Annotated in this window: 45 protein-coding genes (2 of these 45 cut by a window edge); 13 read left to right on the top strand and 32 right to left on the bottom strand. The window is 61.8% G+C overall.

Translation table 11 applies throughout. The annotated features are described in order from the left end of the window. The 6 genes from C0058_RS16545 to C0058_RS16575 all read right to left on the bottom strand — a co-directional run. Nucleotides 1-128: the 5' portion of an ABC transporter permease gene (locus tag C0058_RS16545; RefSeq protein WP_003217050.1), read on the bottom strand. 571 nt of this gene lie to the left of the window's left edge; only the first 128 of its 699 coding nucleotides appear in the window; the start codon lies at nt 126-128; its stop codon lies off the left edge, out of view. Between the two features lie 7 nt (nt 129-135). Continuing rightward, complete coding sequence (locus C0058_RS16550) at nt 136-840, bottom strand: ABC transporter permease (protein WP_003217052.1); 705 nt, start codon at nt 838-840, stop codon at nt 136-138. A gap of 165 nt (nt 841-1,005) precedes the next feature. Beyond that, on the bottom strand, nt 1,006-1,842 hold the full coding sequence (locus C0058_RS16560) for a transporter substrate-binding domain-containing protein (RefSeq protein ID WP_102369104.1): 837 nt from the start codon (nt 1,840-1,842) through the stop codon (nt 1,006-1,008). A gap of 25 nt (nt 1,843-1,867) precedes the next feature. After that, complete coding sequence (locus C0058_RS33165) at nt 1,868-3,862, bottom strand: aminotransferase class I/II-fold pyridoxal phosphate-dependent enzyme (RefSeq protein WP_102369105.1); 1,995 nt, start codon at nt 3,860-3,862, stop codon at nt 1,868-1,870. Between the two features lie 103 nt (nt 3,863-3,965). Beyond that, on the bottom strand, nt 3,966-4,757 hold the full coding sequence (locus C0058_RS16570) for a CDP-diacylglycerol diphosphatase (protein ID WP_102369106.1): 792 nt from the start codon (nt 4,755-4,757) through the stop codon (nt 3,966-3,968). Nucleotides 4,758-4,826: 69 nt separating this feature from the next. Next, nucleotides 4,827-5,810: an aldo/keto reductase gene (locus C0058_RS16575; RefSeq protein WP_003217060.1), complete on the bottom strand. Its 984-nt coding sequence runs from the start codon at nt 5,808-5,810 to the stop codon at nt 4,827-4,829. A gap of 111 nt (nt 5,811-5,921) precedes the next feature. Between C0058_RS16575 and C0058_RS16580 the strand changes: the two genes are divergently transcribed. From C0058_RS16580 to C0058_RS16590, 3 genes are all read left to right on the top strand, one after another. After that, nucleotides 5,922-6,833 (top strand): LysR family transcriptional regulator, encoded by a 912-nt coding sequence (locus C0058_RS16580; RefSeq protein ID WP_087692315.1) that lies wholly within the window; start codon nt 5,922-5,924, stop codon nt 6,831-6,833. Between the two features lie 137 nt (nt 6,834-6,970). Continuing rightward, nucleotides 6,971-10,726, top strand: a complete 3,756-nt coding sequence (locus C0058_RS16585; RefSeq protein ID WP_256579481.1) for a hypothetical protein — start codon at nt 6,971-6,973, stop codon at nt 10,724-10,726. Nucleotides 10,727-10,824: 98 nt separating this feature from the next. After that, nucleotides 10,825-12,171: a sodium:proton antiporter gene (locus C0058_RS16590; protein ID WP_102369108.1), complete on the top strand. Its 1,347-nt coding sequence runs from the start codon at nt 10,825-10,827 to the stop codon at nt 12,169-12,171. A gap of 3 nt (nt 12,172-12,174) precedes the next feature. Here C0058_RS16590 and C0058_RS32810 read toward each other — a convergent pair whose 3' ends face one another. The 3 genes from C0058_RS32810 to C0058_RS16600 all read right to left on the bottom strand — a co-directional run bounded on the left by C0058_RS32810 (nt 12,175) and on the right by C0058_RS16600 (nt 13,157). After that, entirely contained in the window at nt 12,175-12,315 is a 141-nt protein-coding gene (locus C0058_RS32810) for a hypothetical protein (protein WP_003217070.1), read from the bottom strand. An 11-nt stretch (nt 12,316-12,326) separates the two neighbouring features. Further along, nucleotides 12,327-12,539, bottom strand: coding sequence for a hypothetical protein (locus C0058_RS16595; protein ID WP_003217072.1), 213 nt, complete (start codon nt 12,537-12,539; stop codon nt 12,327-12,329). 72 nt (nt 12,540-12,611) lie between these two features. After that, on the bottom strand, nt 12,612-13,157 hold the full coding sequence (locus C0058_RS16600) for a hypothetical protein (protein ID WP_003217074.1): 546 nt from the start codon (nt 13,155-13,157) through the stop codon (nt 12,612-12,614). A gap of 413 nt (nt 13,158-13,570) precedes the next feature. Between C0058_RS16600 and C0058_RS16605 the strand changes: the two genes are divergently transcribed. After that, nucleotides 13,571-14,980, top strand: a complete 1,410-nt coding sequence (locus tag C0058_RS16605; RefSeq protein WP_003217076.1) for a circularly permuted type 2 ATP-grasp protein — start codon at nt 13,571-13,573, stop codon at nt 14,978-14,980. Between the two features lie 2 nt (nt 14,981-14,982). Next, on the top strand, nt 14,983-15,933 hold the full coding sequence (locus C0058_RS16610; RefSeq protein WP_003217078.1) for an alpha-E domain-containing protein: 951 nt from the start codon (nt 14,983-14,985) through the stop codon (nt 15,931-15,933). 172 nt (nt 15,934-16,105) lie between these two features. Here the strand turns inward: C0058_RS16610 and msrA are convergent, their stop codons facing one another. From msrA to msrB, 3 genes are all read right to left on the bottom strand, one after another. Beyond that, nucleotides 16,106-16,801 carry a peptide-methionine (S)-S-oxide reductase MsrA gene (msrA, locus tag C0058_RS16615; RefSeq protein WP_008433754.1) on the bottom strand — a complete coding sequence of 232 codons (696 nt, stop codon included), beginning with the start codon at nt 16,799-16,801 and terminating at the stop codon, nt 16,106-16,108. 144 nt (nt 16,802-16,945) lie between these two features. Then, entirely contained in the window at nt 16,946-18,703 is a 1,758-nt protein-coding gene (locus C0058_RS16620; RefSeq protein ID WP_087692313.1) for a cytochrome c biogenesis protein DipZ, read from the bottom strand. A gap of 29 nt (nt 18,704-18,732) precedes the next feature. Then, nucleotides 18,733-19,245, bottom strand: a complete 513-nt coding sequence (gene msrB / locus C0058_RS16625; RefSeq protein ID WP_003217084.1) for a peptide-methionine (R)-S-oxide reductase MsrB — start codon at nt 19,243-19,245, stop codon at nt 18,733-18,735. Nucleotides 19,246-19,455: 210 nt separating this feature from the next. Here msrB and C0058_RS16630 point away from each other — a divergent pair, with 210 nt between their 5' ends. After that, nucleotides 19,456-20,166: a response regulator transcription factor gene (locus tag C0058_RS16630; protein WP_003217086.1), complete on the top strand. Its 711-nt coding sequence runs from the start codon at nt 19,456-19,458 to the stop codon at nt 20,164-20,166. Beyond that, nucleotides 20,163-21,629 carry a HAMP domain-containing sensor histidine kinase gene (locus C0058_RS16635; protein ID WP_008433761.1) on the top strand — a complete coding sequence of 489 codons (1,467 nt, stop codon included), beginning with the start codon at nt 20,163-20,165 and terminating at the stop codon, nt 21,627-21,629. Before C0058_RS16630 ends, C0058_RS16635 begins: the two co-directional genes overlap by 4 nt. Here C0058_RS16635 and C0058_RS16640 read toward each other — a convergent pair. Together C0058_RS16640 and C0058_RS16645 are read right to left on the bottom strand one after the other, a co-directional pair. Then, a complete protein-coding gene (locus tag C0058_RS16640; protein WP_102369109.1) occupies nt 21,592-22,533 on the bottom strand; it encodes an alpha/beta fold hydrolase in 942 nt (313 codons plus the stop codon). The two genes, C0058_RS16635 and C0058_RS16640, sit on opposite strands and share 38 nt — an antisense overlap. Continuing rightward, nucleotides 22,490-23,452: an AraC family transcriptional regulator gene (locus tag C0058_RS16645; RefSeq protein WP_102369110.1), complete on the bottom strand. Its 963-nt coding sequence runs from the start codon at nt 23,450-23,452 to the stop codon at nt 22,490-22,492. The genes C0058_RS16640 and C0058_RS16645 overlap by 44 nt, the downstream gene beginning before the upstream one ends. Nucleotides 23,453-23,549: 97 nt before the next feature. Between C0058_RS16645 and C0058_RS16650 the strand changes: the two genes are divergently transcribed. Beyond that, on the top strand, nt 23,550-24,509 hold the full coding sequence (locus C0058_RS16650; protein ID WP_102369111.1) for an oxidoreductase: 960 nt from the start codon (nt 23,550-23,552) through the stop codon (nt 24,507-24,509). A 58-nt stretch (nt 24,510-24,567) separates the two neighbouring features. Further along, a complete protein-coding gene (locus tag C0058_RS16655) occupies nt 24,568-25,776 on the top strand; it encodes a serine hydrolase (RefSeq protein ID WP_102369112.1) in 1,209 nt (402 codons plus the stop codon). Here C0058_RS16655 and C0058_RS16660 read toward each other — a convergent pair. Both C0058_RS16660 and C0058_RS16665 read right to left on the bottom strand, forming a co-directional pair. Next, the gene (locus tag C0058_RS16660) at nt 25,736-28,024 is read right to left on the bottom strand and encodes an ATP-dependent DNA helicase (RefSeq protein ID WP_102370274.1); all 2,289 of its coding nucleotides are present in this window, start codon (nt 28,022-28,024) and stop codon (nt 25,736-25,738) included. The two genes, C0058_RS16655 and C0058_RS16660, sit on opposite strands and share 41 nt — an antisense overlap. Continuing rightward, entirely contained in the window at nt 28,021-29,670 is a 1,650-nt protein-coding gene (locus C0058_RS16665) for a VRR-NUC domain-containing protein (RefSeq protein WP_102369113.1), read from the bottom strand. Before C0058_RS16665 ends, C0058_RS16660 begins: the two co-directional genes overlap by 4 nt. Nucleotides 29,671-29,858: 188 nt before the next feature. On the opposite strand from C0058_RS16665, the gene C0058_RS16670 reads away from it, so the two are divergent. Continuing rightward, nucleotides 29,859-30,083 carry a YgdI/YgdR family lipoprotein gene (locus C0058_RS16670; RefSeq protein ID WP_102369114.1) on the top strand — a complete coding sequence of 75 codons (225 nt, stop codon included), beginning with the start codon at nt 29,859-29,861 and terminating at the stop codon, nt 30,081-30,083. Nucleotides 30,084-30,271: 188 nt separating this feature from the next. Here the strand turns inward: C0058_RS16670 and C0058_RS16675 are convergent, their stop codons facing one another. From C0058_RS16675 to C0058_RS16720, 10 genes are all read right to left on the bottom strand, one after another. Further along, a complete protein-coding gene (locus C0058_RS16675; RefSeq protein ID WP_102369115.1) occupies nt 30,272-31,702 on the bottom strand; it encodes a lipase in 1,431 nt (476 codons plus the stop codon). A 179-nt stretch (nt 31,703-31,881) separates the two neighbouring features. Beyond that, on the bottom strand, nt 31,882-34,992 hold the full coding sequence (locus C0058_RS16680) for an autotransporter domain-containing protein (protein ID WP_102369116.1): 3,111 nt from the start codon (nt 34,990-34,992) through the stop codon (nt 31,882-31,884). Between the two features lie 184 nt (nt 34,993-35,176). Continuing rightward, complete coding sequence (locus C0058_RS16685; protein WP_102369117.1) at nt 35,177-38,134, bottom strand: autotransporter serine protease; 2,958 nt, start codon at nt 38,132-38,134, stop codon at nt 35,177-35,179. A gap of 215 nt (nt 38,135-38,349) precedes the next feature. Next, nucleotides 38,350-39,687 (bottom strand): TolC family outer membrane protein, encoded by a 1,338-nt coding sequence (locus tag C0058_RS16690; RefSeq protein ID WP_087694409.1) that lies wholly within the window; start codon nt 39,685-39,687, stop codon nt 38,350-38,352. Nucleotides 39,688-39,689: 2 nt separating this feature from the next. Further along, nucleotides 39,690-41,024 carry an HlyD family type I secretion periplasmic adaptor subunit gene (locus tag C0058_RS16695; protein ID WP_102369118.1) on the bottom strand — a complete coding sequence of 445 codons (1,335 nt, stop codon included), beginning with the start codon at nt 41,022-41,024 and terminating at the stop codon, nt 39,690-39,692. Then, nucleotides 41,021-42,772 (bottom strand): type I secretion system permease/ATPase, encoded by a 1,752-nt coding sequence (locus C0058_RS16700; protein WP_102369119.1) that lies wholly within the window; start codon nt 42,770-42,772, stop codon nt 41,021-41,023. Before C0058_RS16700 ends, C0058_RS16695 begins: the two co-directional genes overlap by 4 nt. Nucleotides 42,773-42,876: 104 nt before the next feature. Next, complete coding sequence (locus C0058_RS16705) at nt 42,877-43,245, bottom strand: AprI/Inh family metalloprotease inhibitor (protein WP_050550305.1); 369 nt, start codon at nt 43,243-43,245, stop codon at nt 42,877-42,879. Between the two features lie 74 nt (nt 43,246-43,319). Next, nucleotides 43,320-44,768, bottom strand: a complete 1,449-nt coding sequence (locus C0058_RS16710; RefSeq protein ID WP_008433780.1) for a serralysin family metalloprotease — start codon at nt 44,766-44,768, stop codon at nt 43,320-43,322. Between the two features lie 364 nt (nt 44,769-45,132). Continuing rightward, nucleotides 45,133-46,233: a P1 family peptidase gene (locus tag C0058_RS16715; RefSeq protein WP_102369120.1), complete on the bottom strand. Its 1,101-nt coding sequence runs from the start codon at nt 46,231-46,233 to the stop codon at nt 45,133-45,135. A gap of 9 nt (nt 46,234-46,242) precedes the next feature. Next, nucleotides 46,243-47,607: an APC family permease gene (locus tag C0058_RS16720; protein WP_003217116.1), complete on the bottom strand. Its 1,365-nt coding sequence runs from the start codon at nt 47,605-47,607 to the stop codon at nt 46,243-46,245. A 197-nt stretch (nt 47,608-47,804) separates the two neighbouring features. Here C0058_RS16720 and C0058_RS16725 point away from each other — a divergent pair, with 197 nt between their 5' ends. Then, a complete protein-coding gene (locus C0058_RS16725; protein ID WP_008433783.1) occupies nt 47,805-48,599 on the top strand; it encodes a helix-turn-helix transcriptional regulator in 795 nt (264 codons plus the stop codon). A 104-nt stretch (nt 48,600-48,703) separates the two neighbouring features. Here the strand turns inward: C0058_RS16725 and C0058_RS16730 are convergent, their stop codons facing one another. From C0058_RS16730 to C0058_RS16745, 4 genes are read right to left on the bottom strand one after another with little or no spacing between them, the layout of a single operon-like run. Next, complete coding sequence (locus C0058_RS16730; RefSeq protein WP_102369121.1) at nt 48,704-49,783, bottom strand: polyamine ABC transporter substrate-binding protein; 1,080 nt, start codon at nt 49,781-49,783, stop codon at nt 48,704-48,706. A gap of 60 nt (nt 49,784-49,843) precedes the next feature. Beyond that, nucleotides 49,844-50,185 (bottom strand): cupin domain-containing protein, encoded by a 342-nt coding sequence (locus tag C0058_RS16735; RefSeq protein WP_102369122.1) that lies wholly within the window; start codon nt 50,183-50,185, stop codon nt 49,844-49,846. Between the two features lie 27 nt (nt 50,186-50,212). Next, nucleotides 50,213-51,619, bottom strand: a complete 1,407-nt coding sequence (locus C0058_RS16740; RefSeq protein WP_102369123.1) for an FAD-binding oxidoreductase — start codon at nt 51,617-51,619, stop codon at nt 50,213-50,215. 49 nt (nt 51,620-51,668) lie between these two features. Next, nucleotides 51,669-52,484 (bottom strand): AraC family transcriptional regulator, encoded by an 816-nt coding sequence (locus tag C0058_RS16745; protein ID WP_003217127.1) that lies wholly within the window; start codon nt 52,482-52,484, stop codon nt 51,669-51,671. Nucleotides 52,485-52,745: 261 nt separating this feature from the next. On the opposite strand from C0058_RS16745, the gene C0058_RS16750 reads away from it, so the two are divergent. Next, nucleotides 52,746-53,018: a DUF1652 domain-containing protein gene (locus C0058_RS16750; protein ID WP_003217129.1), complete on the top strand. Its 273-nt coding sequence runs from the start codon at nt 52,746-52,748 to the stop codon at nt 53,016-53,018. Nucleotides 53,019-53,166: 148 nt separating this feature from the next. Here the strand turns inward: C0058_RS16750 and C0058_RS16755 are convergent, their stop codons facing one another. After that, nucleotides 53,167-55,635, bottom strand: coding sequence for a UvrD-helicase domain-containing protein (locus C0058_RS16755; RefSeq protein WP_102369124.1), 2,469 nt, complete (start codon nt 55,633-55,635; stop codon nt 53,167-53,169). A gap of 218 nt (nt 55,636-55,853) precedes the next feature. Between C0058_RS16755 and C0058_RS16760 the strand changes: the two genes are divergently transcribed. Further along, nucleotides 55,854-56,549 carry a pirin family protein gene (locus tag C0058_RS16760; RefSeq protein ID WP_003217133.1) on the top strand — a complete coding sequence of 232 codons (696 nt, stop codon included), beginning with the start codon at nt 55,854-55,856 and terminating at the stop codon, nt 56,547-56,549. Nucleotides 56,550-56,614: 65 nt separating this feature from the next. Here the strand turns inward: C0058_RS16760 and pgm are convergent, their stop codons facing one another. Further along, nucleotides 56,615-57,671: the 3' portion of a phosphoglucomutase (alpha-D-glucose-1,6-bisphosphate-dependent) gene (gene pgm, locus C0058_RS16765; RefSeq protein ID WP_087694418.1), read on the bottom strand. 590 nt of this gene lie beyond the right edge of the window; only the last 1,057 of its 1,647 coding nucleotides appear in the window; the start codon falls outside the window, past its right edge — the gene reads right to left on this strand; it ends in the stop codon at nt 56,615-56,617.

A 57,671-nucleotide genomic window follows, 5' to 3' on the forward strand; every position in this document is an offset into this window, starting at 1 on the left:
GACAGCCGCGCCAGCGCTACCAGCACCGCCAGGGCGAAGCCGAGCACTGCCGAGATCACCAGCAGCGACAGCGTCGTCTGCAAGCCCTTGGCGATCAGTCCTGCGTAATAACTTATCCACTCAGGCATGTGCGGCTCACTCGACAACCGGCATCCAGCGACGAATACGTCGCTCCAGGCGCCCGGACAGGTAGTTGGAGGCCAGTGTCACCAGGTAATACAAGGCGGCGGCCGTGAGGTAGAACAACAGGTAATGCCGGGTCGAGCCCGCCGCCTGTTTGGCGGTGTACAGCAGTTCGTTGGTGCCCACTACGCTGATCAGCGCGCTGTCCTTGATCAGATTGATCCACAGGTTGGACATCCCCGCCAGGGCGTATGGCGCCATGATCGGCAGGGTCACCCGACGGAACAGGCCAAAACCGCTCAAGCCAAACGCCCGCGCCGCTTCGATCTGGCCATGGGGAATCGCGAGGATCGCCGCGCGGAAAATCTCCGAGGCGTACGCGCCTTGCACCAGCCCCAGTACCAGGACCGCTACCAGCGGGCCGCTGATGTTGAACTGCGCAAACCCCAGCCACAGCATCAATGCGTTGAGGCCCATCGAGCCTGCGTAATACAGCAGCAGGATCAGCAGCAACTCGGGCACCGCGCGAAACACCGTGGTGTAGCCGCGCATCAGCATGGCTATCGGGCGCGGTGCACTGAGCTTGGCGCAGGCCACCACCAGGCCGATCAGCAGCCCCACCGCAAACGAGCCGGCGGAGATCTGCAGGGTCATCCATAACCCCTTGAGCAATGCGTTGCCCCAACCTTGTTCGCTGAAGCTGAGTAGATCGAACATCGCGGCTCCCTATTTCGATTACACGCGGTGACCCTGTGGCGAGGGAGCTTGCTGTGGCGAGGGAGCTTGCTCCCGCTGGACTGCGTAGCAGGCCCATTGTTTGGGGGCGCTTCGCACCCCAGCGGGAGCAAGCTCCCTCGCCACAAGCACTCCCTTTCTACCGGATTAGTTTGTGTAGGGGCTATCGCAGACTTTGCTCACATAGGCAGGCGTGTCGGCGCGTTTGCACGGGCTGACCGATACCCCAAACACGCTCTGGGACAGGTCGGCGTAGTCCTTGCTCACCAGCAACTCACCGATGGCCTTGTCGAGCCGGGCCTTGAGTTCGGTGTCTTCCTTGCGCAGGCCAGCCCCCACGCCGCGGCCGATGATCGGGTCATAAGGCACTTCGGCGATTTCGGCCAGGCCCTGGGCCTCAGGCGTCTTGACCATCATGGCGATGGCGACGCCGTCGGCCATCATCAGGTCGGTGCGCCCGGCAATCAGGTCGGCGTTGGCCGATTCCTGGGTATCGTAGTACTTCAGGTCAGCAATGTTCTCGTAGTACTTCTTCAGGTAGTTGGCGCTGACCGTGGAGATCTGCACGCCGATGATCTTGCCCTTCAGCCCTGCCGGCGAGACTTCGACGGTGGTGCCCTTGGGGCCGGCAATGCCCAGCAGCGAATCGTAGTAGGCGCGGCTGAACGCGATCTGTTTTTCGCGCTCTTCGGTGACCGACATCGAGGAGAAAATCACGTCGATTTTCTTCGCCAGCAGCGACGGAATAATCCCGTCCCAGGCCACTTCCTTGATCTGGCACTCAGCCTTCATCAAGCCGCAGAGCTTGTGAATCAGGTCCACCTCAAAGCCGGACCACTCCCCGTTGCCGCCCTTCACCGTGAACGGTGGGTAGGGTTCTGCCGCCACCGCGAACACAATGGGTTTCTCCGCCGCCAACGCAGTACCTGCCGCCAGTATCAACACAGCACTGCTCAACCACTTTGCCAATCGTTTGGATTTCATGATCTTGCCCCGTCTTTTTTTGGAGTTAGCGAGTTTGATGCGCGTTGACGAACTGCCGGCAACGTTCACTGCGTGGGTCGATAAACACCGAGTCCGGCGAGCCGGTTTCCTCGATCAGGCCTTGATGCAAAAACGCGACTTTGGATGACACATCCCGGGCGAACGCCATTTCATGGGTCACCAGGATCATGGTGCGGCCTTCTTCGGCCAGGGAGCGAATCACCCGCAGGACTTCGCCCACCAGCTCCGGGTCGAGGGCCGAGGTGGGTTCGTCGAACAGCATGACTTTGGGGCGCATGGCCAGGGCTCGGGCGATGGCCACCCGCTGCTGCTGGCCGCCGGAGAGGAACGCCGGGTATTCATTGCGCTTGGCGGCCAGGCCAACCCGGTCGAGCAAGGCTTCGGCGCGCTCGATGGCTTCGGCCCGGCTTTCGCGCAGCACCTGGGTCGGCGCTTCGATCAGGTTCTCCAGCACGGTGCGATGGGGCCACAAGTTGAAGTTCTGGAACACCATGCCGAGTGTCGAGCGAATCCGCACCAGTTGCCTGGCGTCGGCCACCAGCGGTGCGCCGGGCCGGCCGTAGTTGAGCTTGATGCTTTCACCGTCGACGTGGATGCTGCCCTGGTCCGGCACTTCGAGCATGTTGATGCAGCGCAGCAAGGTGCTTTTGCCCGAGCCGCTGGCGCCGATCAGCGAGATCACCTCGCCTTCGTGGGCGGTCAGGGAGATGCCCTTGAGCACCTCGATATTGCCAAAGCGTTTGTGCAGATCGAGCACCTCGATCATCTTCTTCGCCGCCACCGGCTGTACGCTGATGATTTTCGCCGCAGGCTCGATTCGCGGTTCTCCGACGAGCTTGGCGACGAAGCGGCTGATACGTTCACAGGCTTCGGCCAGTCGCGCTTCACCCAGGGTAAACGACAGCCGCACAAAACCCTGGGCCGGCTCGCCGAAGGCCGCGGCATCCAGCACGGAAACCCCTGCTTCGCGGAACAGCCGCCAGGCGAAATCCAGGGAGCCGAGGCCGGTGTCCCGCACATCCACCAACACGAACATGCCTGCCTGCGGGGCCCGCACGTGAATGCCCGGGCAACCGCCGAGGCCTGCTACCACCAGGTCGCGGCGACGGCGGTAGGTTTCGCGCATGCCCTGGGTGACTTCATCGTGGGCCAGCACGGCGGCGGTCGCGGCCTCCATCACGAACCCCGGCAAGCCGTAGAGCATGCTCAATACCAGGGTTTCCGCGTGGGCCACCATCGCAGGCGCGGCGACGATCCAGCCGATGCGCCAGCCGGTCATGGCATGGGACTTGGACAGGCTGCCGATCACGATGCAGCGATCGGCCATGCCCGGCAACGCGGCCAGGCTATGGTATTCGCCATCGAACACCAGGCTTTCGTAGACCTCGTCCACCACGATCCACAGTTCATGCTCGATCGCCAGGTCGGCGATCACCTGCAATTCCTGAGGGTTGAGGACAACGCCGGTGGGATTGTTGGGGTTGGAGAAGAAGATCGCCCGGGTGCGAGGCGTAATGGCGGCAGCCAGCAGTGCCGGGTCGAGGCGAAAGCCCGAGTCGGCGGAACACGGCACCCGCACCAGCGTTGCGCCGCTGGCCTTGAGGGTCGCTTCGTAGGTGACGTACATCGGGTCGAGCACGATCACTTCATCACCGGCCTGCAACAGGCACAGCGAGGTGACGAACAAGGCGTTCTGCGCACCGGCCACGGTGATGACGTTTTCAGCGTCGAGCGGGCGAGCCAGGGACTGGCTGTAGCGCGCGGCGATGGCATCGCGCAGTGCCGGGCGGCCGGGGATTTCGGTGTAGTGGGTGTCGCCCTGGCGCAGGGCCTCGACGGCGGCGTCGGTGATGAACGAGGGTGTGGCGAAATCCGGATCGCCCACACTCAGGATGATGATGTCTTCGCCTTTGCTGCTGGCCTGGAAGGCGGCGTGGTGGATGTCCCAGGCGGCTACGCCCTGCCCTGCAATTCGCTCGACAAAAGGTGAAAACCGCATGCCAGTGCCTCTCGTTCAATCAGAAAAAGCGCAAGCCCGCCTGTTACCAGGCAGGGGGTGCAGCCAACATAATTGAAACTGAACACTCGTTCAACGGCAAACTTCACCGGATGTCGTTAACAGCTAAAACAGGTCGTTGTGGTGGTTTGCCCATCAGGTTGCATTGGCGGTCCTGCAGTTCTTCGGCGGAGGCCAGGTTCCATTCCTTGAGCGTCAACCGCGTGGTCAACAGTACGAAGTTGCCGTTCGCCGCCGGTGCCAACAGCAAGCTGTAACTGGCCATGGCATCGCCCTGGGCCTGCACGTAGTCATTCAGGATGGCCAATGGGTCGCGCAGGTCGAATTCCACCGCCGACAACGTACGGGCACTGTAGGTATGCCCCTGCAGTTTTACCGGCAGGGTTTGCCAGTGCTCGTCGAGGGTTGCCGCGCGTTCATTGAGGGTGTTGAAAATGTCGGGGCGCAGGCAGGCGATATGAATGTGCAACTGGTTTTGCGTGCGGCCATACCGCGAGTTGATCGCCAGGGATACATAACGGTCGGCAATCGGTGTTTGCAGGCCGGCCGAGAGTACATCGTGGTGTTTCCAGGCCTGGGCAAAGTAATGCGGCAACAAGTCCCGGGCCAGCGCGACGTCTTCGATTCCGGTGACTTTATCGGTGGGGATCAGTAAGTCCTGGTACGGGCCGTTGAGGTCCTTGAGCAGCGCGAACCCCTTGTCCGGATCAACCTCGAGGCAGGGGCGCGGATTCTGGTGCTGGTTCTGGTCGGGCACGCATTGACGGCTGACGATCTGCCACAGCACATCGGGATTGCCGCGCCATTTCCAGGCGGCTGCCACCGCCACCACACACAGCAAACCACCCATGATCTTGAACAAGGGACCGCGCTTCATGCCAAAAACCTCAACGCCAAAGGAATGTCTTTTGTGTTTTGCAGCTGCAAGACATCCCTGTCGCAAAGGTTAACGCTGGGCCGGGGCCATGAACTCCGGCCCTACCGGGTCTTTTATCGTGCTGGCCAGAATACGGTCGATATGTTGCAGGTCATCGGCCGTGAGCTGCCAGCCGAACGCATCTTCAACGCCTTTGAGCTGCTCCGGCCGGCGGGCGCCCCACAGTGCAACCGTGGGGCCCTGGTCCAGCACCCAGCGCAACGCCAGGGCCAGCACAGACTTGCCGTGGCATTCGCGAGCGTACACGTCCAATGCCGCGACCGCCGCCAGGTACTGCTCAAAGCGTGGCGCCTTGAATTTCGGGTCGAGCTTGCGCACGTCATCCCCGGTAAAACCCGTGGCCGCGTGCATGCTGCCGCTCAACAAACCCCGGCACAGCGAACCGTAAGCCAAAACCACCAGTGAATTTTGCTTGGCGTACGGCAGGATATCGCTGTCGATCGCCCGCTCAAACAGGTTGTAGGGCGGCTGCACGGTGTCCAGGTGCGTGTACTGGCGGAAATCGTCCATTTGCGCAGGCGAATAATTGCTCACCCCCACGGCAAGGATCTTGCCTTCACGGCGCAGTTTTTCCAGCTCGCCGGCGGTTTCCTCCTGAGCTACCAACGGGTCGGGCCAGTGAATCTGGTAGAGGTCGATGTAGTCGGTTTCGAGGCGCAGCAGTGAGTCTTCGATTTCCTTGCGGATACGTCGGGCCGTGGCATTGCGGCGCACCGTGCCGTCGTCCCATTGCAACCCGGCCTTGGTGGCGATCACCGCCGTGTGGCGTACGCCGCGCAGGGCCCGGCCGATCAGTTCTTCCGACAGCCCAAGGCCGTAGACCGGCGCACTGTCGATAAAGTTGATGCCGCTGGCCAGCGCATGGCGAATGGTCTTGACCGAGACCTCATTATCGGCGCCGCCCCACATCGAGCCACCCATGGACCAGGTGCCCAGGGCAATCCGCGAGACGGCCTTGTCGATGCCCGGGATCTTGATGGTTTCGATACTCATGAAAAAGCCTCCGCCAGAAACAATCAGTAAAAAAACGATTACTCTAGATCATCCGTGGTTGAATCGGGCTCAACGCCGCGTGCAACCCAAACCCCATAAAAGGTGCTTGATATGGCTGCGTTCAATCGCTCCGAGTTGGCCGACCTGAATGTCTTCATGGCGATCATCCGTCGCCGCAGTTTCCGGCATGCCGCCAATGAACTTGGCGTCACCACCTCGGCCCTGAGCCACACCATGCGCAACCTGGAAACGCGCCTGGGGGTCAAATTGCTGTATCGCACCAGCCGCGCCGTAGAGCCTACCGATGCCGGTGTGGTACTGGCGGAAAAACTCAGTGCCGGCTTTGCGACGATCCAGGACGGCCTCGACACCCTCGAACTGTACCGCGAGGCGCCGATTGGCCGCCTGCGCCTGAACGTACCCCGGGATGCCGCGGTGCTGCTGATTTCGCCGGTGCTCGGCGAGTTCACCCGCACCTACCCGCAACTGCGCCTGGACGTGATGATCGAGGACCGCATGCTCGACATCGTCGCAGAGGGCTACGACGCAGGGATCCGCTATGGCGCCACGGTGCCCCAGGACATGGTGGCCGTGCCGCTGACCGGCGAGCTGCGCTGGATCATGGTCGCCTCCCCGGCCTACCTCGCACAGGCAGGGACACCCGCAGTGCCCAGGGACTTGCTCACGCACTCCTGTGTACGCATGTACCTGGGCGACAAGACCACCTACAAATGGGAACTGGGCAATGGCGTACGCCAGCAGCGGCTCGATGTGCCCGGCCACTTCAGCGCGGCCGACACCCAGACCATCGTTGATGCGGCCCTGCAAGGCGTGGGTATCGCCTACTGCCTGGAGAATCGCGTGCTGGCGGAACTGGCCGACGGGCGCCTGGTGGAAGTGCTGCCCGACTGGGCCTGCATCGGCGCGCCGCTGTGCATGTACTACCCCAGCCGGCGTCAGTCGCAGCCGGGATTGCGCCAACTGATCGACATGATTCGGCTGAGGACCGCGGCGCACCCTTAGCATGGGCGCGTAAAACGCCGTATCAATCTGCATGCCAGTGGGATGGAATCGCTGAGGGGGCATCGGGTACGAAGAGTTACACCCGCTGGAGCGAAGCGCTGCTTGGGTGTACTCGATAAATTACCGGATCCCCTCCTATGACAATTGCTCCTACTCAGGCTACGGCTTCTTTCATTCCTTTGAACGCACCTGACAAGCCGCTTCCCCCGGCGCGGCTCCTGGCCGCAGCGCCGGAAAATGCCGCGCCAGGCTCCCCCGGGACCAGGATCCCCAGCCCGCGTGCCGATGCCGACGGTGAACTGGCAGGCCAGGTAGCCAGCGCGCTGCGTCAGGTCAAGGGCGACGGCCATGACGACGCGATCATGGTCGAGAACATTCCGCCGAACTCAACGTTCGGGCAGTGGTGGTCGCAGTTGGGGCGTGCCATGGAGTCCCCGCAAGTCCGTGACTGGATGAGGGAAAACGGGATAAACCCCAATTCAGTGATGATTGACCCCAATACCGGGAAGATCACCTACCAGCGAAGGCCCTCCGCCGCCGCGCAACCCAACGGCCCCGATGACAAAGGCTGGGCGCAGGTGGGCGCACAGGTCAGGGACGCCGCACGCGTTATCGGCGACGGTAACCCGATCCCCTTCAAACCGCCGCTCTCCCAAAACAGCAACAGTGCCCCCCTGTGGTTGGTGAGCCAATTCTACAAAGAGCAAGAACATATCCTGCCGGATCATGCCCACGAGCGTGCAGATGAGTTGGCGCGCGACAAAGCTTTTACCGGCGTGAGCGGCCCGCGTTTTGCGGACCTGCACGAAACCCGTGGTGAGGATGAGGTTGAGCGCCAGAAAGCCCTGGTGGGCAATACCCAGACGCTGAACACCGTGGGGCGTGAACTCAATTACCTGCTTGAGCGGATTCGATCGGGCAGCATTGGGAGCGGTGACGTTCTCGACTACCTGCAAAAGAATAAAGTCGAGCTTCACCCCGACAGCGCTTACCGCCAGGTCGGGAGCACCGACTCAGGGAGCACCATTAGCCTCAAGGAATTCCTTGAGATCAATGGCTGGGACGTGCCAACCACGCCCGAGGAGGTGGAGAACCTGACGAATTATCTGCTCAGGCCTGAACTCCAGACGCCGCTCCATGGCAATTATGGCGGTGCGCTGGAATGGCAGCCCCCGCTTGCGCCCGAGGCGGCGAATCAGCTGCGGTCCGACCTGCGCCGCGGCAAGATCGGCGACGTTGATTTGAACGGCGCCAGGAACGTAGTGGAATACCTCATGCAGGGCAAGTCGTTCACGCCTTCCGAGCTGGCTGACCCGCAGCGGGTGCTCGACTCGCTGATCCGCTCCCCCAAGGGCAAGGCGTTGGGCGAGGCCCTCCAGGCAAAATTTGACGCGCAGTCCATCAAAGGCAGTGCCACTGATTGGCTGTTGGCAGCCATGAGTGTGGACAAAGACAACTCGTTCCGCGCGACAGACCCCAGGTCCAGGCATCACATCGCCGGTTTTGCCGTGACCGGGAACAGTACCTGGGGCAAACCCGCCTCCGGTATCGTCAGCCGGTTGGCCGAACATCTTGTCAGCACCGGCAAGGCATCGTCACCCGAGGCAGCGGCGCTACAAGCGCATCTGCTGCTCTCCACCCGCGCTCCGGAGTTCCTGGTTAAAGACATCCCGGACCAGGTCACCCCGGGTTCCCATAGTTGGGTCAGTTTTGTCACCGCGGTAGAACGCATCGAAGCGCAGTCTCCGGGTTCAACCGCAGGGATGTCCTATGGGCAGGTCATGCTCCACGCTGAGGTCGCGCCGGTCTCCGCCCAGGAGCGTTATGTCGAATATGCCGCCCAGCAAGAGGCGCTCAAGGATTGGGGAAGCGCGAACGGTATGCCGTATCCGGTGACCGAAGGCCAAATGAATGATGTACGCGATGCATTCGATGCGCAGATCACCGAGCTGAGCGCGGCCAGTCAAACACAGAGCATGCCGATGCCATTACGCAAGGAAATGGCCCTGGAGCAGTTGCGCAAAGCCCTGCCAGGCATGGATACGGCAACCCTGGAAGACAAGAGCATCACGCTGGAACCCGCCCATAGCGATTTCCCGGGGCCTTATTCGATCCTCGACTTGTATATGAAGGACGCGCTTCACCATCGACCTGGCGTCGAAGAACCACCGGCCGTAGGGGTACTTGGAATTGGGCCCCCGCCCCCCGCTGACAATCAGTGGGTGACCTCATCCAGTACGTTGAACCTCAGCGAGGTGCTGGAAAAAACCAAAGACCTGCCAAGTATGCCGAACGTGTTCCAGGACGCGTTCGGGGAATACGCCGACGGCATCGAAAAAAGCGTCGCGGCCCAGGTCAAGTGGATGGTTTCGCGGCTCCCTGAAGAAGACCGTAAAAACCTGGAATACGGCGAAATCACAGTGGTCAGGGAAGTCGACGTCGATAAGGACAACTTTGGCAAGGAAACCCGCAAGCGGGTGCCCGAAGACAATTGCCTGCTGGTGAAAACCAGGCGCAAAAACCAGGTGCACACCTACGAAATCAATCTCAGGACCGCGAAGATTACCGAGCGTACGGACCTGGGTGACTTCACGGCAGGCAAACAGCCTTCCAACCACACCCATTACCATAAAGACCTGGAAGAAGTCATACCTTCGGGCGAGTACGCACCCGGGTTGACGGATGAAAAAATCCAGGACGCCAACCCCAAGAGCTTTGGCAGTGCCCGAACGTCTTATATTGCCGATGCCATGGTGACGGATGTTGATATCCGGTCATTCAAAAAAGAGGCCGAGGGGGTCACCACGCTTGATACCGAGGTTCCCTTTTACAAGAAAGTCAATGAATTCCTCCTCAACCTGATCCCCTTGAGGTCGGCAATCGTCAACTTTCAAAACGGCAACATCGGCGAAGGTGTCGGCGACCTGGCCCTGGATATATTTGGGTTTGCCGTGGGCCTCGGTGCGGCAGCCAGGGGGGCCAAGGCCGTGGCCGCCGGCGCATCGGCTTTCAGCAAGTTCGCCCAGGGCGCGAAGATTGTCGGGCGCGCGGCGCTGGGGAGTTTCAATCCGTTGAGCGGGGCTGATGATCTGGCCCGGAGTGCATTGAAGCTGGGGCGCACCACGCTGACCGCTGGACGTAACGGCGTCAATCATCTGCGTGGCGCCTTGCGCAGTGTCGACCTGACGTCACTGGCGAAAAAGCCCGGCATTGCCGAAGGCACTTACAAGGCGGCCAATGCGACCGAAGAAGCCAAGGTGTTTGCGAAGTTTGATGACGCCACCGGTAATTGGCACGCCTTGAATGTGAAAACCAGACAGCCCTTTGGCGAGCCGCTGGAAAATTTCAAAGCTGACGCCGTGCCCGTAGAAGCGCTTCGCGACAAACTGGAGAAGCTCCATGCCAAAACGGGATACACCGGGACAATCTGCTACGAAAAAACCATGTTCGTCGGGATGGCAGACAATGCACTCCCGTTGAAAACTCGCGAGGCCGTGCTGGGCAGTGTGGTCAGGAGCGGGGATTCCAATTACACGCAACGCTACAAGGATCTGATGGGTATTACCGCGGAGAATACCAGCGCCGTATTCAGGCCCGCGGACATTACCGAATCAGGCGTTATCAATTTCATGAGCAATAAAGCAGACGGCAATATCGTACACACCGCCTATATTCAAAAGAGCAGTGATGGAAAGCTCTATATCTACAACACCAACCAAGCCGGCCTGGACAAAGCCATGTTCGATGCCACTGGCACTCTTGATCAATCGGTCGGTGCAACGGTATTCAGTCTTGATAATGACGGGCTGCAAAAGTTTCTCGACTCGGGGTTCACCTTCTCCTTCACCCCAAACAGCACCCTCAATGCCAACGTAACACGCCTGGCGACCTGACAAACCGCGCATTGTCCGAGCAGTCAATGCGCGTTTTTTGAACCTCTCTCTCCCGGCAAACCTCAAACGTTCACACAGACCATGCCCGGGACTATTCAATGACCTTCATCCAATGGATGGCCGTACTGGGCGCGGTGTTGCTCACCCTCGCCCTCACCTCCTCCTACCTGCGCTGGATGCCGGTCACCACCTCGGCGGTGTGCCTGTTGCTCGGCGTGTGTATCGGCCCGCTGGGCATGGACCTGCTGCATCTGGACATCAAGGCCTCGGCCAGTTGGATGGAACACCTGACGGAAGTCGCGGTGCTGTTTTCGCTGTTCGTCAGCGGGCTGAAACTGCGCCTGCCCCTCAAGCACCGAACCTGGCGCATTGCGTTTGGCATGGCCGGGCCGGTGATGCTCTTGACCATCCTCGGGACGTGCCTGGTGCTGCATTGGCTGCTGGGGTTGTCGTGGGGGGTTTCACTGCTGGTGGGGGCGATTCTTGCGCCCACCGACCCGGTGCTCGCGGGCCTGGTGCAGGTCAATAACGCGCAGGATTATGACGCGCTGCGCTTCGGTCTTTCCGGTGAGGCAGGCTTGAACGACGGCACGGCCTTCCCGTTCGTGATCTTTGCGCTGATTTTCATGCAGCACGGCGGGTTCGACGGTGACTGGCTGGGCGGCTGGGTGCTGAAAAACCTGCTCTGGGCCGTACCTGCCGGGTTGCTCGTGGGCTACTGGATGGGGCGTGGCATCGGTCGCGTCACCCTGAAGATGCGTATCACCAATGCCGACAGCACCCTGTCACCGAATGACTACCTGACGCTGGCCCTGATCGCCCTCGCCTATGTGGTGGCCGAAGCCATCGGCGGCTACGGCTTCCTGTCGGTATTTGCCGCCGGCCTGGGGCTGCGCCAGGCCGAGTTCAAGTCCACCGGCAACTCACAAACCCCGGCGGAACATCTGGCACAGCCGGTGGTTGGCCACATGGAAGTTGAGCCGGAGCATGCGTTGCATGGCGATGTCGGGCAACTGCAGGACACGCAAATCGCCGCCGGGGTGATGATGGGCGACATGCTCGCCTTTGGTGGGCTGGTGGAGCGTTCGATGGAAGTGTTCCTGGTGACCTTGCTGGGCGTGGTGCTGGTCAGCCATTGGGACTGGCGGGCGCTGGCGGTGGGGGCGGCGCTGTTTTGCGTGATTCGCCCCCTCAGCGTGCTGTCGATACCCTGGGGCAGCTTGCTGAATCGCCATCAGCGCGGGCTGGTGGGCTGGTTCGGGATTCGCGGGATCGGCAGCATCTACTACCTGTTCTATGCCATCAACCACGGGCTGGTGGGCACCAGCAGTGCGGTCGCGGTGAACCTGACGCTGTCAGTCATTGCCCTGAGCATCGTGGTTCATGGTCTCAGCACGCAGCCGATGCTGGCGTGGTATGAACGACGTGCCCAGGCACAACAATGACGTCTACTCCTGGTTTTCAGTGTTGCCGACGTCAGCGGCATCATCCAGGTCGTTAAGCGGTACTTCGGCATCATCCATCAATGAACCCGGGTCTTCATTGCCCGGGTCATTGAGTTCATCGTCTTCGTCTATTTCAACTGACATCACCGTCTCCTCTAACCGCCTTGGGTATCGATATCGGCATCGGTTTCAGGCTTGGGCTCGCGCTCGGGCTTGAAGTCTGGACTGTAGTCGTTTTCCTTGGCCTTGGGGTCGCTGGCAGGCTTGGGGTCTTTTGGCGCGTCGGCCGCGGTGCCGGGGGCCGGTTCGCCGCGGTCGATGGCGGGATCGTTACGGTTGCTGGTTTGCGGGTCGTTGTCTGTGCTCATGGCTCACCTCTGTTGGAAAACGCAGACTGCGTAAAGGTAAGGTCCCGTGCGGGTCGGTGAAGTTCCAATTGCTTATGAGCCGGGATTGTCCACCTGGATGTAAAACGCGTAGGCCCCCAGCATCACCCAGAACACCATGAACAGCCAGGGCGCGCGCATCGAGAACAACAGCGACTTGCGATAGCCCTTGTGGGACGACTCCATCTCACTGAACAGTGGCGACTCATCGTAGGCCAGGCCCATGACCGGCTCGCTGCGCAGCAGTTCGCTCTGCTTGTAATGCCAGTGGTCGATGATTTCGTAGGCCGCCCGAATCCCCGGCCAGGCGTTGAGGGAACTGAGAATGCCCAGGGTCGCCAGGAACACGGGCACCACCAGGGTGAACAGCTTGCCCCATTCGGGGTTCAGGTTGCCCATGCCGGACACGAAGGCGATCACCAGGAATGACTGGGCCGTGAGGTAGGCGTCGGTGCGGTTGGCCAGGATGCTGGTTTCGTACTGGATTTCACGCCGGTAAAAGTCGAGACGGTCCTTGGGCGAACCGAAAATCTTAGCGTTGTGTTCGCTGTGGTCGGTCAGGCTCGATTCCGGGGTGTCGGGTGAGATGATTCTGGGCACATCCGTGCTCCGTGCTGGCATTTGAAGCAGTTTAGAAGAACCGGGCTGGTGCAAAGTTCAAGTAATCAGTGCACCGTTTTGAGGCGATAGGGCCGCATCGGTGGCGCGGGAGCTTGGGCCCGCTGGACCGGGACAGCGCTCCAGTGCGCAGCGGTCTGATTCCTTTTTGGGGCCCCTGCGCAGCCCAGCGGGAGCAAGCTCCCTCGCCACAAGGTGGATGGCACAGGCATTGCTTTAGTCCTTTATCTGCCCGGATACAGGAGCAATCGTTACCCCCCGACCCAGAGCCCACCCCAAAAGAAAGTAAGGACCAGGCCTGCTGGCACCATCAGCCACGGGCTCATAAAAAAATGCGTTTTCTAAAGCGGCAGTGCCAAAGCGCAGTTAGTCCCGGCACTGACAAGGTAATTGGAATGGCTCGATCTTTCTTTGATGAAATGAATGACGCACAAGGCGTTTGCCGTGCGCATTATCAGGAATTCTCCCGCTGGCTGGCCAACACGCCGCCAGAACTGCTGGCCCAGCGCCGCCGTGAAGCCGACCTGCTGTTTCACCGCGCGGGGATCACCTTCACCCTGTATGGCGACGAGCAAGACACCGAGCGCCTGATCCCCTTCGATATCATCCCCCGCAGCATCCCCGCCAGTGAGTGGAGTGTCATCGAGCGTGGCTGTATCCAGCGGGTGAATGCGCTGAACATGTTCCTTGCCGACATCTACCACGACCAACGCATCATCAAGGCCGGGATCATTCCCGCCGATCAGGTGCTGGGCAACGAGGGATACCAGAAAGCCATGGTCGGCCTGGACCTGCACCGCGATATCTACTCGCACATCTCCGGGGTCGACCTGGTGCGCGATGGCGACGGCACCTACTACGTGCTCGAAGACAACCTGCGTACCCCCAGCGGCGTGAGCTACATGCTCGAAGACCGCAAGATGATGATGCGCCTGTTCCCCGAGGTGTTCGCCAAGCAACGCATCGCCCCGGTGGACCACTATCCCAACCTGCTGCTCAAGACCCTGAAAAGCTCCAGCCGCCTGGACAACCCGAATGTGGTGGTGCTGACGCCGGGCCGGTTTAACAGCGCGTTCTTCGAGCATGCATTCCTGGCCCGGGAAATGGGCGTGGAGCTGGTGGAAGGCGCCGACCTGTTCGTGCACGACCTCAAGGTGTTCATGCGTACCACCGACGGCCCCAAGGCCGTGGATGTGATCTACCGCCGCATCGACGATGCCTTCCTCGATCCGCAGGCTTTCAACCCCGATTCGATGCTCGGCGTGCCCGGCCTGGTCGCGGCGTACTGCGCGGGCAACGTAGTGCTGGCGAATGCGATCGGCACCGGCGTGGCGGACGACAAGTCGATCTACCCGTACGTGCCGGAAATGATCCGGTTCTACCTGGATGAAGAGCCGGTCCTGCAAAACGTGCCGACGTTCCAGTGCCGCAAGCCGGATGAGCTGTCCCACGTACTGGCGCACCTGCCGGAACTGGTGGTCAAGGAAACCCAGGGTTCCGGCGGCTACGGCATGCTGGTGGGCCCGGCGTCCAGCGCGGCCGAGATCGAGGACTTCCGCCAGCGTATCAAGGCCCGCCCTCACGCCTACATCGCCCAACCGACCTTGAGCCTGTCCACTTGCCCGACATTTGTCGAAAACGGCATCGCGCCGCGGCATATCGACCTGCGACCGTTCGTGCTCTCGGGCAAGGAAACCCGCCTGGTGCCCGGTGGCTTGACCCGCGTGGCGCTGCGCGAAGGCTCATTGATCGTCAACTCGTCGCAAGGCGGCGGAACCAAGGACACCTGGGTGGTGGAGGGCTGAGTATGCTGAGTAGAACCGCCGCAGATCTGTATTGGATGTCCCGTTACCTGGAGCGTGCCGAGAACCTGGCGCGCATGCTGGAAGTCAGTTATTCGCTGTCGTTGATGCCCCAGGCCGGGCGCAGTGACGGGCTGGACGAGTTGGCCATGTCGCTGCTCAGCAGCGGCACCCTGGACAGTTACCTTGAGCGCCATCAGCAACTGGACGCCGAGCGCATGCTGCACTTCTTCGCCCTCGACGAGGAAAACCCCGCCAGTATCTACAATTGCCTGCGGGCTGCACGGGGTAATGCCCATGCGGTACGGGGGCGGATCACGGCTGATATGTGGGAAAACCTCAACGCCACCTGGCTGGAGATGCGCAGTATTGCGGCCGGCGGGTTGGCGCGGCATGGCATCAGCCACTTTTGTGACTGGGTGAAGCAGCGCTCGCACCTGTTTCGTGGGGCGACGTCCGGGACGATCATGCGTAACGATGCGTATCGGTTTATTCGGCTGGGGACGTTTGTCGAGCGGGCGGATAACACGTTGCGGTTGCTGGACGCGCGGTATGAAATGTTTGGGGAAGAGTCCGAGGAAGTCAGCGACCTTTCGGCACGCGGGTATTACCAGTGGAGCGCGTTGTTGCGGGCGCTGTCGTCGTTTGAGGCGTATACCGAGCTGTACCCGAATGCGCTGAATGCGCGGTCGGTGTCGGAGTTGTTGCTGTTGCGCAGTGATGTGCCGCGCTCGTTGCATGCGTGTATCGAGGAGTTGAGCCATATCCTGGCGGACCTGCCGGGGAGTTATGGGCGTACGGCCCAGCGTTTGGCGGCGGAGTTTGAGGCGCGGCTGAGGTATACGGGGATTGATGAGATTCTGGAGGATGGGCTGCATAGCCGGTTGACGGATTTTATCGACACCGTGCGGGAGTTGGCGCGGGCGATTCATAGCTCCTACCTTGAAGTCGTCTGATAATCGTTCCCACGCTGATCGTTCCCACGCTCCGCGTGGGAATGAATCCGGTGACGCTCCGCGTCACGACTTCAAGAGCGGACGCAGAGCGCCCTGGCGGCGTTCCCACGCAGAGCGTGGGAACGATCGTCCTGCGTGGGAACGAGCGTCGAGAGTGGGAACGATCATAGGTCTACTGGTTTTTCACCAGTACCGGTTCTGCGCGGTACTGCTCAGGGAACAATTTTTTCAGCTGGGCCACCTTTGGCAGGTCGTTGATCACGATGTAGGGGTACGACGGGTTTTCGGTCAGGAAGTCCTGGTGATAGGACTCCGCCGGGTAGAAGGCTTTGCCCATCTCGATCTTGGTCACGATCGGCTTGTCGAAGGCTTTCGCGGCGTCGAGCTGGGCGATGTAGGCCTGGGCGACTTTTTGCTGTTCGGCGTTCTGGGCAAAGATCGCCGAGCGGTACTGGGTACCGCTGTCCGGGCCCTGGCGGTTGAGTTCCGTGGGGTTGTGGGCGACCGAGAAGTAGATCTGCAGCAGCTTGCCGTAGCTGACCTTGCTCGGGTCGTAGGTCACGGCGACGGACTCGGCGTGGCCGGTGTCGCCGCCGCTGACGCTTTCGTACTGCGCGGTGCTCGCCGCGCCGCCGTCATAGCCGGAGACGGCGTTTTTCACCCCTTGCACATGCTGGAACACACCCTGCACGCCCCAGAAGCAGCCGCCGGCGAAGACCGCGGTTTGCAGGTTGTTCGCGTCTGCCGGCAGGTCCATGGCCGGCGGCGCGATGGCCACGGCGTCGTCGGACGGGCCGAAGGAGAACGCCGAGCTGTGGCCGACAAAGGCGGCGAACGCCAGGGCCGGTAAGTACTTAAGCAGTTTCATCTCAGTCACTCCGAAACATCAGGATAAATGCGGTCAACTGTGGGAGCTGGCTTGCCTGCGATTGAGGTGGTGAATTCAACATCGCTATCGCAGGCAAGCCAGCTCCTACATGATCGGGTTAACCATGCCAAATTTCGCTATGGGTTAGCCGAAGGTGAAGGCATAGGCCGCCACTTGCGGGTCCAGGAACTCGATGGTGAAGGTCCGGTCCTTGACCGCGCCCGGCTGGCGCACCAGTTGATACAGGCGTTGTTCGGTCACGGTGCCGCTGCCATCCGGTGCGACGTCGGTGCCGTGGGCATCCCCCGGCGCCTGGCCGTCGATGCTGACCTTGAAGCGCACCGGCTTGCCGTCGGCGCCCGGGCCCAGCACCAGGTGCAGGTCACGGGCGTGGAAGCGGTAGACGATCTTGCCGTTGGCCGCTGCGAGGGTGGCTTGCTGGCCGCCGACGTTCCATGGGCCTTCCAGGGTCCAGTTATTCAAGGCCAGGTTGCCGGCTGCCGGGTAGTTCACCACCTTGTCGGTGCCCAGGGTGCCGGTGGTCACGAAGTTCTCGGCGCGCTGGAAGCCCAGGTAGGTTTCCGGCGACTGCACTTCGTTCATGTCCGGTGCGGCCTGGATGCCCTTGGCATCGGCTTCGATCAAGCCGCCCGCCACCTTGGTAGCGCCCGCCTCCCGCAGCAGTTGCTGGATCACTCGCTCGGACTCGGCGTAGTCACCCTCGCCAAAATGGTGATAGCGGATCTGGCCCTTGGCATCGGCAAAGTAATGCGCCGGCCAGTACTGGTTGTTGAAGGCGCGCCAGATCTTGTAGTTGTTGTCGATGGCCACCGGGTAAGTGATGCCCAGGTCCTTCATGGCCTTGGTGACGTTGTTCACGTCGCGTTCGAAGGCGAATTCCGGAGCGTGCACACCGATCACCACCAGGCCCTGGTCGCGGTATTTCTCGGCCCAGGCCTTGACGTACGGCAAGGTGCGCAGGCAGTTGATGCAGGAGTAGGTCCAGAAATCCACCAGCACCACCTTGCCTTTCAACGCCTCGGCAGTCAGTGGCTCGGAGTTGAGCCATTGCACGGCACCGTCCAGCGGCGGCAACTGGCCTTCCACTGGCAGCGTGTCACTGTGGTTGGCGGCCATCATCGCGCCGCCGGCCATCATCGCCCCGCTCTTCTGTTCAGGCTTGGCGCTGAGTTTCTCCACCAGGCTTTGTTCCAGGCCACCGGTTGACGCCGTCGACAGGCGCGCCAGGATCCCGGTGTCCAGGCCCAGGGCGATGGCCGCCACACCGGCCAACATCAGGGCGCCGAGACCACGACGCAGCCATTCACCAGCGCCCAGCGAACGCTTCATGAAACCGAAGACTTTACCGCCGACCAGCAGCGCCAAGGCCAGGGAGGTGGCAGCCCCTGCCGCGTAGGCCAGCAAGAGCAAGGTAGTGCCGATACTGGCGCCCTGCAGCGCGGCGCCCGTCAGCACCAGCCCGAGGATGGGCCCGGCGCACGGCGCCCACAGCAGCCCGGTGGCCACGCCGATCAGGAACGATGCGCCCGGACGCGGCCGCGAATCGGCCCCGGCGGCTTCCGACAGGCGACTGCCCGCGGCCACCAGCGGCCGGGTCAGGCGCTCGGACAGGCTTGGCAGCAGCAGCGTCAGCCCGAATAGCGCAACAAACAGCAACGCGAGCCAGCGACCGTACTGATTGACTTGCACCACCCAACCGCCGCCCACCGCCGCGAGCGAGGCGACCAGGGCGAAGGTCATCGCCATCCCCAGCAGCAGCGGCAAGCCACTGCGCAAAAACGGCTGCCCGGTGCGAGCGAAGACAAAAGGCAGAACCGGCAGGATGCAGGGACTGACAATCGTCAGCACGCCGCCCAGATATGCGAGAACCAAAAGCCACATGGGGTAGACCCTTATAGGAAGACATTGAATTAAGTCGCGGTGAACGTCATGGCTGCGCCGTTCATGCAGTAGCGCAGGCCGGTGGGTGCCGGGCCGTCATCGAACACGTGGCCCTGATGACCGCCGCAGCGGCGGCAGTGGATTTCCTTGCGTACCACGCCGAAGGAGGTGTCGACGTGGCTGGCCACGGCGTTTTCCAGGGGTTGCCAGAAGCTGGGCCAGCCGGTGTGGCTTTCGAATTTGGTGGCTGAGGCGTACAGGGGCAAAGCGCAACCGGCGCAGGCGAAGGTGCCGTTGCGGTGTTCACTGTTAAGGGCGCTGCTGTAGGGGCGTTCGGTGCCCTCCTCCCGCAGGATCGCGTACTGCTCGGCGGTCAGCAGGGTGCGCCATTCGGCGTCGGTGTGGCTGACTTCGAAATGTTCGGCGGCTTCGGCTTCGGCGATCAGGGCGGGGCCGGCGTTGATTTTTTGCAGCAGGCCACCGGCGATTACTGCGAGGCCGAGGCCGCCGCCGGCGAGCAGGATCTGTCGACGTGAATACATGAGTTGCTCCTCACACAAGTGCGGATGGCTGGCGAAGCCCCTATGGCTGATAAACAAACTGTGGCGAGGAGGGCGTACTTTTGCCATTGCGATGAGTAAGGTTAGGCCCGGGGTGGTCGCGGAATCCTCACGCAGAGTTAAACAATTCGTGATAACTACACTGTTGCAAAAGCCGCACAATGCGCGAATCAAGAAGACAGGTTTTTATCAATGGATCAGCCCAAACGTGTCCTGGTGGTCGAGGACGATGCCCATATTGCCGATTTGATCTGCCTGCACCTGCGGGACGAGCAGTTCGAGGTGGTTCACAGTGCCGATGGTGACGAAGGCCTGCGCCTGCTGGAGCAAGGCGGCTGGGATGCGTTGATCCTGGACCTGATGCTGCCCGGCGTCGACGGCCTGGAGATCTGCCGGCGGGCCCGGGCGATGACGCGCTACACGCCGATCATTATCACCAGTGCCCGCTCCAGCGAGCTGCATCGCATCCTCGGCCTGGAACTGGGGGCGGATGACTACCTGGCCAAGCCGTTTTCCATGCCGGAGCTGGTGGCGCGGGTCAAGGCGCTGCTGCGCCGGGTCGACGCCATGGCGCGCAACTTGAAGATGGACGCCGGCAGCCTCGACCTCGGCCAGTTGTTCATCAACCCGCTGACCCGTGACGCCACCCTGCAAGGCCAGCGGCTGGACCTCACGCCCCGGGAATTCGACCTGCTGTACTTTTTCGCCCGCCAACCGGGCAAGGTATTCTCGCGCATGGACCTGCTCAACGCCGTGTGGGGCTACAGCCACGAAGGTTACGAACACACCGTCAATACCCATATCAACCGCCTGCGGGCCAAGGTCGAGGCCGATCCGGCCAACCCGGCGCGCATCCTCACGGTGTGGGGCCGTGGCTACAAGTTTGCCGAGCAATCGGCATGAGGCTGACCCTTACCCAGCGCCTGTCCCTGGTGTTCGCGCTGTTGCTGCTGATTTGCAGCGGCACGTCGGCCTGGCTGCAAGTGCGCTCCAACCACATGCATGAACTGGAAGTGGTGCAAGGCCTGTCCCGCGACCTCGCCGCGCACATCGCCCGGGATACGCAGTTGATGGACGCCGACGGTCTCAAGCCGGACGCGGTGCGCAACCTGTTCAGCCAGTTGATGCTGGTAAACCCGAGTGTCGAGGTGTACCTGCTGGACATTAACGGGCGCGTGGTCGGCAACGCTGCGCCCAGCGGCCACCTGCGCCGCGACCAGGTCAACCTGGAACCGGTGCGCCGTTTCCTCAGCGGCGCGATGCTGCCGATCCTCGGCGACGACCCACGCAGCGTCGACGGCCTCAAGGTGTTCAGCGCCGCGCCGCTGCGGGTCAACGGCCAGCAGGCCGGCTACCTGTATGTGGTGCTGCTGGGCGAAGCCCATGATGTGTTCGACGCCCGGGATGCCACCGGCATGGCACTGAACATCGCCCTGTGGTCCATCGCCCTGGTGGCATTGTTGTGCTTGCTCGCGGGTTTGACCGCGTTCGCCTGGATCACCCGGCCCTTGCGGCAACTGACCGAGAAGGTCGGCCAGTTCGACATCAACGGCGCACCGAAAGTCCCGCAGGCCGTGGCGCCCGAGGTTGCCAGCCAGGATGAAATCGCCGTGCTCGACCACGCATTCGTGCAGATGGAGAACCGCCTGGGTGAACAGTGGCGCGCCATCACCCATCAAGAGCAGGAACGCCGGGAGATGGTCGCGAATATTTCCCATGACCTGCGCACACCGCTGGCCTCCTTGCATGGCTACCTGGAAACCCTGTCCCTGAAAGACGCCAGCCTGACCCCGCAGGAACGCCGGCGTTACCTGGGCATCGCCCTCGACCAGAGCCGCAAGGTCGGCGGGCTGGCCCAGTCGCTGCTGGAACTGGTACGCCTGGAACACGGGTTTGTGCAGCCGGTCATCGAAGGCTTTTCAATACCCGACCTGGTGCAGGACATTTTCCAGAAGTTCGAACTGACCGCGGAAGCCCGGGCGATCACCCTCACCGCCAGCCTGCCGCCGGTGGTGCCAACCGTATTGGCCGACCTGGGCCTGATCGAACGGGTACTCACCAACCTGCTGGATAACGCCCTGCGCCATACACCGCCCAATGGCGAAGTTGAAGTGACCCTGGCCCCCAAGTCCGGTTTTGTTGAAGTCACGGTGAGCGACAGCGGCCCCGGGATTTCGGCGGATCTGCGCGAAGGTCTGTTCCTGCGCGCCTTCACCATTGGTGGGGCTCGACGCGATGGCGGCCTGGGCTTGCGCATCGTGCACCGGATCCTGCAACTGCACGGTCAGGAAATCCGCCTGATCGATGTGCCAGGACGCGGCGCGACGTTCACGTTCGCCCTAGAAACCCGAGCAGCAGTTCGTTGACCTTGGGCCCCTGCTCGTTCTGAATCCAGTGGCCGCAGTTGGCCAGGACGCTTTGTTGCAGGTTCGGCACGACGTCGGGCATGCGCTTGAGGGTGTGGGCTTCGAACACGCCGACCGGGTCGCGGTCGCCGATCAGGAACAGCGTCGGTTGCAGCACCTGCCTGCCGGCGAGAAACTCGGTACGCTGCCAGTTGCGCTCGAAGTTGCGGTACCAGTTCAACGGGCCGCGAAAGCCGTCATTGGCGAAGGTCTGAACATACACGTCGAGGTCCTGCTGGCTGCACCAGGCCGGGAGCTTGGCCGGCAGCGGCACACCTTCCAGCAGCTTCGCGCTGGCGGGTTTCTTCTGCAGGAAAACGTCCTGGTCCTGCATGAACAGCCGTAATGTCCGCTCGATATCGGCATCCAGTTCCTTTTCAGCCACGCCCGGGGCCTGGAAGTACAGGATGTAATTGAAGCGATCGGCGTACAGCTCGCGCATGATCTCGATCACCGGCCTGCGGGAGCGTCCGGCGAACGGTACCGACATCGTCACCAACTGGCTGACGCGCTCTGGCTCCAGCAACGCCAGGTGCCAGGCCACCACGGCGCCCCAGTCATGGCCAATCATGACGACCCGGCGATGCCCGAACAGGTCCATGGCGCCCTGGATATCGGCGCACAGGGTCAGCAGGTCATAGTCGGCCACTTCCGGCGGCGCGCTGGATTGTCCATAGCCGCGCATTTCCGGGACAAACACCCGATAACCCTGGGCCACCAGCGCCGGAATCTGCTCGCGCCAGGAGTGCCAGCACTCGGGAAACCCATGCAGCAACCACACCGGCGGGCCGCTCTCGGGGCCGGCGATGTGCACGTTCAACTCAATGCCGTTGACCTTGACCTTCTGCTGCTGGATTTCGCTCATCACTGGGTTCCTTGTGTGGGGTTCGCTCGCGGTATTCCCGGGGAGAACAAGCCATCACGCGCTTGAAAGCATTGCTGAAAGCGCTGTCTGACTGATAACCCAGGGACTGGCCGATCGTGGACACGCTGTTGTCGCTGGCTTTCAAGGCCTGTACCGCCAGGTGCATACGCCAGCGGGTCAGGTATTCCTGCGGTGCCAGCCCTACCCGTTGCTTGAAGTGCAAGGCGAAGGTGGAGCGGGATTGACTCGCCACGTCGGCCATTTCACTCAATGTCCAGCGCCGGGCGGGTGCTGCGTGAATTTCCCGCAGCACCGGGGCCAGCCTTGGATCCGTCAAGGCTCCCAGCCAGCCGGTGGTATGGGTGCCCATGGAAGATTGATAGAGCCGCAGGATTTGCACCAGCATCATTTGCGCCAAATGCTCGGTCATCAGCGCCGCGCCTTGTAACGGGCTGGCGTATTCCCGGGCCAGGCGATCCAGGCACCAACGCAACACGGCGGCCTGTTCGGAGTTGGCACTCACCCGCAACACCGGCGGCAGGCTATCCAGCAACAGTCGGGCGTCGTCCCCGTAGATAAAGCGCCCGGCGATCAAAAACAGATCCACCGTGTCCCCCAACGTGGCGATGCCGCCCACCGCGTCGGCATACACCTCACGTGCATCGAGTCCTTCAGGGCACAGATTGCTGGACAGCCTCCACGGGCGTGCCTGGGTCAACAGGAAACAATCTCCCTCATACAAGCGTATCGGTACTGCCAGCCCTTCCACTTCCAGCCAGCAACTACCCTCCACCACCGCGTTGAACTTGATGCCATCCGGCGCCGCAAAGTCAATGGCCCAGGTGCCCCCAGCCTTCAGGCCGGCGAAGGTCGAGCGATGGCTTTTTAACAGTGCCAGCACATCGGAAAGGGTATCCATAAAAGCTCCGGACGATCGCGACAGAAACACGGACTCTAGGGCATTCCGCGTCCGGGCTCCAGCGAGAGACTCTAGGCCTCCCATAAGGAGATCTTTCATGGCTGACAAACAAACCCCAATTGGCAGCGGCTTCGATGCCGGCACTACCGCCCAGCAAGCCTTGGCGGGCAGCGATTTGCGAGGCAAGACGGTGATTGTCACCGGTGGCTACTCCGGCATTGGCCTGGAAACGGTTCGCGTGTTGGTCGACGCGGGTGCGCAGGTGATCGTTCCCGCGCGGGATCCTGAAAAGGCCGAACGCAACCTCTCGGGCATCATCGGTGTTGAACACGCCAGCCTGGATTTACTCGACCCGATTTCCATCGACCGTTTTGCCGAAAACTTCCTCGCCAGCGACCGGGCATTGAACCTTCTGATCAATAGCGCCGGAATCATGGCCACACCACTGCAACGGGATACGCGAGGTTTCGAAGCGCAGTTCGCCACCAACCACCTGGGCCACTTCCAGCTAACCGCGCGGTTGTGGCCGGCGCTGCGTGAGGCTAATGGCGCACGAGTGGTTTCGGTATCATCCCTCGGCCATCGTCTCAGCCCTGTGCATTTCGATGACCCGCAATTTGAACACCGCCCCTATGACAAGTGGCTCGCCTACGGCCAATCAAAAACCGCCAACGCACTGTTCGCGGTAGCACTGGACCGACGAGGTAAAGCGGAGGGTGTGCGCGCATTTTCCGTACACCCGGGGGAAATCCTCACCGACCTGATCCGCTACCTGGACAAGGACGACCTGGCATTCGTCGGCGCACTGGATGAGCACGGCAATATCCGCCGCGCCAGTCACTACAAGAGCCCCGAGCAAGGCGCCGCGACCTCGGTGTGGTGCGCTGTCAGCCCGCAACTGGAGGGCATGGGCGGACTCTACTGCGAAGATTGCGATGTGGCCGCTTCGTCGCAGGATGACACCAGCCGTAACGGCGTATGGCCCTGGGCTGTCGACCCGGAGCAGGCCGAACGCTTATGGGCAGTGAGTCAGCAGTTGTGCAATGTCACGTTGTAGTCCGGGACCCCAGCGTTCATATTTGGCAGTCATGCACTGCCAATGAGCGACCTGAACCATGCAGCCTCCTGCCAGATACCTCGTGCCCCTTGCCGCCTCCCTTTGCGCCACCCTCGCCTGCGCCGACAGCCACGACCCACTGCTCGCCAAGCGCGTGGATGCGGTGGTCGACAGCGCCATTGCCGACAATCGCCTGGTGGGCACCGTGGTGATGGTGCTGCGGGACGGGCAGCTGGTTTATCACCGTGCTGCCGGCTTGGCGGACCGCGAAGACGGGCGCCCGATGACAGAGGACACGATCTTTCGCCTGGCATCGGTGACCAAACCGCTGGTATCCGCTGCCGCGATGCACCTGGTGGAACAAGGTCGCTTGGGCCTGGACGATCCGGTCAGCCGCTGGCTGCCCGACTTCAATCCCAAGCTGGCGGATGGCACCATCCCGGTGATCACCGTCAGCCAGTTGCTCAACCACACCGCCGGCCTCAGCTACGGATTTCTGGAAAGCCCGCAGGGACCCTACCGCACCGCCGGGGTTTCCGATGGTTTGGGCGAGCCCGAGATCAGCTTTGCCGAGAATCTCAAGCGTATCGCGAGCGTGCCCCTGAGTTACCCGCCGGGCACCGGCTGGCAGTATTCGATGGCCACCGATGTGCTGGGTGCGGTACTGGAAAAGGCGTCCGGCCAGAGCCTGCCGGCATTGCTCCGCGACTCGGTGACCGAACCACTGGGGCTAAGCGATACCGGGTTTTCCGTGACGGATATAAAACGCCTGTCCGCCGCCTATCAGGATGGCTCGCCACAGCCGTTGCGCATGGTCGACAAGGCCACGATCACCTCGGGCAACAGCACCGCGCTGTTTGATGTGCGGCGGATTCTCGATCCCCAGTCCTACCCTTCCGGCGGCGCAGGCATGGCCGGGACGGCAGGTGATATTGCGCGGTTCCTGGAAACCATTCGCCGGGGCGGCGCTCCGATCCTGTCGGCACACAGCGTGCAGTTGATGGTCACCGATTCGGTCGGCGCCAAGGCGCAAACCCAGGACCCGGGCTGGGGGTTCGGTTATGGCTGGGCGGTGCTGGATGACCCGGCGTTGACAGGCACACCGCAATCCCGGGGCACCTTTGAATGGGGCGGCGCCTACGGTCACAGCTGGTTTGTCGACCCGCAGCAGAAGCTTACGGTGGTGGCACTGACCAATACGGCTTACGAAGGCATGTCCGGCCAGTTCACCCACCAGTTGCGGGATGCGGTGTATCCGCCGCAGTGATCGACCACCAGCGCGGTAATAACTGCCGCACCCGCGCTTCGCCAAACCGGTCATCAATCAGCATTACCACCCCTCGGTCCTGCTGGCTGCGGATCACCCGGCCCGCAGCTTGCACCACCTTCTGGATGCCCGGATAAAGGTAGGTGTAGTCATAACCGGCGCCGAAAATCGCGCCCATCCGCAGCTTGAGCTGCTCGTTCACCGGGTTGAGTTGCGCCAGGCCCAGGGTGGCGATAAACGCGCCAATCAGGCGGGTTCCCGGCAGGTCGATGCCTTCGCCGAATGCCCCGCCGAGCACGGCGAAACCGATGCCCTGGCTGTGCTGGGTGAACTGGTCGAGAAATGCCTGGCGTTCAGCCTCGGCCATGCCCCGTGACTGCTGCCACAGCGGGATGTGCGGGTGTCGCTCGGCAAGCAATTGCGCCACTTGCTGCAGATAATCAAAACTGCTGAAAAACGCCAGGTAGTTGCCCGGCGCCTGGGCAAACTGCGCTGCAATCAGCTCGACGATGGGCTCCAGGGACGCCTGGCGATGGACAAACCGGGTGGAGATCCGGTCGACGATATGCACCCGCAGCTGCTCGGCCTTGAACGGTGATTCCACATCCACCCAGGCCGTGTCGGGCGGCATTCCCAGCAAGTCCGCGTAGTAGTGCCGCGGGCTCAGGGTTGCGGAAAACAACACGCTGCTGCGGGCCGCTGTCAGCCGGGGCCGAATGAATTCGGCGGGCACCACGTTGCGCAGGCACAGGTTTGATGAACTGCGCTTGCCGCTGAGTTCGCGTTTGCTGATGTCGAAAATGAAGTGTTCGTTGAACAGCTCGGCGACCTTGGCAAACTGCAAGGCCTCGAAGTAGAAGGCTTGCAGTTCGCCATTGAGTGCTTCGGGATGGTCGTTGAAATATTCACCCATAGCGCTGGTGCACAGACTCAGCGCCTGCAGCAGTTTGTCGGGTTTCTGGGCGTAGGCCTGATAAGGCGCCACTTGCTCCTTGTGCAGGGCATTCCACTCACGGTTCAGGCGCTGGAGCGGCTTTTTCAGCGGCTCGGGTGCGATCTCGCGCAGGGTCTTGAGCGTGTACTGGTCGAGGGCCGCGCTGTACATCGAGCGGCCACGCTCCACCAGGTTGTGGGCTTCGTCCACCAGCACCGCGACGCGCCACTGGTTGAGCTGGGCCAGGCCGAACAGCATGGCGCCGAAGTCGAAGTAATAGTTGTAGTCGGCGACCACCACGTCGGCCCAGCGTGCCATTTCCTGGCTCAGGTAATAGGGGCAGACGTCATGGGCCAAGGCGACTTCCCGCAGGTTGCGCTGGTCCAGCAGGCGCACGCGGGAAGCGGCTTCGCGGGCCGCCGGCAAGCGGTCATAAAAACCCTTCGCCAGTGGGCAGGAGTCGCCGTGGCAGGCTTTGTCCAGGTGTTCGCAGGCCTTGTCCCGCGCCACCAGCTCCAGCACCCGCAATGGCAGATCGGGGCTGCTGTCATACAGCACCTGCGCCGCATCCAGCGCGAGTTTGCGGCCCGGGGTCTTGGCGGTCAGGAAGAACACCTTGTCCAGCTGTTGCGGCGCCATGGCCTTGAGCATCGGGAAAATCGTGCCGACGGTCTTGCCAATTCCGGTAGGCGCCTGGGCCATCAGGCAGCGGCCGGTGCTGACCGCCTTGTAGACCGTTTCCGCCAGGGCGCGCTGGCCTGGGCGAAACGCCGCATGGGGAAAGCCCAGGGTAACCGCTGCGGCATTGCGGGCTTCGCGCTGGTGCATTTCCTGTTCGGCCCAGCCGAGGAACAGGGCGCATTGCTGCACGAAGAATGCCTGCAGGTCATCAGCCTGAAACCGTTGGCTGAGCAGCGTCTCATGCTCGCCAACAATGTCGAAGTACACCAGCGCCAGGACAATCTCCGACAACCCGAGCTTCTGGCACATCAACCAGCCGTAGACCTTGACCTGTGCCCAGTGCAGTTGCCGGTGGTTTGCCGGTTGTTTGTCCAGGTCGCCGCGATAGGTTTTCACCTCTTCCAGCTGGTTGCGGTCCGGGTCGTAGCCATCCGCCCTGCCCCGGACTTTCAACTGCTGGTATTCGCCCTCCAGCGCGACTTCATTCTGGTAATGGGCGCTGCGCCGCGAGGCCACGGTGCGGTGGCCGACAATCCCTTCCTGGGCACTGGGAGACGGGGTAAAGCGCAGGTCGAGGTCGCCGACCTTGGCGGTGAATTCACATAACGCACGCACCGCAACGCTGTAGCTCAAGCGGCCTGCCCCGCCCAGCGCACATAACACACAGTGACGGGCATCTGGTGTTCGCCGCAGAACTCCAGCCAGCGCAGCTGGTTGTCCTGCAGGCGATCACCGGGGCCTTTGACTTCGATCATGCGGTAGGTTTTTTCTTCGGGCCAGAACTGGATCAGGTCGGGCATGCCGGCGCGGTTGGCGCGGATATCCAGCAGCAGGCGTTCGAACCAGTGGCGCAGGTGCGCCGCAGGCAGGCAGTCGAGGGCCTGATCGAGCAGTTCTTCGCTGAGCACGTTCCAGAACACGAAGGGTGACTGGATGCCCCATTTGTCTACATAACGCTGGCGAATGGTGTGCTTGTAGCGCCCATCGTCCAGTTGGCCCAGGCACTCGGCGAACAGCTCGGCGCGCCGCAGATGAAAATCCTCGCTGTGCAGGTCTACCGGCCCGCGCTGGAACGGGTGGAAAAACGACCCCGGCAACGGCGCGAAAATCGCCGGCCAGCACAGCAGGCCAAACAGCGAATTGATCAGGCTGTTCTCGACGTAATGCACGGGTGCACCATGGTCGCTGAGGTGCGCCTGTACGCAATACTCCACCGACATCATCGGTTCCGGAGCCGGCAGTTCGAGGTCCAGGCGCACGATCTCGCGAGGTTTTGCCTTGGGCAGCGCCGGCTCGCCGAGCTTGCGTCGCAGCCTGGGTATCACGCGCAGCAAGTGCTGCTGTTCGGCAGCGCTTTCCGGGGCCTGTTGCGCCTCACGGGCCAGCCCCATCGCCTGGGCAAAATCCTCCTGGCGCTCCAGCACCCGGATCAGCCGCGCCCGTGCGCCCGGATAGGTGCAGCCCCGGTAGATAGCTTCCGCCAGGGCCAACTCGGCGCTGCGCTCACAATACTGGCCCACCTGGAACAACAGCTTGGCTCGACGTTTCTCCAGCCAGGGGTTGTCGGTGTGCAAGGTAGCGATTTGTTCCAGCACGCCATCGAGTGCCTCGCCCGCTTCAAAGGCCTGCTGGCACTGATGCAGGAACAGGAAGCCGTGCACATCGTCACGGCTGCGCAAACCGCGGGATTCGGCGCAGAATTCGACTTTCTCGTAGGTAAAGATCCCCAGGTCCGCCAACACAAATTCCGACCAGTCCTGATAGAGATTACCGAAGAACATCAGGCGCAGGCGGTCGCACAGTTCCATCACGGTGAGGCTGTAAAGCTGATCGGCCAGGTCCGGGCACCAGTGCTGGAAGTGACGCAGTTCACAAAACTGCGTTGACAGCGTTTCCAGCCAGTCCGCCTTCCTGGCCTTGGGTTGCTCGATCCAGGGTTTGAACGCCGCCAGGATTTCCGCTTTCTGCAACAGGCCGAACAACTCGCCGAACGACAACAGGCATTGGTCCGTCACCCAACCCTGTTCCAGCAAAGGCACGACCGCCTCGTGCACCGCGCCGATCTCGACATAGTTGAGCTTGCCCGCCCGGAAATGCGCGCCCTTGCGCATCACCATGCGTACCAGTAACGCCTGGGATGCCTGCGGCAAGCTGTCAAATTGCTGAATGAAATGCTCTTCGTCCGGGGCCAGCAAATCGGCATAACGCTGCCCCAGCCAGGCGAGCACTTGGCGGAAGTTATGCAGGTAATAGAGCGGATCTTCTAGGGGATTGGACATTTCAGGCACTGGATCAACCACTGTTTATGCATACAGAGTGCCGTCCCTGACCGACTGTTGCAATCAGTAATAGATCAAAGGCACACGCAACTTTTTGCGTAATAATGATCAGATGGCTGTCAGCCACATTAAATGAGTCTCCCCCGACCGCTCAGGTGCGGGGTTTTCGAAGGATCAGGGTAAGGGTTATGAGCATGAAGAATTTGGGTCTGGCGGTGGGTATGTTCACGTTGCTGGTATTGGCCGGTTGCTCCACGCAGACGGTGGTGACGTTGCAGAACGGCACTCAATACCTGACCAAGGACGTGCCCAACGCGAAAACCGCCGATGGCTTCTACGAATTCACCGATATCGCCGGCAAGCATATTCGCGTCAAGGCCGATGACGTCGCGACCGTGATGAAGGAGAAATAAAAAGTGGGAGCCCGTCGGCTCCCACTTTTCTTTGCCATGATCGTTCCCACGTTCTACGTGGGAATGCATCCCGTGACGCTCCGCGTCACCACTGCGCAAGACATGAACCGTGGGTTGGCCGTTGGACGCAGAGCGTCCGGGGCGGCGTTCCCACGCAGAGCGTGGGAACGATCAATCCGTGGCGCTACTTAGCCGATGGAAACCCCATCGCCCCAAACCCCGACGAGCCCGACGCCAACCAGCGTCACCGAGTCCGCGCCAAAACTCAGCACGGTATCGCCCCCCACCACCTTGGCGTGGTCACGCCAGTCCGCACTGCCCTCCACGTCCCGGAACACCAGCTTGTCGGTCGGCTGATAACCAATCACCCGGTCCTGCCCAAACTGCCCGCCGAACACAAAGGTGTTATGCCCGCTGTTGTCGCGGATCGTGTCATTGCCCTTGCCGCCCTCGATGAAATCCACACCCTTGCCACCCTGGATCAAGTCATCGCCATCACTGCCGATGATGAACGTGTTGCCCTTGTGCGGCTCGGCATTGCGGTTGAGGTCCTGCACCCAGGTATTGGCCCGGGCCGGGTCCGACAGGTTGGCCACGATAATCGTCGAGTCCCGGCTGGTCAGGTCGTAGAACTGCGAGTCCAGGACCCGCGTCATGCCATCCCCATACCCGGTGGGCAAATGAGAAAGCCAGGTGGGAACATTGACGATGGAAAACGGCAGGACATTCCACAGCGTCGACGCGTAGTGATCGTTGAAGCTGACGATATTGTCCGTGGTCGACTCATGGGGCTTGTCGTGCACGCCCAGTGACGAGAAGTTGAACGACGAGCCGTCCAGCGCGCGAAACACCGGGTCGTTTTCATAACCGATGTTCAGCACCTTGTCGCCGGTACTCTGGGTTGGCGAGGCATAGGCCACATAGTTGGAGTCCTTGTAGAACCCCGACCATTTATTGCCGCTCAGGTCGGCCATGCTGTTGACCGCCAGGCCACCCAGGCTATGACCGCTGACCACCACGTCCTTGCCCGTCAGGCCATGACTGCCGGCATACGCCGCGACATCCTTGAGCAAGGTGCCGAAGGCTTCGCCGGCGTAGTTTTTCGCGTAGTCCTTGGGCCCCAGCGCCGCCAGCAGGTCACTGACCAGATCGCCGATGGAGTCGCTGATCAAGGTTTCCCGAGGCCCCGAAGTCCCGCGAAAACCAATGCCGATTTCCAGCAGCTTGCCGTCGCCATCGTACTTGCCCAGCACTTCCACCTGCGCGGTGGTGTAGCCGGGCTTTTCACCGAAGAACGTGCCCCGGGCGTCCACCTTGCCGCCGTAGCCCAGGGTACTGGCGCTGATGGGCGTCCAGCCGGCCTTGTTGACCGCCTCGAGGGCGGTTTTTTCCGAATCCGGGTTCCAGGGAATTCCCGGAATCACCCCCTGTGAATCGGTGCTGCCCAGCAGCGCCCCCACCAGAGTGGCGGGCAGCCCCAGGCCAAAACCGTTGTGCTGGTAACCCACGGCAAAGCCGTTGTCCAGATTGTGATAGGAGTACAGCGTGATCGCCATGGCATCGGCGAACAACGCTTTGGAGCCCTCGGTGCCGAGGTTTTTATAGTCGAAAACACCCATGGTATTGCCTCTCTTTTGTTGGAATTGTCGAGAAAGCCGAATCTACACAAATGGACGATTGGAACCGGATCAATGTGGGAGCGGGCTTGCTCGCGAAGGCGGTGTGCCAGTCGGTGGATGGGTTGACTGATCCACCACTTTCGCGAGCAAGCCCGCTCCCACATTTCGAACCGCAGTGTTTAGAAAGCCCAGTCCAGGCTCAAACCCACCCCGTGGACTTTCTCCTTGCTGGCCAGCAGGCCGTTGTAATCCAGATTCACCTTCGCCTCCTTGCTAAGCGCCAGGCTGACCCGCGCCCCCACCAATGCCGCATCACGCACCATCGACGAACTCTCCACAGTGAACGAAGGGCCGCCCGAGGCAAACGCCAGGTGCCGCTCGGAATCGACGCTGCTCAGGTTGTGCTGCCAACCCAGGGTGCCGGAAAGCTCCAGTTGCTGATGGTCATTGATATTCAAGGTTTTCAGCGCTCGAGCACCCAGGGTACTCAACACCACATCGCGGCTGTCATCCCGGCCCTTCAAGGCCGCCGCATCACCCTTCTCGGTAAACCCATCGGCATCCAGATGCACATACGCCAGGTTGGCGAACGGTTCCAGGGCCAGGGGTTGCAGGTTCAGGCGATACGCCGCTTCGGTAAACACCTGGGTACTGCGGGCATCCACCTTGGCTTTCTGCTTGCCGGCGACTTCACCGTATTGCAGCTCGCGCTTCACATCGGCGCGGTGCCAGCTGTAGGTCGCACCACCGCTCAAGCGCAAGGCACCGATTTCATGCCCGGCATACGCACCCAGGTGATAGCTGTCCACCGATGCCCGGGAATGGGTGTCGCTGCCCATGTTCAGCGATGTATCGCTGTACCCCGCCACCAGGCCTACACGGGTGTCTTCATCCAGCGCGCCGTCCACACCCGCCAGCATGCCGCCAATGGAGGTGGTGTAGCCCGCCGTATCGCTGCCGCTGTTGGTCTTGCCCCAGGCGCCCAACGCCTTGACCCAGACGTTGCCACGGCTATCGACGGTCTGGCTCGATGCGCCCATTGCCCCTTGCTGCAAACGCTCGCCCACGGCTTCGCGCAGGTAGCGGTTGTCATTCACCAACGCGGTTTCCAGCGCCGGGTAGATTTCCCCGGACAGCTGCTGGAATGCACCCTGGGCCGAAGCCGCATTCGGCGCCAGCAACAGGCTTTCGTACACGGCGTTGCCCGCGCCCAACTGCTCGGCAGCAGCGGCCACCGAACGTTGGTTCGGGGTGGCGGCCACACTGGCAAAGGTGTTGGCATTGCGCCCCACATCCAGCTGCACGCCGTTGGCGGCGTAGTTCAGGGTACCGCCGATAAACAGATAGTTGGGCAGCACCGAACCGAAGCTGCCGGTAATCCCGCCCGCAGCCTGCAGGATGTTGTACTGGCGACCGATCAGGCTTTCGGCCTGGGTCTGGGTCAGCAGCGTCGGGCTGTTTTCCAGGGCCAGGGTCACCGTGCCGCCGCTGAGGGTGGCCTTGCCACCGGCGACGATGCGATCACTGTTGGTGGCCGACAACTCCACCGCATAGGTGGAGCCCGCCGCGAAGTTCACATCCCCGGCCACGTTCAGGGTGCCGATGGAGTTGCCCGGCGCCACGGTACCGCCGCTGTTCGCTGTCAGCGAACCAATGCGCCCGGAACCACCCACTACCCCGCTGTTACTGACGGTGACGTCGGAGGTGATCGAGCCATTGATCGCCAGCAACCCTTGGTTGACCAGGGTCGGGCCGCTGTAGGTGTTGGTGCCGGTCAGTACCAGCGCGCCAATGCCCTGCTTGGTCAGGCCGCCATGCCCGGAGATATCGTTGCTCCACACATCCAGCCCGCAATGCACATCGGTGCACGTGCGCTGGGTCGGTTTGCCGGCATCCACCACGGCGCCAATCCCTGGCAGGTCCGCGACAAACTGGCCGGAGCCGTAGGCGCCGTCGATACGAAACTCCGCCGGGATATCCCCAGCCGTCACAAACATCCCCGGGCCGTTGATGGCCTTGCCCAGGTTGATCATGCCCCAACCGTACAGGGAGTCGATGCCCGGTGCGCCGAGGTCGGTCGCGGTGGTTTTCAGCAGCGTGGAGATCTGGTCGCCGCTCATGTACGGGAAGCGCTCCATCAACACCGCTGCACTGCCGGCCACATGCGGCGCGGCCATGGAGGTGCCGTTGAAATTGGCGTAGTCGGTGGTCAGGTTTTCCAGGGAGGTGCCGTTGATCACCGAACTGTAGATCTTGGTGCCGGGGGCCGCGACGCAGAAGCTGGCGGCATACCCGCAGCGCGAGGAAAACGTACTGATCACGTAAGGATCGGAACTGGCGGTGTCGGGATTCTGTTGCAAGGCCGCCACCGACAGCCAGTTGGGTGCAATCTCCGGCACGAAGTACGCCAGGCCCGAGATCGCATCCGGGTTGTTGCGGTTGTAATCGTTTCCGGCGGCAAAGATCGTCAGCACGCCGCTGCGGGCCGCATCAATGGCGCCCTGATAAGCGCCACCTGCGATCGTCCCAAGGATCGGCCGAATGTTATTGAACTGCGCCTGGGCTTCATTGACCGTGAAGTTGGGGAATGCCGGATCTCGGCCGCCCTTGGCGTACTGGTCACCGATGCCGATGCCCCAGCTGTTGTTGATAATGCGTGCGCCGCTGGCCACCAGCGCGTCCCAACCGGCTTTGTAGACCGCACCGTCGTTGCCCAGGATGATCCCGTCTTCGGGGCCCGGGTCACCGTTTTCGGCGCTGATGATCTGCGCATCGAACGCCACGCCGTGCATTGGCCCGCCGTCGCGGTTACCCGCAGCGATCCCGCCTACGTGGGTGCCGTGATTGCCGAGCTTGCCGTTGGAACCCAGGGAAGGCGTGCCGTCGTAGCGAAACGCGTCCCCGGCCTTCACCGGGATGTACGGGTCGGTGTATTGGCGAATGCCTTCGGTCACGATCGTGACGACTTTGCCGGGGCTGGCGAATTCCGGATGCTGGGCATACACCGGCTGGTCGAAGATCCCCAGCTTCACACCCTTGCCGGTGTAGCCGGCGGCGTAGGCGGCGTCTGCATGCACGGCGCCCAGGCCCCAATCGGCCTTGAATTCATTACTGCGCCAACTGGCAGCATCTCCCAGTTTTCCGGTTTCCACGTAGGGTGCGGCCTGGGCGGTACCCAGGCTGGCCAGGCAACACAGCAACGCGCCGTATGGCACGCAGCTCAGGGCCTTGAGCGGGTAGCCCGGGCCTGTTGGGATGGCGGATTGAAACCCTCGTTTTGTTTTTTTCACGGTGACCTTCCTTAGTTTTTATTGCACTTGTATAAATCACGTTTCTCCCAAGCGTCGCCGACCCAATGTGGGAGCGGGCTTGCTCGCGAATGCGGTGGCTCAGCTACAGGTGCGTCGACTGACACACCGCATTCGCGAGCAAGCCCGCTCCCACAGTTGACCTCTTTCGGCCTCAGGATCTTGCTCAGAACTGCCAGTTCAGGCTCAAACCCACACCCTGGATTTTTTCCCGGCCAGCCAATTGGCCGGTGTAGTCGAGGTTGACCCGTGTGCTTTTGCTCAACGCCAGGCTCGCCTGCACGCCCACCAATGCCGCGTCGCGCATCAACGGCGAGCTTTGCACCGCAAACGACGGCCCTCCGGCGACAAACGCCAGGTGCTCTTCGGATTCAACGGCACTCAGGCTGTGCTGCCAGCCCAGCGAGCCGGAAACGTCCAGTTGCTGGCGGTCATTGAGGGGGAAGGTTTTTGCCGCCCGCAGGCCCAGGGTGCTCAGCACCGCATCGCGGCTGTCACTGCCACTCTCCAGCGCGGCGGCGTCGCCTTTCTCGTGAAAGCGTTCGTTGTCCAGATGCACGTAAGCCAGGTTGGCGAACGGCTCCAGCGCCACCGAGGACACGTTCAAACGGTAGGCCGCTTCGGTAAATACCTGGGCGCTGCGCGCATTCAGCTTGCCCTTCTGCTTGCCGCTGACTTCGCCGTACTGCAAGTCGCGTTTCACGTCGCCGCGATGCCAGCTGTAGGCACCGCCGACGCTCAAGCGCCAATTGCCCAGCTCATGCCCGGCGTAGGCGCCGAGGTGGTAGCTGTCGATGGACGCCGATGAATGCGTGCCGCTGCCCATGTTCAGCGAGCTGTCGCTGTAACCGGCCACGAGACCGGCACGGGTCTGCTCGTCCAGCGCGCCGTCGACACCGGCCAGCATGCCGCCCAGTGAGCTGGTGTAGCCTGCCGTGTCGCTGCGGCTGTCGGTCTTGCCCCAACTGCCGAGCGCCTTGACCCACACGTTGCTCTCACCGGTAACCGGCGTATGGCGCAGGCGCTCGCCCACGGCATCGCGTACCTGGCGGCTGTCATTGATCAGCATTGTGCCGATGGCCGGGTAGATTTCTCCCGACAGCTGCTGGAAACCCGACTGCGCCGTGGCTGCCGAGTCTGACCGCAGGATGCTTTCGTACACCGGATTACCGGCGCCCAACTGCTCGGCGGCCGCCGCCACCGAACGCTGGTTACGAGTGGCACCGACACTGGCGAAACTCGCATCACTGCGGGCAATGTCCAGTTGCACACCGTTGGCGGCATAGTCGAGGGTGCCGCCGAGGAACAGGTAGTTGGGCAACACGGCACCGAACTGGCCCTGGACCCCGCCAGCCGCCTGGAGGATGTTGTACTGGCGCCCCACCAGGCTTTCCGCCTGTTGCAGGCTGAGCAGGGTCGGGCTGTTTTCCAGGGCCAGGGTCACGGTGCCGCCGCCGAGGATTGCCTTGCCCGTGGCGACAATCCGGTCGCTGGTGGTGGGGGTGAGTTCGACCGCATAGGTCGAGCCGGCGGCGAGGTTTACATCCCCGGCCACCTGCAAGGTGCCCACGGAATTGCCCGGCGCCACGGTGCCGCCGCTATTGACCTGTAACGCCGCGATGCGACCGGAGCCGCCCAACGTGCCGCTGTCATTGACCGTCACCGCGGACGTCAGCGAGCCACTCACCGCCAACCGGCCGCCATTCACGGTGGTCGGGCCACGGTAGGTGTTGTCGCCCGCCAGGATCAGGCTGCCCGCACCGGATTTGGTCAGGCTGCCTTCGTAGATACGCTGGGCCGCGGCTGCCGCACGGGCAGTGCCAACGGCATAGTCCGTCTGGTCCTGCTGACTCGCGCCGGCGCCCACGCCGTTCTCCCAGCCCTTGTCGCGCAGGGTTTGCTGCCAGGCCAGGGTTTCGGCGCTGTCTTCGGCCTGACGCTGGATCAGCGCCTTGTCGGAGATCGCATTGCTCCACACATCGCCCTGCCCGGCCGCCAACGTGACATTCATCGGCCCGAGCAATTGCCCGGGCCCGTGCATTGCTCGGCCAAGGTCCGGCACGCCCCAGCCGACCTGAGTGGTCGGTGCATCGGTGACCGCGCCATTGAGCTGGGTGGCCGTGGTCAACAGCACCTGCAAGGCCTGTTCGTTGTTCAGGTATGGATAGCGTTCCATCACCAGCGCCAGTGCGCCGGTGGCATGGGGCGCCGACATCGAGGTGCCGGATTTCACCCCATAACCGCCATCGGGAATGGTGCTGTTGATCAACGCCCCGGGGGTGGAAATGCACCAGTACTTGGCGATGCCGCACTGGTTGTATTTCTGGTTGTTCGCCTTGTCCAGGCCCGATACCGCCAGCCAGTGGCCTTCCAGCTCCGGCTGGAAATAAGGCAAGGCCGAACGCACGCTGGCGTTGGCGTAGCCGCTGTTGCCAGCACTGAACACGTTGATCACCCCGGCCTTGGCCACCTCCGCAGCGGCATCCAGCCAGGTGTTCTGGTTGTAGTGCTGGGCATAGGCAGCGTGCAGGTCGCCAATGGTCTGGTAGCTGACATCCTTGGGTTGGCTGCCCCAACTGTTATTGATCGCGCGCACGCCGGAATCCACCAGCGCGCTGTACACCGCCTTGAAGTACTTGGGGTCTGGCGAGGGGCCGAACAGGAAGCTGTCGCTGGCGTTGGTGTTGCCGACGTAGATCTGCGCGTTGTACGCCACGCCGTGCATGCCCACGCCATCGCGGGCTGCGCCCATGGTGCCGGTCACGTGGGTGCCGTGGGAGTCATTGTTTGGGTTGAGCGCGCCGGTGGTCGTGAAGGGGCTACCATCGACATAGGTGCCGCTGGCGGTGACCGCGTGATAGCGGTTTTTTGAGGCTTCGGGATGGTTGGGGTCGAAACCCGAATCCAGAGCGCCGATCTTCACGCCACTGCCGGTGATGCCGCTCGCATAGGCCTCGTTGGCTTTCATCCGCTCCAGGCCCCAGTCGCTCTGGAACTCGGCGGAACGCCAACTGCCGGGGTCGCCGACTTTGCCGGCTTCGATGTACTGCCCGTGGGCCGCCACTGACAGCAGCAGCAAGGAGCCTGCGGTGAAGGGTTTGAAGCGAGGTGAACCAGTGATCATGAAGAGTCCTTTTTCTTATTGTTGAAATACCTGTGGCGAGGGAGCTTGCTCCCGCTGGAGTGCGCAGCGCTCCCAAGATCTTGGGGCCGCTACGCAGCCCAGCGGGAGCAAGCTCCCTCGCCACAACAAGCGCCCTTGCCACAGAAAACTCCCTTGCCAAAACAAGCGCCCATGCCACCAAAGCTCCCTTGCACCAAGTGCTACTCGTCCAGGCATCAGCGGCTCTCAGGACCAAACGCCTCGTCCACCTTGGCCAGGTCGGTGTCACGCAAGTTGCCCGCGTAGTAATGCAATTTGGTCCAGGCCATCAGGTAGTCGTACCGTGCCTGGGCCAGGTCGCGACGGGTGCTGTACAACTGCTGCTCGGCGTTCAGCGCATCGAGGTTGACCCGCTCGCCCCCGAGGATGCTTTGCTTGGTCGAGACCACCAGCGCTTCAGCCGAAGTCAGCGCCTTTTGATACGCCCGCAACTTGCTGACGCCCGACAGGCAAGCACTGAACTGGCGTCGCAGTTCGATCAGGGTTTCGCGGGTCTTGCCTTCCAGTTCGTACTCGGCCTGCTCCATGGCGCGGCTGGCCTGGCGGGTGGAAGCCGAGACGCCGCCACCGGCATACAACGGCATGCTGACTTCGATGCCGATGGTGTTGGTGTCGTAGCGCTGGTTGTAGGTGTTGCCGCTGTCGGATTCCTGCTGGCGCGAGCTGGCATACGCCGTGATGCGTGGCAGGTGCCCCGAACGGTTGCGCTCCACTTCATAACGCGCCACTTCCACGGACTGGCGTTGCGAGGCCAGGTTGGGGTTGTTGGTCAGCGCCAGTTCGTGCCAGGTGTCGTAATTGGCCGGGGTCAGGGTGAAGGCGGCAAACCCCGGGTTCAGCGGCGCCAGGTCGTTGATATTGACGCTCTGCACGCCAATCAGCGCCCCGAGTTCGCGCAGCGAGGCGTCCTGTTCATCCAGCGCCTGGATCTCTTCGGCAGTCGCCAGCTCATAGCGCGACTCGGCTTCCAGGATGTCGGTGCGGGTGCCCTCACCCTGCTGGAACAGATGCTGGTTCTGCTGGAACTGCTGCTCGTAGGCCTTTTTCTTGGCGCGGGCAATGTCGATCTGGTCCTGGGCAAACAACGCCTGGGTGTAATAGGTCAGCACCCGCACCAGCAGCGCCTGGCTCTTGTCGCGGAAGCTCTCGTCGGCAAACAGTGCCTGGGCCACGCCCTTGCGGTAGTTGGCATAGGCTTCGTAGTCGAACAGCGGCTGTTGCAGGGTGAACGTGGAGCCATAGCTGTTGTAGTTGCGGTCATCGTGATAATTGCCGCCGCGCCCGTCGGGCAAGGTGGCCTGGGAGTTGTTGCGGCCCTTGTTGTAGTTGTACGAGAGCTTGGGCAGCAGGCCGGCGCGGCCGATGGTGCGGTTTTCCAGGCCGGCGTCGCGCTCCTTGATGGCGCCGAGGAATACCGGGTCGTTGCGCAGGGCCTGTTCGTAGACATCGAACGGGCCCATGGCGGCCTGGGCGCTGCTGCAGGCGAGCAGCAAGGCGATGAACATCGGCTTCATGCTCATTCCTCGGTCAATGCCGAGCCGGCGCGGTCCAGCAGCGGCTTGAACAGGTAATTGAGCAAGGAGCGCTCGCCGGTGCGGATGAACATCTCGGCGGGCATCCCCGGCTTGATCACCAGGCCATGGAGTTTCTCCAGGGCGTTGCTGCTGACGGTGGTGCGCAGCACGTAGTAAGGCATGCCGGTTTTTTCGTCGAGCATCTGGTCGGCGGAGATCAGGCTCACCTCCCCCGGCACCCGCGGCGTGCGGCTCTGATTGAAGGCGGTGAAGAGAATATCCACCGGCAAGTGCGCGCCGACCTTGTCCACCAGGTGCACCGGCAGGCGCCCTTCGACTTCCAGGCGGGTGTCCTGGGGCACGATTTCCAGCAGGGTTTCACCGGCACGCACCACGGCGCCTTCGGTGTGCACGCCCAGGTTGACCGCGATGCCATCGGCGGGCGCGTTGATCTCGCTGTGCTGCAGGTCGAAACCGGCGGAGGTCAGTTGTTGTTCCAGGGTCAGGCTGCGCAGCTGCGCGTCGGCCAGTTGGCTGCGCACTTCCTTCTGGTACTCCTCGCTGTGCTGCTGCAACTTGAGGCGCGATTCGAGGATGCCCTGCTCCACCCGCCCGCTTTCGCCGGTGTTCTGCGCCAGGTCCTGTTGCACCTGGGACAGTTGCCGCTGGTATTCCATCAGCCGGTTGCGCGGGATGTAGCCGTTGTCGGCCAGGGGTTGCAGGTTGTTCAACTGGTCTCGCAGGGATTGCGCCTGGGCCGTCAGGTCACTGCGGGCGCGGCGCATGCCGTTCAGTTGCGCCGTAGCGCCTTCGATACTGGCGCGAATCCCGGCCTGTTCCCGGGCAAAGGCTTCGCGGCGGCTGCTGAACAGTTGACGCTGGCCTTCGAGGACCAGTGCCAGGGCTTGGTCCGGGTTGCCGCTCAATTGCGCCGGAAAGGTGATCGTCGACTGGTTATCCCGCTCGCTCTGCCACCGTGCCACGCTGGCCCAGGCCATGCGGTACTGGGCTTGCAGGGAGTGCACGTCGGCCTGGTTCTGCGTCTGGTCGAGCCGGAACAGTGGCTGGCCCTGCTTCACCGCCTCGCCCTCACGCACCAGGATCCGGCTGACCACGCCGGGGCTCAGGGTTTGCACCGCCTTGCGCTTGCCCGATACCACCACCGTGCCTTGTACCGGGATCCCCTGGTCCAGCGGCGCCAGACTGGCCCAGAGGAAAAACCCGCCGGCGCCGACCACTGTCAGCAGCCAGCCCATGCGGGCGAAGAAACGCGCGTCGTGCTCGGGGTGGGTCTGTTCGTAATCGCGGTTGATTTGAATGCTGCTGTCGCTGCTCATGCGCCTGGATTCCTTCCGGCTTGATACTGACGGCTGAGGCTGACCCCGGCCTTTTCTCGTGGTGCTTCCTGCTGGCCGGACAGTGCGCGCAGCACGTCCTGGCTCGGACCAAATGCCTGCAAACGACCTTCGTTCAGCACCAGCAGCTTGTCGGCCTGGGCCAACGCCGAGGAACGGTGAGTCACCAGCACCACCGTGCTGCCCTGGGCTTTCATCTGCATGATCGCGCTGGCCAGGGCGGCTTCACCCACGGTGTCGAGGTTGGAGTTGGGCTCGTCGAGCACGATCAGGCGTGGCCCGCCGTACAGCGCGCGGGCCAGGGCGACCCGTTGCTTCTGCCCACCGGACAGGCCGCTGCCCTCGTCACCGAGCACGGTGTCGTAGCCGTGGGGCAAGCGCAGGATCAATTCGTGCACACCTGCCTGTTGGGCGGCCTGCACCACCAAATCCGGGTCGGCTTCGCGAAAGCGCGCGATGTTGTCGGCGATGCTGCCGCTGAACAGTTCGATGTCCTGGGGCAGATAACCGATATGCGGTCCGAGGTCGTCGCGGTCCCAGCGATGAATGTCGGCTCCGTCCAGGCGCACGGTGCCCGCCAGGGTTGGCCATACGCCCACCAGCACGCGGGCCAGCGTCGACTTGCCGGAGCCGGAAGCACCCAGCACGCCGAGCACTTCGCCCGCAGTCAGGTTGAAGCTGACTTGATGCAAGGTTGGCACGCGTCGCCCCGGCGGGCCTGCGCTGACTTGCTCGAAACTCACATTGCCCTTGGGCGCCGGTAAGGCCATCTGCTCGCCCTGGGGCGGAAACTCGCGCATCAGGTTGTCCAGGCGCTGGTAGGCCAGTTTGGCCGAACTCCATTGCTTCCACACGGCAATCAACTGGTCGATGGGGCTCAACACCCGCCCCATCAAAATGGAGCCTGCGATCATCATCCCGGCGGTCATGTCGCCCTTGATCACCAGGAGCGCACCCAGGCCCAGCACCAACGATTGCAGGCACAGGCGCAGGGATTTACTCAGGGAACTGATGATCGAGCCGGTGTCGCTGGCCTTGTTCTGCAGGCCCAGGAACTGCGAATGCACCTTGAACCAGCGCTTGCGCAATGCACTCAGCATGCCCATGGCCTGGATGGTTTCGGCGTTGTGCAGGTGGCTGGTGGCCAATTGGGTGGATTGCTGGGAATAACCGCTGGCTTCACCCAGAGGCTTTTTGGTCAGGTATTCGTTAAGGCACGCCAGGGCAATCAGCAGCACGGCACCGGCACTGGCCAAGACACCCAGCCACACGTTGAACAGGAAAATCACGAACAGATAGATCGGAAACCACGGCGCGTCGAAAAACGCGAACAGCGCAGGCCCGGTGATGAATTGGCGGATGTGGGTCAGGTCCCCCAGGGATTGCCCGCCATGGCCTTCGCCCCGTTGCAGGTTGCGCTCGAAAGCGGCCTTGTAGACCCGCAGGTTGAAACGCCGCTCCAGTTGGCTGCCGATGCGAATCACGATAAAGCTGCGGATCACCTCCAGCACACCGATAAAGGCGAAGAACCCCACCACCATCAGCGTCAACATCACCAGGGTGGTTTCGTTCTGTGAAGACAGCACGCGGTCGTAGACTTGCAACATATAAATCGACGGCACCAACATCAATACGTTAATCAATGCCGTGAAACAGCCAATACTGATCAGAATACTTTTGTAGTCGCCGAGTGCCTTGAACAGTGGTGCAACGGGAGTGGTCTTCGCCATGTTGCCTGATCTTCCCTGAGCCGAATGACGCGCAATAGTTTACCGAGCGCCCCAATAAGGGGCGGGCAAACATTAAAATCGGGTTATATCGTTATAACGAACTATTACGGTGCACGTTGCAATATCAATACCGCGCCGTTTTTTGCGCGACCTTCATATTCGCCTTCTTTCTGGCGATTCAAATGGGTTATGCCGGTGCCTTCGGCATTCATCAGCCAAATACCATCGGGAGTAGGCGTCCAACTAACGGGGGCTTCCCCCAGCCATTGTCCGGCGCACTCCACATCGCCCCCTAACGCGTTAGCCTGCTCAATCAAGTCCAGTGCGCACACCTGCTCTTGCTGATGCAGCGCCCAATGCCCGGCCAACTGCGCGGAAGTAGGTAAAACCAGACTGCTTGCCATTGCTGTGGCTCCTGCCGACATAAGCAACACCTGGAAACTCCAGGCCACGGTACTGCGAAATAGCGTCATCACCTTCGCCCGTTCATGGGGTGGATGCAAGGGCAGAGGGCGGCGCGTGTGCGCTACCCTCCTTTACGCGTGTATCAGGCCACGATGTCGGTGACGGCTGCCTGGCCAACGGTGGTGACGAGGAAATCCGCCACGCCGTGCCCGGAGAAGTCCACGGCCAATGTGCCCAGGTTGGTACCCGAAGCGTAGGACAGCACCGCGTCGCCGGCATGACCGGTAAACGCGTTGACGAAGGTCAGGCCTGCACCTTTGGTGATGCCGGTGAGGTCGATCTTGTCCGAACCCGAGGTGAAGTCGAAGATCTTGTCGGCCGCACCCGGCTTGGAGTCGGAGCTGGCGCCGAACACGAAGGTGTCGTTGCCTGAGCCGCCCCACAGCTGGTCTGCACCGCCGCCGCCGAAGATGATGTCGTTGCCGGCACCGCCCTTGAGGACGTTGGCGGCTGCGTTACCGATCAGCAGGTCGTTGCCCGAACCGCCGATGGCGTTCTCCACGGTCACACCCTTGGCGATGGAAACGTTGCCCACCAGGCCGCCAACGTCGGAGAACGAGGTTTCATTGAGGTTGATCTTCTGGTTCTGGGTAAAACCGGAGAAGTCCAGGGTGTCGTTGCCGCCACCGTCCCACACCGAGAACACCAGCTTGTCGGCCGATGAAGTGGCGCTGAGGAAATCACGCCCGGTGTTGGAGTTGAAGCCGTAGGTGGTGTCGCCGGCGCGGGTGTTGTAGTTGGCGCCGTAGAGCTTCTGGATCGCGGCGATGTCGTCAATCAGCGGGCCGGACGAGTAGGCTTCTACCCCGCCTTTGCTGAAGTTCTGGTTGGTGTTGCTCTCGCTCCAGTAACTCATGACGCTGTAGCCACGCGTGTCCTGTCCATAGTCCGCGTCTTTGTACGAAGGGTTGCCGGTCCCGGCGTTGTAGTCGCCAGGGTGGTCCAGGCCCAGGGTGTGGCCGATTTCGTGGGTCAGGGTCTGCCGGCCATAGTTGTTCAGGTCCGGGGTCTTGTTCGGCGTGTAGCTGTTGTTCGTCAGGTACCAGGAAGTGCCGTCAAGGCCGCTTTCGTTGTACTTGGCGTTGGTGCCTGGCAGGTAGGCAAAGGCCGCTGCGCCGTCCTGGCCGCCGCTGTAGTTGCCGAAGGTCATGTGGAAGTCACCGCCCGAGGCTTTCTCGGTGAAGGTGACATTGGCCACATCGGCCCAGGATTGCATGGCCAGTACGGCCTGTGCTTTCTGCTGGGTGTTGAACTGGCTGAACCCGGTGATCCCATGCTTGTTCATGGTCGCGTTCGAAGCCGAAGTCAGGAAGGTGTAGGTGAGATCGATCTTGCCGTTGCCATCCACGTCCCGGTACGCGGCGTTCTCACGCAGCAGGTGGTCGGCGGCCTGGTCAACGGTGAACGACGGTTTGCCATTGACCGTGAGGTTGCCACCGCGGTCGTATTGATGGCTAAAGCTATCGATCTGGGTGTAAGCGGTACTTGCTTGAGCCGCCGACACAATAGCTTTGTCTTTTACTTTTGACATAAACGTACTTCCTTGTTTGCAAGTGGAACAGTTTTTGTCCGACCGGACCCACTCTGGCGAGTAAGTCCGATCACTCGCCCCTTTTGAAGGCGAAAGAAAACTGACACAACCTGAAATCATTCGTCCAGCGGTTTTTATCCAAGGATAAAGTTGGGCCGGTGAACAAAACCTGCAAACACTGGTAAATAGCTCCTTATTAAAATCCAGCTATTTAAATATTAAATACTCCTAAAGACATTTAGCCACGAATGGATCCAAAGTATTGACTGAGGTGCACTAAGAAAGTGTCACCGTGTCATTGTTAGTATTGAATAGCCACTATTTAAGTGTTTGTCCCGTATTACCGGGACAAGACTTAGTTTACTTACTGGCCGCGCCAGCCGGTTTGGCGCAATGCCTGCAGGAGCGTGTGGGCATCCAGCGCGGGCACCCGCACACCCTGGTCGGTGGTCATGTCTTCGCCGGCCACTATGGCATTAATGATCGCCTCTTCCACGGCCTCCGCCGCCGCGCTGAACAGCGGTGAAATGTGGTCGTTATTGACCATTTGCAGGGCTGTGCTGAGGGGCGAGCCCTTGCGCCCGTAGTCGGCCACCGGCAAATCCTGATTGCCGGTGGCGAACGCCAGGAACAGGTCCCCGCTGGAGTCCTCGGTACCGCCACCCGTGCGCGCAATCCCGATGGACGCGCGTTGTGCCAGGCGCTGGCATTGATGGGGCAGCAACGGCGCATCGGTGGCGATGATCACCACGATGGAGCCCATGCCGGGTGTGCCGCGATCGGCAAAGGGTGACGGGATGTCCATCAATTGCCGGCCTACCGGGTAACCATCCACGCGCAGTTCCTGACGCTTGCCATGGTTGGCCTGCACCAGCACACCGACGGTCCAGCCACCCTGCTCCGCCGGCAAGCGCCGTGACGCGGTACCGATGCCCCCCTTGAACTCATGGCAGATCATCCCCGTGCCGCCGCCCACGGCGCCCTCCGCCACCGGCCCGGATTCGGCGTTGGCCAGCGCCTCGCGCACATGCTCCGAGCCGACGTGCTGGCCCCAGATATCGTTCAGCAAGCCGTCGTAGGTTTCCATCACCACTGGCATGCACCAGTACACGGCGGGGTCTTCGAGGCTTTCGCGCTCCAGGGCGATCAGCGTGTCGCGCACAATCCCGATGCTGTGGGTGTTGGTGATCGCCAGCGGCGTGGTCAGCAACCCCGATTCGCTGATCCACTCAAGCCCCGTGGCGTCGCCATTGCCGTTGAGCACGTGGTAGCCGGCAAAACATGGCTGATACCGCGCGGCACCGGCCCGGGGCTGGATCGCCGTCACGCCGGTACGTACCTGTTTGCCGTCGATGCGGGTCTTGATCGTACTGTGGCCGACCCGAACCCCTGGAACGTCGGTGATGGCATTCAACTCACCGGGTGTGCCCAGTCCCAACGTGATGCCCAATTGACGTGCACGCATAACCACTCCTTACAATTTCTGAAACGCCGGACTCAACCGGCCACTGATGCAATACAGGATCACCGACAGTGCCAACAGGCCGATGATAATCATGATGTCGCGAACCGAGGCGGCAATCGCCAGGGTCACCAACAGGTAGCCGGCGCCCAGCACCGCCAGCAAGGCCGGCACCGGCCACAACGGCATGCGATACGGGTGCTCGCGGTCACGCAGCAACACCCGGCTCATCAACGCGCTCAACGCCACGATCAGGTACACCAGCATGATCAGCAGCACGCTGAAAGACGTCAGGTCCGCCAGGTTGGAGCTGAAGCTGAGCAATGCCGAAGGGACCGCCAGGAACAGCGTAGCCAACCACGGGGAATCCCAGCGTGGATGAATCCGGGTGAAGAGTTTGTTGATGGTGGGTGTCCACAGCGCATCGCGGCCGCTGCTGAACACCACCCGGCCAATCTGGATGACGATGGCGACGATGGCGTTGAACACCGACAGGAAGATCCCGGCGCTGACCAGCCGCGACAGGGTTTCGTTACCGTGGCTGGTCAGCAGGTAGCCGATCGGGTCGGGGCTGCTGATCATCGCGCTGAGGGATGGCGCACCGATCAGCAAGGCGGTGATCGGCACCAGCTCGATGACCACCACCAGGCCCAGGGACCACAACACTGCCTTGTGCACGCCCCTGCCGCCGCACTTCATGTCTTCGGCCAGCAATACGGCGGGACCGTAGCCATTGAACGAGAACAGGCCGATGCCCACCGCGCCGATGACCAGCGCCCAGGGCGCCAGGTGCAGCACGCCGTTCTCGACGATTTGCGGTTGCAACAGCACGCTGACCGGCTGCACCGGGTTGCCGAAGCCGATAAACACGATCACCAGCAACGCCGCCACTTCCAGCAGCAGGCAGGTGCCGGTGATCCAGGCATTCAGCTTGATATTGAGGATGCCCAGGGCGTAGCTGCACACCACAATCACCAGGGCCACGGTTTGCGAATCGAATTGGGTGCCGAGGGCGTTATTCAGGTAAGTCGCCGCCCCGGTGGCCAGTACCGGCGGGATAAACAGCAGCATCACCAGTACCGTGAGGAACGTCGCGTAGCCGGCCATGCCGCCGAACACCCGCTTGGCATACACGTATTCGCCGCCGGCGCTGTTGTGGGCACGCCCGAGTTCGGCGTAGCAAAAGGCGAACATCAGCGCGAGCAAGGCGGCCATCACAAAGGCCAGGAACACCCCGCTGCCGGCCTGCTGGATGGCAAACGGCGCAATCACGAACACTGAACTGGCCGGGGTGACCGCCGAGACGGTGATGGCCACTACATCGAATACGCTCAGGGTGGGTTTCAGCACGCCGTCGGGCGTGGAAGGAGCACTCATATCGTTATCCTCTTGATTGTTCTTGGTTTGAGGCAGAAACGAAAAGGTGAAGCGGCGCAGGGTATGTTCCCCACTGACTGACGGCCAACTTAAACACTCTGTGTAAATCGGCCAATTCCCCTATTGGAGTACTCCCCTTGACGCCGCCGGGCAAAAGTCGAACCCTTGCGGCCTGAATCCTTAGCGTGGAGCTGCACATGAGCCTGTTCAGGGAAGTCGGCATGCACGCGGGCCTGGGGCGTACCGTCGCACAGATCGGCACCGGGCGTTTCTGGAAGCAACTGGTGCTGTTGCTGCACCAATGCCTGCCCTTCGACAATGCCCTGGCGATCTTCTACCCCGCCGATGGCCCGCCCGAAGCGCTGGAAGAATACGACGCACAACCGAGCAGCAAACCGGCGTCGATGCTGGTTTATCTGAATGGTTTGTACCTGTTGGACCCGTTTTTCCAGGCGTGTCGCGAGGGGTATGCCAGTGGCGTGTACCGCCTTGAGGAAGTGGCGCCGGATCATTTTCGCCAGAGTGAATACTTCCTCAATTACTTCCACGACAACGTGCTGGAAGACGAGGTGCAATTCATCCTGCAATTGCCGGGTGCGGGGACGTTATCGCTGTCGTTGGGAATGCAGCGGTTGTTTACCGGCGAGGAAACGGGGTTGATGACCATGCTCGCGGCCTGGGTATTGCCGTTGATGCAGCAGCATTGGCAGCAAAGCACCCAGCGAGTGGCCGCGCCGGCGGAAATGGCCAGCCAGATACGGGACGCGTTGAGTCATTTCGGCTGTGGCGTGTTGTCGGAGCGGGAACTGGAAATAGCGCGATTGGTGTTGCGTGGGTTTTCGTCAAAAGCCATGGCCGAACGGCTGAATATCTCGCCGGATACGGTCAAGGTTCACCGCCGGCACCTGTATGCCAAGCTGGATATCTCGTCGCAGCCGGAGCTGTTTTCGTTGTTTATCCAGTCGTTGGGGCATGACTTGGAGAATCCTTGATTCCGCGGCGTGGGAACGCCGCCCTGGACGCTCCGCATGCGCTTTTGAAGTCGTGACGCGGAGCGTCACAGGATGCATTCCCACGCGGAGCGTGGGAACGATCATCAACGCCCGGTACGAATGGTGTTCCACACCCGCGTACGAATCCGGTCGATGTTCAGTGGCATTGCTTCCAGTGCGAACAACTTGCCCATCATTTCCGGGCTTGGGTACACCTTGGTGTCGCTCTTGATTGCCGGGTCCACCAGGCTGTCCGCCGCGGCATTGCCGTTGGCGTAGTGCACGTAGTTGGTGATGCTGGCCATCACTTCCGGGCGCAGCAGGTAGTTCATGAACGCATAGCCGGCTTTTTCATCCGGAGCATCGGCGGGCATGGCGACCATGTCGAACCAGATCGCGGCGCCTTCTTTCGGAATGTTGTAGCCGATGTTCACGCCATTCTTGGCTTCCTTGGCGCGGCTTTCGGCCTGGAGGATGTCGCCGGAGAAGCCGACGGCCACGCAGATGTCACCATTGGCCAGGTCGGCGGTGTATTTCGAGGAGTGGAAATACGCCACGTACGGCCGCACTTTCATCAGCAGGTCCTCGGCCTTTTTGTAGTCTTCCGCCTTCTTGCTGTGGTGCGGCAGGCCCAGGTAGTTGAGGGCCGCGGGCAGCAGCTCCGGGCCGTTGTCGAGGATGGCGACGCCACACTTCTGCAGTTTTTGCATGTTCTCGGGCTTGAAGATCAGGTCCCAGGAATCCACTGGGGCGTTGTCGCCGAGTACCGCCTTGACCTTGTCGATGTTGTAGCCGATACCGGTGCTGCCCCACAGGTACGGGAAGCCGTGGGCATTGCCCGGGTCGTTGTTTTCCAGGGCCTTGAGCAGCACCGGGTTGAGGTTCTTCCAGTTGGGCAACTGGCTCTTGTCGAGTTTGTTCAGCGCCCCGCCCTGGATCTGCCGGGCCATGAAGTGGTTGGAGGGGAACACCACGTCATAGCCGGATTTGCCGGTCATCAACTTGCCGTCGAGGGTTTCGTTGCTGTCGTACACGTCGTAGGTGAAACCGATGCCGGTTTCTTTCTGGAAGTTCTTGGTGGTGTCGGGGGCGATATAGTCCGACCAGTTGTAGATCTTCACCGTCTCGGCGGCTTGGCTGAGGGTGGCGACGAATACCAGCGGCAACAGGGCAATGGGTCTCATGGTTCGATTTCCTGGCGGTTTTAGGGCTGTTTTTATGGCAGGCGATCAAAGATCAAAGAATCAGAGGATCAATACATAGGTCTTGCGCACGGTTTCCTGGATGTCCCAGATACCGGTGCTGTTGGCCGGCAACATCAGTGCGTCGCCGGCTTCTATGTGGAGCATTTCCCCGTTGTCGGGGGTGAAGGTGCACCGTCCCTGGATAAAGTGGCAAAACTCCTGGGCTTTGATCTGCCGGCGCCAGCGCCCGGGCGTGCATTCCCAGATGCCGGTTTCGACGCCGTCGCTATGTTCCACGCTCAAGGTCGAGGCCACCGCGACCGGTGTGCCCAGTGGCACGGCGACGGGCGAGGAGTCCGGCAAATGGGCGCTGAGTGTGTCTCTGAACTGGGTAATGCTCATGTTCATACCTGTGGTGATTGAAACGACTTAGTGCATGAAACCTTCCATGAACCCGGCAACCCCGCTGGCCAGTTTGCGGCGCCACGGGGCGGTATTGGGGTTGGCCAACACCTGGTCCTCATGCACAAAACTGCGGATGAGCGCGTTGTAGCCCAGCCAGCGGCAGGGTTCCGGTTCCCAGGCCTTGAGCCCGTCCAGCCGGCCCGGCTGAATCACCCATGGCTGGCGAACCAACGGCGTATCGAGCCCCAGGATCAAGTCCGCCAGGGTGCGGCCACCGAGGTTGCTGGCGCCTACGCCCTCGCCGCCGTAACCACCGGCCAGGGCGATGCCTGCCGCGTGATCGCAGAGCATGTGCGGCTTGAAGCGCCGGGACATGCCCAGGTTGCCGCCCCAGGCGTGGGTGATCCGGACTTTCTTGAGCTGCGGGAACAGTTCGCCGAACAGGTAGCGACGCAGCTCGACTTCGCTGTCGGTGAGCTCGAAGTTGTGCCGCAACTTGCCGGCAAACTGATAACCCCCGCGAGCGCCGAACACCAGGCGGTTGTCCGCCGAACGCTGGCCGTAAGTCACTTGCCGGCTGCTCTCGCCGAACGCCTGGCCACGATTCAGGCCGATCTCGTCCCAGGTGCTGGCCGGCAACGGCTCGGTGGCAACGATCAGGCTTTGCACCGGCAACTGATAGCGCCCCAGCGGAGCCAGCGTGGTGGCATACCCTTCCACCGCCGGCACCACCCAGGAGGCGCGCACCGAGGCTTTGTCCGTGCGCAGGCTGCCGGACTGCCAATGAGTGACGGGACTGTTTTCGTAGATCTTGACGCCCATCCGCTCCACCAACCGCGCCAGGCCGCGCACCAGCTTGGCCGGGTGAATCGTGGCAACGTGGGGTGCATAGATGCCGCCATAAGGCTTGGCGATACGGATCTGCTCGGCCAGTTGTTGCGGGCCAAGCCAACGGTAATCGTCGTCGGTCAGGCCCTGGCTGTGAAGTTTGGCCAGGTACGCACGCAGGGTGGCTTCCTGTTCGGGGTAGCGCGCGGCGCAATACAGCACACCACCCTTGCGGTAGTCGCAGTCGATGCCTTCGCGCTCGATCACTTGCGCGACTTCGTCGGGGATGGCGTGCAGCAGGTCGAACGAGGCCCGGCGCTGTTCCGGGGTCAGGCCGGCCAACAGGCGGTCCTCTCCCAGCAGGTTGCCCATCAGCCAGCCGCCGTTACGGCCCGAGGCACCGAACCCGGCGGTTTGCGCCTCGATGATTGCGATTTTCAGCTCGGGCGCCTGGCGCTTCAGGTAATACGCGGTCCAGAGCCCGGTGTAGCCGGCGCCGATGATGGCCACGTTGACGTCCAGGTCCTGCTCCAGGGACGCGCGTGCCAGCAGCGGCTCGTCCAGCTGGTCCATCCATAAACTGATATTGCGCCATGCAGGCATGCCAAGCTCCACCACCACACTTCGATGGCAGTGATCCTAGAGCCTGGCCTCAGGGGCTGTCTTGCGCGCGTGCACGCAGGGAAATTTGTTTGACGTAGGCCTTGGGCGACTGGCCGGTGTGCTGGCGGAAGCTGCTGTAGAACGCAGACGTCGAATTGAAGCCGGCGGCAAACGCCAGTTCGTCGATGCGGATCGGCGGCGCGGCCATTTCCAGTGCAGCCAGCAAATGCTGGAGGCGTGCCTGGTTGACGTAGCGATAAAAACTTTGCCCCAGCACCTGGTTCAACAGGTAGGAAATCTGGTTGCGGCTGTACCCGCACTCCTTCGCCACCCGTTGCAGGTCCAGTTCGGGGTCCAGATAGGGTTGCTGGCGCTCGAAGTACTGTTGCAGGTCGTTGGCCATGTAGCTCAGTTGCTGCGGCGACAGGCCCAGGCGGCTGACGGTCGGGCGTGTGGTCTCGCGGCGGCTGGCAGACTGCTCGTGGACCAGGGAGGCGTACTCGTTGACCCGCCAGATCAAGCCATCGCGCACGGTAATCGCTTCGCTGGTGCGAAACGACACCAGGCCCTGGCCGCCACGCAAGGTGATGCGGTATTGGATGAACGCGGTGTCGCCGTCGGCGCGGATGCGGTCGGTGTGTTCGATCGCTTCGTCGGCGCCACGGGGCATGCTGGCTTGCAGGTATTCGCGCAGCTCGCCGGCACCCACCACGCGGTTCTGGAAGAAATCGTGGTACTGGATGTCCGGATGGTAGTACGACATCACTCCATCCAGGTCCCGATCCCGCCAGCACAGATGGTGACGCAGTACCAGCTTGGCCGTAGCTTGGGTTTTCTGGGAGTCATCCGGAATGATGTCTTGCATTGAGCGCTCTACGCCGGTGAAAAAAGAGGCAGCTTGCCCAACTGCCCGTACCCGCTCAACGGCCATTTGATATTTCCGACTAATGGCCTTTCGCTTAATACCACGCAGCACGTGACCCATATCAACGTTATTGAAAACAACTGCCGGACGGGACGAAAAAACTCCCATGCCCGATGCGAACGAATGCTATTTTTAGTGCTCACGACGGCCAGGACCAGTGACGGTCATGGCGCCCCTGCAGCGAGCTAAAGGAAGCGCTCAATGAACAAGGTGGGCAACATGAACAAAGTGACATTCCCCAATGCCTGCCAGTTGATGCGCTGGCACTTTCATCCTATGGGCTTTGAGGCGAGCATGGATGCTCCCGGCAGTATGATCGCCCGCCTGTTCGACCGCGCCAGCGGGGAAACCCTGATTGCAATTGCCGGTATCCCTTGCGCCACGGTGATGAACGCTGCTGACGTGGAGCGGATCATCGAGGCGGTTGAGGATGAACTGGAGTCGTTTGTGCCGCCGCTGTCGCTGCGGGCTTGATCTGGCAACGCAGGTATCCTGTGGCGAGGGAGCTTGCTCCCGCTGGGTTGCGTAGCAGCCCCAAAATCCTGGGAGCGCTGCGCACTCCAGCGGGAGCAAGCTCCCTCGCCACAGCAAGCTCCCTCGCCACAGGATTCAACGTCATCCCTTATGATTTGCTGATGCGCTGGTCGTCAAAAAACGGTTTGTCCCCGGCAACCCGGTCCGAAGCCTTTGGCACATTCACCCCTTGGCCATCCTGGGCGTCGACATACCAATAGCAATGGCTCACCGCCCGGGTAATGCCCACGTAGGCCAGGCGCAGCACTTCGTCTTTCTGCGCGCTGTCGTAAGCTTCGGTATCGCCGTCCTTGCCCAGTCCTGCCATGCGGTAGACCTGGTTCTTGTACGGCGAACTGGTCAAGTGCTGGCAGTCGCCCAGCAGGAATACCGCATCCGCTTGCAGGCCCTTGGCGCTGTGATAAGTCAGTTGCTTGAGCCGGCGGCTGCTGTACGGCAAACTAGAATCCACATTAACTACCGACTGAATATGTTCTTGCATCAATGACTTATCGCTGCTTTTTCGATACAGCATTAACACCGAGTCACCCTTTTGATAGTGCGCCAGCAGTTGTTGGCCCAGTGCCGCATCGTCACGGTCACGCACCGTGACCGGCACCAACTCCTTCGCGGTTCCACTGGCCTTGGCTTTCTTGCCGCTGATGGCCGGGGCCGCCCGCACAATGTGCTCGGCAGCATCGATCACGTGCTGATGGCTGCGGTAGTTCTCGCCCAGCATCACCCGGGTGGTCGTGGGTGACGGGAACTCCTTGTTGAACTCCATGAAATACTTGGGCGAACTGCCACGCCAGCCATAGATCGACTGCCAGTCATCGCCCACGCACAACAGCGAAGAGCGCTGGGCCCCACGCCCCACGTGCATGGCCGGCCCGCGGCTGCGGATCTCCCGCAAGCTGGCCCGGATCCACGAGACGATCTGCGGCGATACGTCCTGGAATTCGTCGATCATCAGGTGCGACATCGGCCGTAGCAGCGGGTCGCTGAGCAACTTCAGGTTCTCCGGGGTGTTTTCGCCAAACAGCGAGAACATCCGGTTGTAGGTCATGACCGGTGGCGACTGGTCCAGCAAGTGATCTTCGAGGGCCTTCCAGAAAATGCTCAGTGCCTCGAAGTAAAAACGGTCTGGATCATCCTTGGCAAAACTCATCTTGCCCACGGCGGTGGGCACATCCAGCCCGAGGTTCTCGATGAACCCGGCGGCGGCAACAAAGCTGTCCAGCAACGGTGCCGAACCCAGCTCGCCCTTGACCTTGTAATCGAAGCCCGGGCCCGCTGTTGCGTCACCTGCCAGGCTGCTTAAAAGCCGCCTGGAAGACTCGTAGCTTTCTAGCCATATCAATGGCTTACGGCAGAAAGCTTGAAACAGGGTTCGCTTTACCGCCCATTCGGCACGTACTGACAGCTTGGACCCGGGTCGACTGACCTGGGCATTTTCCCGCGGGTCGAAGCCCAGTACGACCCAGGCATCCAGTTCGGCAATGTAACCATGGCAGTGAAACTTCGCGCCGTTGATATCGAACGTCTGGCGATTGGGCTCGATGCCCTTGATCGGCCAGGCGCCGGCACGAAACCACAGGTCTTCGATCACATCGCAGAGTTCTTCATCGCGCTTGGCCGCCAGTTCGGTCACCGCCACGCGTTTTTGCACGTCCGGGTGATCGCGCTCCAGCTCCTTGAGTTGCAGGGCATGGCGCGCCAGCGGGGCGATCAGTTCGCGGAAGCGTTCATGGCGGCCATGCAGCCGGTGATAGCAGGCATTCAGTTGCTGGCGCTGGGCGTCGTTGATCCGCAATTCGAAGGGGTTGCTGTCGGCCTCATCAAAGCCCGCTTCGGTCCGCGCATTGAGGTTCTCGAACGCCTGTAGCCGCTCAAGGCCCGGCAGGCTGCGCACCATTGGCAGGATGCGTGAGTGAAAGGTCCGCACCACCGCTTGCGCGTCTTTCATACCAAGGGGTTGGCCCCACAAGGCGAGAATTTCCATGAGCTTGTTGATGAAGTCCTTGCGCGACTCACGGGTGAAGGTCACCACCGTCATCGAGCTCAGCTCGAAGCCCAGGTAATGGGTCAGCAGCAGGATACGCAGTACCAGCGAGGTGGATTTACCCGCGCCGGCGCCGGCGATCACCGAGGTGGACGGCGTGTCGCTGAAGATCATCTTCCATTGCGCCGCACTCGGCTGGGCATGGGCCGGCAGCAGGCGCGCCACATCAGCCTTGATGCGTTTTTTCAATTCGGCGGTCAGCGGCAGGCGCCAATCATCGAACAGATTGTCGTCAACACCCGGCGCAGTGTGCTCATCCGGCCGGAAGTCACGAATCAGCAGGACCTGGCGGCCTTCTTCGATACCATCCGCCTTGCCTTCCTTATAGCCATACTCCACGCCGGCCGTGTGGCCACTGCGAAAGCCGTCGGCCTGGCCATGCAGCCATGAGAAACGGTGCTGTGCCCGCAGGCGCGTCAGGCCGTGACCGAATAATCGGGCGGCGAGCCGTTTCAACAGGGGCATTTCGGCCAGTGGCCGCAGTTCGGGAGGCAGATCGGGGGTGTGTTGCGGCACGCGGACTCCTGCGATGCTTTAACTCGGACAAGAGCCCTATGGTCGCCGCAAATGCCCCACAGTTCCAGCCAATTGCTTTGCGCTCATGCAGTTAGGCGATGAAGTGAAGACAAGTCCTGAGCATCGGCATCGAAGCATTCGATAGGAATCCAGCATTTTTTACGCTTTTTATCGATCTGGCGCTGCTGGATGATGGCTCCCATCCACAGGAGACGATCATGCTTGAACTTCGACCTTTCAACACCCTGGGCGGCGCCAATCACGGTTGGCTGGACGCTCACCACCACTTCTCGTTTGCCGAATACCATGACCCCAAGCGCATGCACTGGGGCAACCTGCGGGTGTGGAACGATGACCTCATCGCACCGGGCACCGGCTTCCCGCAGCACCCGCACCGGGACATGGAAATCATCACCTATGTGCGTGAAGGCGCCATCAGCCATGCCGACAACCTGGGCAACCAGGGCCGCACCGAGGCCGGCGACGTCCAGGTAATGAGCGCCGGCACCGGGATCGCCCACAGCGAGTACAACCTGGAAGCTACGCCGACCAAGATTTTCCAGATCTGGATCATTCCCAATGAGGCCGGTTTGCCGCCGTCATGGGGCGCGAAGCCGTTTCCGAAGGGTGACCGCGAAGGGTTTGTGACCCTGGCCAGTGGCAAGGCCGGAGACAGCGAAAGCCTGCGGATTCGGGCCGATGCACGCTTGGTAGCGGCGAATCTGAAAGCCGGTGAAAGTGCCGAGTATCGGCTGGACAACGGACGCCGGGCGTACCTGGTACCGGCCACCGGGGTGATTGAAGTCAATGGCTTGCGTGCACAAGCTCGAGACGGTGTGGCGGTTGAGGATGAGCAGGTACTGCGGGTGACAGCGGTTGAGGACAGCGAGATCGTGTTGGTCGACCTCGCCTGACCGAGCTTGAATGTGGTGAGGGAGCTTGCTCCCTCGCCACAGGTTAATCAGTCATAGGCTGGGTATCAGTTAGCCGAGATCGCCCCGTCCACCAACACCTGGGCCTCTTCCACCAGTTGCTTGAGGTGATCTTCGCCGATAAAGCTCTCGGCGTAGATCTTGTAGATGTCCTCGGTGCCCGATGGCCGTGCGGCAAACCAACCGTTTTCAGTCATGACTTTCAGCCCGCCGATCGCCTGGTCATTGCCCGGCGCGTGGCTGAGGATCTGCTGGATGCTTTCCCCGGCCAACTGCGTGGACGTCACCTGGTCTGGCGACAGCTTGCCCAACAAGGCCTTCTGCGCCGGAGTCGCCTTGGCATCCACCCGAATGGCGAACGGCTCACCCAGTGCATCGGTCAGCCCGCGATAAATCTGGCTTGGGTCCTGGCCTTTGCGCGAGGTCATTTCCGCCGCCAGCAGCGCCGGGATCAAACCGTCCTTGTCAGTGCTCCACACGCTGCCGTCCTTGCGCAGGAACGAGGCGCCGGCACTTTCTTCGCCACCAAAACCCAGCGAACCGTCAAACAGGCCATCGGCAAACCACTTGAAGCCCACCGGCACTTCGTACAGGCGACGGCCAATGCGCTTGGCCACGCGATCAATCAAGCCGCTGCTGACCACGGTCTTGCCCACCGCAGCATCAGCGCGCCATTCGGGGCGGTTCTGGAACAGGTAGTCGATGGACACGGCCAAGTAGTTGTTCGGCGCCAGCAAGCCACCGGACGGCGTCACGATGCCATGGCGGTCGTGGTCCGGGTCGCAGGCGAATGCCACGTCATAACGGTCCTTGAGGCCGATCAACCCCTGCATGGCGTAGCTGGAGGACGGGTCCATGCGGATCTGGCCGTCCCAGTCGACGCTCATGAAGCGGAAGGTCGAATCCACTTCGGTGTTCACCACGTCGAGGTTCAGGCGGTGATGCTCGGCGATGGCCGACCAGTAGCGCACCCCTGCTCCGCCCAGCGGATCGACGCCCAGGCGCAAGCCAGCGTTGCGGATGGCATCGAAGTCGATGACGTTGACCAGATCGGCCACGTAGGTGTTGAGGTAGTCGTGGCGATGAGTGGTGTCGGCCTTCAGC

This window comes from Pseudomonas sp. NC02, assembly GCF_002874965.1.
Lineage (GTDB): Bacteria > Pseudomonadota > Gammaproteobacteria > Pseudomonadales > Pseudomonadaceae > Aquipseudomonas.

Coding starts and splice junctions, on each gene's coding strand:
- C0058_RS16760 (WP_003217133.1), top strand. CDS start 55,854: ATGCTTGAACTTCGACCTTTCAACACCCTGGGCGGCGCCAATCACGGT.
- C0058_RS16695 (WP_102369118.1), bottom strand. CDS start 41,024: ATGAGCAGCGACAGCAGCATTCAAATCAACCGCGATTACGAACAGACC.
- C0058_RS16655 (WP_102369112.1), top strand. CDS start 24,568: ATGCAGCCTCCTGCCAGATACCTCGTGCCCCTTGCCGCCTCCCTTTGC.
- C0058_RS16595 (WP_003217072.1), bottom strand. CDS start 12,539: ATGAGCACAGACAACGACCCGCAAACCAGCAACCGTAACGATCCCGCC.
- C0058_RS16640 (WP_102369109.1), bottom strand. CDS start 22,533: ATGAGCGAAATCCAGCAGCAGAAGGTCAAGGTCAACGGCATTGAGTTG.
- C0058_RS16715 (WP_102369120.1), bottom strand. CDS start 46,233: ATGCGTGCACGTCAATTGGGCATCACGTTGGGACTGGGCACACCCGGT.
- C0058_RS16665 (WP_102369113.1), bottom strand. CDS start 29,670: ATGTCCAATCCCCTAGAAGATCCGCTCTATTACCTGCATAACTTCCGC.
- C0058_RS16605 (WP_003217076.1), top strand. CDS start 13,571: ATGGCTCGATCTTTCTTTGATGAAATGAATGACGCACAAGGCGTTTGC.
- C0058_RS16720 (WP_003217116.1), bottom strand. CDS start 47,607: ATGAGTGCTCCTTCCACGCCCGACGGCGTGCTGAAACCCACCCTGAGC.
- C0058_RS16630 (WP_003217086.1), top strand. CDS start 19,456: ATGGATCAGCCCAAACGTGTCCTGGTGGTCGAGGACGATGCCCATATT.
- C0058_RS16690 (WP_087694409.1), bottom strand. CDS start 39,687: ATGAAGCCGATGTTCATCGCCTTGCTGCTCGCCTGCAGCAGCGCCCAG.
- C0058_RS33165 (WP_102369105.1), bottom strand. CDS start 3,862: ATGCGGTTTTCACCTTTTGTCGAGCGAATTGCAGGGCAGGGCGTAGCC.
- msrA (WP_008433754.1), bottom strand. CDS start 16,801: ATGAAACTGCTTAAGTACTTACCGGCCCTGGCGTTCGCCGCCTTTGTC.
- C0058_RS16575 (WP_003217060.1), bottom strand. CDS start 5,810: ATGAGTATCGAAACCATCAAGATCCCGGGCATCGACAAGGCCGTCTCG.
- C0058_RS16710 (WP_008433780.1), bottom strand. CDS start 44,768: ATGTCAAAAGTAAAAGACAAAGCTATTGTGTCGGCGGCTCAAGCAAGT.
- C0058_RS16580 (WP_087692315.1), top strand. CDS start 5,922: ATGGCTGCGTTCAATCGCTCCGAGTTGGCCGACCTGAATGTCTTCATG.
- C0058_RS16745 (WP_003217127.1), bottom strand. CDS start 52,484: ATGCAAGACATCATTCCGGATGACTCCCAGAAAACCCAAGCTACGGCC.
- C0058_RS16650 (WP_102369111.1), top strand. CDS start 23,550: ATGGCTGACAAACAAACCCCAATTGGCAGCGGCTTCGATGCCGGCACT.
- C0058_RS16735 (WP_102369122.1), bottom strand. CDS start 50,185: ATGAGCATTACCCAGTTCAGAGACACACTCAGCGCCCATTTGCCGGAC.
- C0058_RS16585 (WP_256579481.1), top strand. CDS start 6,971: ATGACAATTGCTCCTACTCAGGCTACGGCTTCTTTCATTCCTTTGAAC.
- C0058_RS16725 (WP_008433783.1), top strand. CDS start 47,805: ATGAGCCTGTTCAGGGAAGTCGGCATGCACGCGGGCCTGGGGCGTACC.
- C0058_RS16700 (WP_102369119.1), bottom strand. CDS start 42,772: ATGGCGAAGACCACTCCCGTTGCACCACTGTTCAAGGCACTCGGCGAC.
- C0058_RS16620 (WP_087692313.1), bottom strand. CDS start 18,703: ATGTGGCTTTTGGTTCTCGCATATCTGGGCGGCGTGCTGACGATTGTC.
- C0058_RS16705 (WP_050550305.1), bottom strand. CDS start 43,245: ATGACGCTATTTCGCAGTACCGTGGCCTGGAGTTTCCAGGTGTTGCTT.
- C0058_RS16740 (WP_102369123.1), bottom strand. CDS start 51,619: ATGCCTGCATGGCGCAATATCAGTTTATGGATGGACCAGCTGGACGAG.
- C0058_RS16670 (WP_102369114.1), top strand. CDS start 29,859: ATGAGCATGAAGAATTTGGGTCTGGCGGTGGGTATGTTCACGTTGCTG.
- msrB (WP_003217084.1), bottom strand. CDS start 19,245: ATGTATTCACGTCGACAGATCCTGCTCGCCGGCGGCGGCCTCGGCCTC.
- C0058_RS16685 (WP_102369117.1), bottom strand. CDS start 38,134: ATGATCACTGGTTCACCTCGCTTCAAACCCTTCACCGCAGGCTCCTTG.
- C0058_RS32810 (WP_003217070.1), bottom strand. CDS start 12,315: ATGTCAGTTGAAATAGACGAAGACGATGAACTCAATGACCCGGGCAAT.
- C0058_RS16750 (WP_003217129.1), top strand. CDS start 52,746: ATGAACAAGGTGGGCAACATGAACAAAGTGACATTCCCCAATGCCTGC.
- C0058_RS16560 (WP_102369104.1), bottom strand. CDS start 1,842: ATGAAATCCAAACGATTGGCAAAGTGGTTGAGCAGTGCTGTGTTGATA.
- C0058_RS16550 (WP_003217052.1), bottom strand. CDS start 840: ATGTTCGATCTACTCAGCTTCAGCGAACAAGGTTGGGGCAACGCATTG.
- C0058_RS16610 (WP_003217078.1), top strand. CDS start 14,983: ATGCTGAGTAGAACCGCCGCAGATCTGTATTGGATGTCCCGTTACCTG.
- C0058_RS16590 (WP_102369108.1), top strand. CDS start 10,825: ATGACCTTCATCCAATGGATGGCCGTACTGGGCGCGGTGTTGCTCACC.
- C0058_RS16645 (WP_102369110.1), bottom strand. CDS start 23,452: ATGGATACCCTTTCCGATGTGCTGGCACTGTTAAAAAGCCATCGCTCG.
- C0058_RS16730 (WP_102369121.1), bottom strand. CDS start 49,783: ATGAGACCCATTGCCCTGTTGCCGCTGGTATTCGTCGCCACCCTCAGC.
- C0058_RS16635 (WP_008433761.1), top strand. CDS start 20,163: ATGAGGCTGACCCTTACCCAGCGCCTGTCCCTGGTGTTCGCGCTGTTG.
- C0058_RS16675 (WP_102369115.1), bottom strand. CDS start 31,702: ATGGGTGTTTTCGACTATAAAAACCTCGGCACCGAGGGCTCCAAAGCG.
- C0058_RS16570 (WP_102369106.1), bottom strand. CDS start 4,757: ATGAAGCGCGGTCCCTTGTTCAAGATCATGGGTGGTTTGCTGTGTGTG.